The following is a 57,671-nucleotide window of genomic DNA, read 5'->3' on the forward strand; positions in this document are numbered from 1 at the left end:
TTGCGGTTGTTCTGCCACTCACGCGACCTGATCTGCGCGTCCTTCTCGATCGTGCCCATCGAGACACTCGAGATATAAGTACCGAACGCGTCGAAATCGCCGCCGATCGCCGTGATGATGATCCCCTCGGCCGGCAGCTCCGCAGCGGCATCGAGCTGCCCCGCCCCGACCGGCTTGCGCACGAAATCATCCGTGTGCCTGTTCAGCTTCGCCAGACGATGCAAAATCATCGCGTTGAACGCCGCCTTGGCTCCGACAGCACCCTCGATGAGCATGTCGTCCGCGTCGTAGCCATGCTTGCGGTTACCGTTAGCCGTCGTGATCCCCTGCGGCAAGAAAGCCTGGAACGTCTCCTGGACGAACTCCTCAAGGGGCTCCCACGCCATCCGCAGCTGCCCGGACAACGTCGCGGCCTGCTGCTTCGCCGCCGCGATGATCTTGCCGATGGCCTGACGACCAGCCGCGATCCACTCAGGAACCAGCGCGTACAAGCCACTCAGGTAAAGGCCGAGGATCGTGGACGCGAAGAACGTCAGCTGGAGGAGGATGTCGTACTCGGCCTCCTCCCCGTTCAACCCGAACCTGTCCACCATGTCCGCCGCGTACCGCAACGCCGCCACCTGCGCCTGAACCGGAGCGGTCAACCCCCGAACATGATCATCGAACGCGTCCGCGGTCTCACCCTCAAGATTCGCCCGCACACCAGACGCCAACGAATTGACATTCCCCGTCGCGTCCACATAAGCGTCCGCGTTGTCCCGCATCTCGCTGGACAACGCGTACATGTCGTTCGATCTCACCAGCGGCGGCTTGTTACCGACGAACCCGTACATCGAATAGTAAATAGGCGCCCAGAGACCATCCTCGGGAATCTGAATCTCACCCATCGCTCACCACACCATCCGATTCGGACTCGCACCACCACACGCCCGGCTATCTGCTACCTGCGGAAGCGGAAGAAGCCCGGTTCCCCGTCGCGCGGGAATTCCATGAAGACCTGCTCGTCGAACGACTTCCCGGGCTGCTGCGATCCGGGCTTCTCCGTGACCAGGAAGTGCCGCTCCCCATCCTCGGTCGGGTAGGGCTTCGACCCGGACTGGTTGTTCGGGTCGCCGAGCGTCAGATCTCCACCGGTCAGCGGAGTGATGTCGGAGTAGCCGTCGACGCCGATCCGCACCACCCCGTTCGACAGTTCGGTGGCGCTGACGATGCGCTGCCCCTCGCCCAGCGGGTGGCCGTACACCATGGGCTGCTCGTTCTCCCGCAAGGCGCGCAGCCTCATCGCGGAGGTCATTCCCGGCTTGCGAACCTCCACGTCCTCCGGTTTGAGCCCGTTCAGCACGTATCCGCGGTCGGAAACGGGCAGCTGCGGCTTGAGGCCCTCGTTCGCGTGCCCACCGGCGGGAACGGCACGCTGCGACTTCACGAACTTCCCTTTTTCCAAAGGCTTGCTCGGCTCGACACCGCGGTTCGGCGCCAGCGCCTTCGAGGCCCTGGCCGCTACGTAGCCGGTCGTCTTCTCCAGCGGGACCTTCTCGGCGGAACGGTTGTGGCCCGTCGACTTCACGGGTACGTTCGCGGTCGATCCCTGCAGCGGGACTTCCTTCTGCGCAGGAATGTTATGGCCCGTCGGCTTCTGGGAATCGCCGGAACCGTTCTCGCCCGCGGTCTTGAACTTGTGCGACAGCTGGTCGGCCTCGTCCCGGGAACCGCCGTACATCTTCCCGTTCTCGTAGAGGCCGTCGCTGATGTAGAGCAACGATTTGGCCTGCCGACCGATCCCGTCGAGGAACACCCGCTGGCCGTCTTCGAAGTTCTGGAAGAATTCCCGGCCCTCGTCATCGTCGCCGAAGCTATCCTTGTACCGGGCGCCGAGCGGAGTGGCCCGTTGCAGGAGCGACTGCAACCGCGCCTGCACCTCTCCGTAACCCTCGCCGCTCTTGCTCAGGTTCTCCGGATCCACCCAGAACTGGTTCATGGTCCTCATTCCTCCGCTCACGCCCGTAGTCGAATCCGGCCCCGTTGCTCTCCGGGGCGCACCAACCGCAAAACCCCTGCACGACCGCGAAAGCGCGGCGGCCAGGTCTCAGCGCCGGTTCAGCCGCTCCCTGAGCAGCGGCGGCAGCTTGGACTCGTCCGGGGCCAGCTTCTCGGCGCTGATCTCCCCGTTCAGCATGGCTTTCACGTCCAGCCCGGGCGGCATCATCGGCGTCATGATCTCCGCCAGCTGGTCGTTCAGCTTGTCCCGGGCGTCGGAGATCGTGCGGGTCACCAACTCCGACAACTCGTTCTTCGCCAGCCGGCGGTACGCGCTGGACAGGAACTTCAGCTCGGTGATCACGCCCTGCGGGCCGACCGTGACCGACAGCTCGCGGCGCGGGGACACCGCGGTCGCCGAGGCCTCGCTGATCCGCCGCTGCGACTCGGCGAGGCCGGTGACCTGGCGTTCGTACTCCTCCCGCAACATCTCCACGTTGCGACGATCCACTTCGGACATTCGAGCCTCCTGAAAGCTTTCCGAATCAAGTCAACGGCATGAGAAGCCGCTCCTGGCCGACGCGGGCCGACCAGGAGTCCTCCGGGCACGAGGTATGCCCGGACCGCCACCTCAGCCGACCGAGGCCAGCCCACTGACCGCGGGCACGACCCGCGCCAGGCCCGCCAGGTCGGCGGCGGCCAGCGTGCGCGAAGCCGCCATCCTGGCCAGGTGCCGGGTGAGCCGGTGAACGCCGTGCACCGTGGTCTCCCCGGACGCCTCGATGTGCGCGCGCATCGCGGCGCGCACGTCGTCGGGCACCTCGTGGCCGCGTTCGCGCAGCTGCCGGACGGCGATGGCGGCCAGGTCCGCCGCCGAATACGCGTCGATCTCCCACCATTCCCCGAAGGAGTCGCGCAGCTGCGGCACGCGCCCGAGCAGGCGCTCCACACCGGGGCGGGTGCCGGTCAGCACCACCACCGGATCGGCGGCGTGATAGCGCAATGCGACCAGCAGCGCCTCCGCCGCCTCCGGCTGGGGCTCGCCGTCCGCGTCGACGTCCACCACGAGGAGTCCGCCCTGCGCGTCCTGGAACGCCCTGTGCACCAAGGTTTCCGCCTGTCCCGGCCACGCCGGGCGCAGGTCCTCGGTGAGCGAGGCGCGCACCACCTGGCCGATGCCGATCAGTCCCAGCTCGGCAAGCCCCTGGGCGTAGAGCCGGGCGAGCTCCCGCCTGCCGCTGCCCCGCGGTCCGGTCAGCACCGCGTTGCCGTGCTGCCCGATGGCCCGGCGGTGATTCCTGCGCTCGCACAGCGAAACGAGCAACGCGGCGACCGACTGGCGCGGACCTTCGAGCCCGATCAGGTCGGACATCCGCCGCCACGCCCGGCTGGCCCGCACCGCCTCGGTGGGATCGGTGGCGGCGTCGGGGGACGCCGTCTCCTCGGCGGGCAGTTGTTCCAGCATCGCGCTCTGCGGGGCGATGTCCGCCGCCGTCAGCCGGCTGAAGTCGGTGTCCCTGGCGGGCGGGCTCTGGGCGAGCCGGGACGCCTGGGTGCTGATCATCGACTCGAAGAGCTTGCGGGCGACGCGGCCGTTGCCGAAGGTCTCGCCCTTGGGCACCCGGGTGAAGTACTCGGTCAGCTCCTCCACCGCGTCGTCGGTGAGCTCGTAGTAGTGCTTGCGGCAGAGGTTGGTCGTGATCGTGACCAGTTCTTCGACGCTGTAGTTCGGGAACTCGATGGTCCGGGTGAACCGGGAGGCCAGACCGGGGTTGGACTGGAGGAACTTCTCCATCAGCTCGGAGTAGCCGGCGACGATCACCACCAGCTCGTCGCGGTGGTCCTCCATCATCTTCATCAGCGCGTCCACGGCCTCCTGGCCGAAGTCCGGGCCGACGCCGCCGGTGCTGGCGGTCAGGGTGTACGCCTCGTCGATGAACAGCACCCCGCCGATCGCCTTGGTCACAAGCTCGGTCGTCTTGATGGCGGTGGATCCGATGTACTGCCCGACGAGGTCCGCGCGGGCGGCCTCGATCATGTGGCCGCTGGAGAGGATGCCGAGCTCGCCGAGCACCGCGCCGTAGAGCCGCGCGACCGTCGTCTTGCCGGTGCCGGGCGGCCCGGCGAACACCAGGTGCCGGCTCATCGGCGGCATCGGCAGGCCCATCTCCTGCCGCACCTGCGACATCCGGATCAGGTTGATCAGCCCGCGCACTTCCTGCTTGACGCCTTCCAGGCCGATGAGCGAGTCGAGCTCGGCGAGCGGGCCGTCGAGCACCGCGCCGCCCGCCTCGCGAAGGCTTGCATCGCCCTGCCCGGCGGCGTTGGGTTCCGGCGGCGGCCCCTCGTTCCCCGTCGGCCGCGGTGTGCTGCTCGCGGACTGGGTCACCAGGTTCTCCACCACGACCTGGCGGTCGTCCGACGGCCGCCGGATCGCCATGCCGCCGCTGTTCTTCACCACGCATTGGCTCAACCGCACCGGTTCGGTGGTCTCCAGGTGCGCGCCGTCGCCGCCGCTGTCGATCAGTTCGCACTCCGCCAGCTCCGCGCGGGCGCCGTCGGCGACGCGGATGCCGTGCCCGCTCGCCCCTCGAATCCTGCAGCGGGTGCCGATGATCGAGCCGCCCCGGTCGACCCGGACGCCGTCGGAGGACACGTCGACGATCTCGGTGTCCCGCATCACGACCTCGGCGGAACCGACCGCCAGCCCGCCGCCGCGCAGCATCGACGAGGTCAGCTCCGCGCGCCCGTTGCCGGTGAGGGCGACGGCCGATTCGGCGCCGGTGCTGATGGTGACGTCGGTGAGCTTCGCCTTCGCCGTCCCCGAAAGCTCCACCGCCGTGGCGGCGCCGGTCTCGATCGAGGCGTAGTCGAACTCGACCACGCCGCCGTCGACCAGCAGGCCGGCGCCTTCGGTCGCGTTGGCCCGGAAACCGGAGAAGTGCACCGACGCGGCCGTGGACAGCTGCGCGATCGCCTCGGTCGTCCCGCGCACGGAGGTCTTCTCGAACCTGGGCGACGCTTCGCCGTCCACGATGAGCCCCACCGGGGAGTCCGCCAGGACGCACTCGATGAGCCTGGCCGCCGCCTGCCCCGTCACCTGCACCGCGTTGCGGCCGGCGCCGGTGAAGGTGCAGCCGCGCAGCACCGGCCGCGCGGTGCCCGAGATGTGCGCGGCCTGCACCGCGGCACCGGAGAACGTGGACTCGGCGATGGTGATCGAGGAGCCGCCGGTGAAGTAGAGATCGACGTTCTCGCCGTCCTGCACCGTCAGGTCGCTGACGTCGAGGCTGCCCTCCTGCTCCACGACGATCGCGGGCTTCGCGGCGGCGGTGATCACGCCCTGGCCGATGACGCACCGGCCGCGCCCGTTCACGCAGATGCCGTTGCCGACCGGTCGCTGGATCACGATCCGGCGCAGCGTCAGGGAACCGTCCTCGCCGACGACGGCGGCCGATGAGGCCACGTCGGCCACGACCGTGTCCTCCACGGTGCTCGGCGACGAGGAGGTGATCACGATCCCGGCGCCGCCGGTGTTGGTCACCTCGCACCCGCGCATGGCCAGCGATCCCGTTCCCCTGGTCAGCAGGGCCGCCCACGACGAGCCCGCCACCCAGCAGCCGTCGAGGGCGACCTCGCCTTGCCGCACGTCCACCGCCGCGACGGTGGCGTCATCGCAGGCCAGCCGCAGGCCCCGGAGCTGGACGCCGCCGGCGTCGACCACCAGCGCGCTGCCCTCGGCGGCGTGCACCTCCACCGTGCCGTCGCCGTCCTCGGCGGCGATGCTGACCATCCGGTTCACGACGAGGTTCTCCTCGTACCGGCCGGCGCGGACGCTGATCATCGCCCCGTCGGGGGCCGCCGCGAGGGCCGAGGAGATCGTGGGGTGCGCCCCCGCCCGCTCTCCGCCCACCACCAGCAGTTCACGGTTCATCGCCCGTCATCCTCTCTCCGCCTGCCCTCTCCGCCGACGAGTCCCCGGGGCCTGGAACGAGCGGTGATTTCGCGCGAAATCGTCGTTCTCCAGGCGTGCGGGGTGGCGATTTCGCGCGAAATCGCCACCTGGCCCCGCTTCACCGGCATGCCTGTCATCACCGCTGCACCAGCCCCGGCATCCAGCCGAACCGGCGGGTGGCGGACTCCCCCACCACGCCTCGGGGCTGGGCCGCCGACCAGCGTTCGACGCAGCGCCGCAGGGACGTGATCGCCAGCTCGTCCAGCGACCCCCGCGCGGCCACCCGCCCGGATTCGTCCACTTCGGACTCCGCCAGTTCGCGGAGGAGGATCCGGCCCCGCGCGCCGTCAGCTCCCGGCTCCGCCATTTCCAGGATCTTGAAACTGGTGCCGGGCACGAAGACGACGCGGTTGTCGACCTCGTCGGCGCCGCCCGGTTCGAGCAGCTTCGTGCGGCGGGCCGTCATGGACCACATCAGCACGTCGACCTCGCCCTGCTGGTCCGGGCTGGGCTCGGTCAGCGCGTGGATGAAGCTCCAGTCGGTCACCAGCCGCCGCTGCTCGTAGAGCTGCCACTGCTGCGGGGTCGGCGACGCCGTGAACGTGGTCGCGCCCCGGTGCGACGGCAGCCGGGTCAGCCCGGAGACCACGCAGCGGGCGAAGGGCACGTGCGGGCCGTTCTCCCCGGTCCGCAGGGCGTGGTCGATCGCCTCGCCGCGCTCCGAGAGGTGCAGCCGCACGGCGACGGCATCGGTCAGCACGTCGGCGGACGACCGGCCGTCGGAGCCCTGGAAACCGGGGTGTTCCGAGAGGATCCGGGAGGTCGAGTGGGACATGGTGTCGAAATCGCGGCTCAGCGTCCGGCGCAGCCAGGCACGCTCCTCGGTGAGGCCGTGGTCGGCCACCAGCGCCGAAGCCGCGGGTTTCGGGGTGGGCTGGAGTCGCGGTTCGGCGGGCTCCTCCGGTGCTTCCGCGCGGCCGCCTTCTGCCTCGGCCGGTTCCGGTTCCGGGGTGGGGTCCGGCGCGGGGGTGACGCTCGGCGCGGGCGGCTCCGGCGCCGACGGCGCGGTGACGGCCGGCCGTGGCGCAGGCGGTTCGCCAACGGTGGGAACCGGCGAGCTCTCCAGGCGGATAGCCATCGCCGAGGCCGGGCCGGTTTCGGTCCTCGGCTCGGTCGCGGGCGCTGCGGTGGCGGGTGCGGGCGGCGCCTCGACACCGGCCGCTGGCGCGGCGGGTGCGGGCGGGACCTCGGCACCGGCCACGACGACGTCGTCGACCGGCGACCCGGTGTCGAGGGAAATCCTGGCATCGACCGGGATTTCGGCCACCGGGGTTCCGACGACCGGGATTTCAACGACCGGGCTCGCGACGACCGCGGGCCCGCCGGTGTCGGTGCGCACCGGGTCCAGCACCACGGGCAGCTGCACGGTGTCGGTCACCGACGAGTTGCCGGCCGCCCGCCCGGACGGCTGCGCCTCGGCGACCAGCTCGCCCTGCGCGGGACCGGCGATGCGGATCTCCGCCCGGCCCACTTCCGAGGCGGGCACGATCCGGCACCGCACCCGGGTGGCGGGGTCCAGCCGGGCCAGCACGTCCTGGGCGAGCAGCCGCATGCGCTCGGCGCGCTTCTCGTCGGTGGCGTCGAAGGCCAGGATGTTGACGTCGGCGCGCGGCGGCTCGGCGCGCACCGCCGCCGCGTTCTGCGCGCCCTCCGGCGGGCGCATCCACAAGCCGGACTGCACGACCTCCAGCACCGCGTCGGGCGTGTACCAGTAGACCGCCGGTGCGACCTGTTCCACCCCGCCGACCGGGACGCGGTGCGACAGCAGCGCGGGGGTCTCCCGGAACGCCGGGTCCGTCCTCGGCAGGTACCCGACCTCGCGGGCGAAGGCGTGCCAGCCGAGCCCGCCGTCCGCGCACACCGTGTAGATGTCCGGGGTCGTCGTCGAGCCGACCGGCATTCCCGTGTAGCAGACGACCCGGCTTTCGAGCAGGTCCGCGAGCGCCTGCCCGAGCGTGCCGCCCTGCGGCAGCCGGACGGGGCCGTACTGCACGAAGCGGACCTTCTCCCGGATCTGGCCGTCGAGCTGCCGCCAGAACCGGCTCACGTCGTCGAGCGAGAGCGGCGGCGTGCCCGGGCAACCGAGCACGACGGTGAGCACGTCCGGTTGGCAGGGCATGCTGCTCACCAGCCGCGACCAGTGCTCGCCCGACTCGGTGTCGCGGGCGGCGGCGTGGATCCACACCCCGCCGGGGATCGGGTCGGCCATGCCGACGGCGCTGGTGGGCAGGGGGTCGGTGGCGCCGGAATCCCAGGAGGGCCGGGGAAAGCGCTTCGCCTCCCACTCCGGCGGCCGGCCCGGCCGGAACCGGACCCAGCCGCTGCCCTTGCCGGAATGGACGAACAACGTCCCGCCCACGCCCGGGAAGATCGCCCCGTCCGGGGCCACCACGGTGCGCCCGATGCGCTCCGACAGCCACTGGCCGGTCAGGGCGGTGGCCTCCCGGGGGCGGCCACCGAGGATGAGCCGGACCCCGCGGCGCCGCCGCGGCAGCAGCTCGGCGACGGAATCCCAGGCCGAGACCGGGACGCCGACGGGCAGGTCGACGACCACCATCTCGTGCTCGTCGTCGGGGGCCACGGACATGGCCAGCGCCTGCGCCTCCGGGGTCATCCTCTTCTCCGGGCACACCACGAGCACGTTGCCGACGGTGTGCCTGGCGAGCGCGAGCTCCGGCGTGCCCCGGCGACGCCGGTTCAGCGGGGACAACGAGGACCGTGCGGCCATCACTTTCATCCCTTCCTGGTCGCGCCGACCGCGGCCTGGCTCAGCGCCGGGCCGCTCGGCACGGTGGCGAGCAGATCGTTCGCGATGGGCCGCACCGGCACCCCGGCGTAACCCAGCGCCCGCATCGAGTCGTCGTCCGGCAGCAGGTACTTGCTGTCGCCGGTGATGAGGTAGCGGTCGGGAACGCGCCGGCCGGGCGGGATCGGCAGCGCCGCCACCACCACGCCGGTCCCCGGTCGCATGTGGACACCGCCCGCGGCGGCGCCCGGCTCCGCGAAGACCACCTCGCTGGCGATCCGCGGCCCGACGGGAACCTGCCGGAGGCAGATCGCGGTCGCGCCGTGGTCCTGCCACCGGGCTCCGCTGAGATCGGGGAGCCTCCCGAGGAGCGACCGGTCGGCCGAGCGCGGCGCCGAGGCGACGGCCGCCGGGTCGATCCGGGCCGGTTCCGGTGTGCCGGGAGCGACTTCCAGCAGCATGAACTCGGTCCGGCTGATCGGCGCCAGGCCCTCGCGGCGAAGCACGAACGTCTGCACGTCGCCGTTCGCGGAGCGCTGCTCGAAGAGCTGGCCCACCCGGTACGCCTTGCCGCCGATGGAGGGCCCCGAGGTGCCGCTGCCGTCGATCTGGGCCGACGCGAGCACGGGACCGTCCGGCAGCGCATCGAGCCATGCCTGCGGCGCCGGCACGGGCCGCGCGGCCGCCATGCCCAGTGCGATGGGCACGGTCGGCTCGGCCACCTGGTGCTTCGCGCCGCCCCAGAGCACGTACTGCGTGCCCTCCGGCGACTGCACGAGCACGTACCGGTCCGGGGGCAGCGGCGCGGCGGGAGCGCCGGGGTCGAAGTTCAGGGTCAGTTCCGGCGCGCCGGGCGCGACGGCGCCGGCCGAGCCCGGCAGGCAGGTCAGCCAGTTCGAACCGACCAGGTCCTGCGCCGACGGCAAGATCTGCGGCGCGTTCGGGATGCCCAACGGCGCGCCGCGCGGCGCGTCCGCCAAGGACGCCTGGGAAAGCAACGTCACCTTGGCGCCTGCGTTCGGTCCCTGCAGCAGCTTCGCCGAGGCGTAGTTCAGCGTCGGGTGCAGCACGCCGCCCACGTTGACGTAGCGGGTGCCGGTCTCCTTCTCGACGACGATCGCGCCCTGCGCCCGCCAGGAGTTGTTGCCACCGGGGACGAGCCAGCCGAAGATGCCGAAGCCGACGGCGATCAGCAACGCCAGCACCAGTCCGATGTAGATGCCTACCGCGGCCCGCCGGGCGGGCACCTCGGCGCTGGCGGGATCGCCGAGCACCAGGGCGGAACTCATCCGGCCCATCAGGAACTGGTGGGCGTGCACGTGGTCTCGCTGGGTCTGCATGGTCCGCCCCTCACCCGGCCAGTCCGCGCGCCCAGGCGTACACGCCGAGCAGCTGGAGCAGCAGCGGAACCACCGCGAGCGCGGTGCAGGTGTCGAAGATGTTCGCCAGGTGTCCCCAGATCGGCAGCATCCGCCGCGTCTCGGGCCGCAACGTCGCCTTGACCAAGGCGAACAGCACCAGCAGCAGCCCGACCAGCAGGACCGTCCGCCACCCCGGCGAGAACTCCTGCGCGAAGTGGAGGGCCACCAGGCTCAGGCCGAACGTGCCCGCCGCGGCCAGCGAAACCCGTTGCCAGACACCGAGGAAGTTGCGGGAGCGCAGCAGCACCGCGCAGGCCAGCAGGCTCACCATGGCCCACGAGATCCAGCCCGGCTCGGCCAGGATGAACGGAAAAGCCCCGACGAAGACGGTGGCGGCGACGACCATCGCCACGCTGATGTACCGGTCCGCGGCCGCGGTCCGGGCGAACACGTCGGCGGCGGGCGCGGGATCGATGTCCTGCTGGAGGTCGTCGGCGTTGCGCGGCAGCTGCGGCCCGCGCAGGTAAGCGGCCCGGATGGTCAGCTTCGGCACGAAGACGACCACGCCGAACAGCACGGTGGCCAGGACCCCGGCGACCTGGCCGACCGTCAGGCCGAATCCCGCGCCCAGCCAGACGCCGCCGATCACCGCCGCCGCCACCAGCAGCATCGTGATGAACGGCGCGTACGGGATACCGTCGGCGGCGAACCGCCGCAACACCAGCAGGATGGCGGCGGCCACGGCCGCTCCCGCCGCGCCGACCACGATTCCGGTGGGCGTCGGTGCCGCTGCGCCGGGCACACCGTCGGCCGCGATCAGCCCGGCGAGTCCCGCGAACGCGCACCCCACCAGCCCGGTCAGCCTGGTCAGCCCGAGGTCGTCCAGCTTCTTGGCGACGGGCACGGCGGCGGCCACGAAGACCACGCCCAGCCCGAGCGCGAAGCCGGCGTGCAGCTCCGTCGGTCCCGGACCGAGCAGGACCAGCCCGATCACCGCGGCCACCGCGGCCGACAGGGTGGTGAACAGGACGCGGCCGTGCGCGTGCTTCCAGCGGTCCTTGCGCTGCCCGACGGAGGTCGCGATGCCGTCGGCCAAGTCGTCGAAGTCCAGCTCGGGCAGCGGATCGTCGGCCGGCCGCAGGTGCAGCTGTTCGCCCTCCAGCCAGTCCAGCGTCTCCGGCGTGCCCGACGGGTCCAGCGGCGCCCCGCCGAGCCGCTGCAACACCCACGATCCCTGCTCGCCGCCCTGCGGCTGCTTCCGGGTGTGGCTGAGCAGCACCGGCAGGAGATCGGCCACGGTGGTCGAGACGGGCACGGCGAGATCGGCCTTGCCGTCGGGCCCGAACACCGTGATCCTGCACAGCTCAGCAGCTCTGGTCATGAGCCATTCCTCCTGGGATGAAGCTTTCGTCGACTCGGCTCGCGCGGCGGTCCTCGCGCGCGGAGGGGAATCCCACTGCGGCCCCTACAAGCCGGCCGGTGAGGCGGTGGTGGTCGAATCAGCGGTCACGAGACCGGTCTGGATGAGGCCGACGCCCCGGCGGGTGACCAGCTGGGCGCGCCCCGGCGGCAGCTTGCGCGGCGCGGCCTCGCCGAGGAACTTCCCCTCTTCCTTGGGGTAGGACAGCAGCACGCCGGGCGTGCCGAGCTCCCAGAGCCTGCGCAGCACCGGGTCCATCATCGAGCGCATCGCGCCCGAGGTGCTCCGGGCGATGATCAGGTGGAGTCCGATGTGGACGCCCTGCGGGATCATCGGCAGCAGCGGTTCCAGCGCCGAGCTGACGCCGCCCCGGCCGAGCAGTTCGTAGTCGTCCACGACGAGGAACAGCTCCGGGCCCTCCCACCAGTCGCGCTTGCGCAGCCGCTCCGAGGAGATGTCCTGGCCCGGCACCCGCTTGGTCATCGACCCGAGCGCCTGCTCGGCGAGCTGGAAGAGCGTGTCGGAGCTGAAGCCGAAGCCGACGCCGTACTCGGCGGGCACCTCCTGGTCGAGGTCCCGGCGCACGTCGCCCAGCACGATCTTGGCCTCGTCCGGGCCGTACCGCTGCCGGATCGAGCGCAGCGCCAGGCGCAGCAGGTTGGTCTTGCCGGTCGCGCTGTCGCCGAAGACCATCAGGTGCGGGTGGACGAAGAAGTCGTGCCACACCGGTTCCAGCCGCTGCTCGTCGTAGCCGAGGCACACCCGGAATTCCCGTTCCGGCGCCGGGAGTTCCGCCGCGGGCAGGTGGGTCGGCAGCATCCGCACCGGCGGCGCGCCGCGGCCGGGCCAGAACGCCCGCACCTCCTCCGCGACGCCCTTGGTCGCGTCGGCCAGGTCCTCGGCCCCGGAGGTGCCGTCCAGGCGCGGCAGCGCCGAGATGAAGTGGAATCCCTTCGCCGTCATCCCGCGCCCCGCCTGGTTCGGCACGGTGGCCGCCTTGCGGGAACCGACCTCGGATTCCATCGAGTCGCCCAGCCGCAGCTCGAACTTCGTGCCCAGCAGGTCGCGCAGCCACGGGCGGATCTCCGACCAGCGGGTGGCGCTGAGCACCACGTGGATGCCGAAGGAAAGCCCCCGGGAAGCCAGTTCGCCGATCTTCGTCTCCACGTCGGTGAAGTCCTGCTTGACCGTGAACCAGCCGTCCACGACGAGGAAGACGTGACCGAACGGGTCGTCGATCTCGCCCCGCGCGCGGGCCCGCAGGTACGCCGAGATCGACTCGAACCCGTGCTCGGCGAACAGGGCCTCGCGGCGTTCCAGCAGCTGGGTCAGCTCCGCGATGGTTCGCACGACCCGGTCGTGCTCCATCCTGGTCGCCACCGAGCCAACGTGCGGCAGGCCGGACACCGACATGATCCCGCCGCCGCCGAAGTCCAGGCAGTAGAACTGGACCTCTTCCGGCGTGTTGGTCAGCGCGAGCCCCAGCACGAGGGTCCGCAGCAGCGTCGACTTCCCGCTCTGCGGCGCGCCCGCGACGCCGACGTGCCCGTCGGCCCCGCCGAGGTCGGCGACCAGCAGGTCCCGCAGCTGCTCGAAGGGCCGGTCGACGACGCCGACCGGGACCCGCAGCACGCCCCGGCTACCGGGGTCGTCGACGGTCATCCCGCGGGCGGGGTCCGGCACCACGGTGGGCAGCAGCGTGTCCAGGCTCGGCGCCTCGGACAGCGGCGGCAGCCAGACCTGCCGGGCCGGCGGGCCGCTGCCCGCCAGGCGCCCGATGATGACGTCGACCAGCGATGGAACGTCCTCAGTGGACTCCGCCTCGGGCTGTTCCGCCGGCTCCTCGGTGGAATCCGGTTCCTCCTCGGCGGGCCGGAGCGCGAGCAGGCTCGGGTACGGCTGGGTGCGGAACGAGACGACCTCGGAGAACGCCCGGTTCTCCGGGGCGGCGGCCGGGCCGTCGCTCGGCGGGCACGGCCCGGAGACGTACGCGCCCTTGAAGCGCACCAGCGTCGTGGTGTCGATCTTCAGGTAGCCGTTGCCCGGATCGGACGGCAGCTCGTACGCCTTCGCCGCGCCGATGACCGCCCGCGACTCCATCGAGGAGAAGGTGCGCAGCGCGATCCGGTACGACAGGTGCCCTTCGACGCGGTGGATCCGGCCTTCTTCGAGGCGCTGCGACGCGAGCAGCAGGTGCACCCCGAGGCTTCGGCCGAGCCGCCCGATGGACACGAACAGGTCCATGAACTCGGACTTGTTGGCCAGCAGCTCGGAGAACTCGTCGACGACGATCAGCAGGTCCGGGAACGGCACCAGCTGCGCGCCGCTCCCACGGGCCTTCTCGTACTCGAACGAAGAGGAGAAACCGCTCGCCCGCAGCAGTTCCTGCCGCCGCACGAGCTCTCCGTTGAGCGCGTCCTGCATCCGGTCGACCAGCGGCAGCTCGTCGGCGAGGTTGGTGATCATCGCCGAGGTGTGCGGCAGCCGGTCCATCCCGAGGAACGTCGCGCCGCCCTTGAAGTCGACCAGCACCAGGTTCAGGATCTCGGACGAGTGGGTCGCGGCGAGGCCGGTCACGAGCGTGCGCAGCAGCTCGCTCTTGCCGGAGCCGGTGGCACCGATCAGCATGCCGTGCGGCCCCATCCCGCCCTGGGCGGGTTCCTTCAGGTCGAGGTCGACGACCTCGCCGTCCTCGGTGACGCCGATGGGCACCTGGAGGCGGGCCCGCTGCGCGGCGCGGGGCCGCCACAGCGCGGGCACGTCGAACGTGCGCGGGTCGCGGATGCCCAGCAGGCTGGTGAGCTCGAAGTCGCTCTCCAGCGGCTGGTCGGCGACGTCGACCGAGCCGCTCGTCCGCTTCGGCGCGAGCAGCCTGGCCAACGATTCGATCTGCGCCAGGCTCAGCTCGTCGCGCTGCGCGGATCCAGTGGCATCACCCGCCGGGAACTCCACCGCATCGTCTTCCGCCGTCAGGCGGAGCACTTTCGGCCCGCCCGGCATCTTGCCGGTGAGGTCCAGCAGCACCACGTTGCGCAGTCCGCCGTCGAGCAACCGGGACGACTCGGGGATTTCCGCCTGGTGCGCCACCACCACGATGAAGGGCTCGACGACGCCCGGCCGGCTGCCCGGATCGTGGTCCGGCCGGTCGGTGATGTCGGGGCCGAGCACGTCCAGCAGCTCGTCGTGGTCGCAGGCGAACAGCCGCAGCGGGCCCGCCGGGTCCTGCATCGCCGGGTGCGCGTTGTGCGGCAGCCACTTGACCCAGTCCCACTCCGGCTGCCCCGTCTCGTCGGTCAGCACGGCCACCCGGAGCTCGTCCGGCGAGTGGAAGGTGACCAGCTGGCCGAGGATGGCGCGGGCCAGCCCCACCGCCGATTCCTGGGAACCGGCGAACTCCACGCTGGTGAAGCTGCGCAGGCCGACCGAGATGGGGATGCCCGACACCGTCCGGTACGCCTCCCGGAAGCGGCGCAGCGAGACCGCGGCGAGCGGTTCGAGGTCCTCGATCGGCTTCGTCGACGGCGCCGTGTACTCCACCGCCGCGGCCAGGGTGCCCAACCCGATCCGGGCCCGGCCGAAGTCGGTGTCGTTCGCCCGGCGTTCCCACAGCCTCGGCCCGCTCGCCACCGACCAGAGCCAGGACGGCTCCGGATGGTTCCACACGACCGCCCGCCGCTGCTGATCCGCGGCTTCCCGCGCCTTCTCGCGCAGTTGCGCGATGTAGCGCAGGAAGTCGCGGCGCTCGGAGCTCATCTTGCGCTTGCGCTCCGCGCCGGCACGCCCGATCTGGCTCAGGCCCATGATCAGCATGCCCACGCCCATGATGCCGCCCATCATGTACATCGCGGGCGACCTGCTGGACGACGCGAACATCATGACCATCGCCGCCGAGCCGATGCCCATCGGCAGGAACATGGCCGCCGAGCGGAAGTCGAGCGCCGCGGGCTCCGCCATCACCGGCGGCTCCTGCAGCTCGACCTCGCCTTCGGGCATCTCCGGCCCGGCGACCCGTGGCGGGCGCTTCACCGTGACGGTGCTCATGGGTGTGCCTCATTTGCGGTCGGCGAGTGCGGAATCTCCCCTATCCGATCACTCCGGAGGGCGGCGCGGCCGGTCCTGCGCCCCAGGCAGAGTTATCCCTCACGAGCAGGTCCGCGCTGGATCGCTCCTTCTTCTCGTCCTCCTCCTCGGCCTCCGCCGCCGCGGCCTCCGCTTCGGCCTGGGCCTGCTTCTCGGCCCGCATGGCGGCCGCTTCCTCCGGGCTCAGCGTCGGGCCGCCGCACATCAGCGGTTGCTCGTCCTCGACCGGTTTCCCGTTGCCTTCGGCCCACTTCGCGCTTCGCCAGGTGGCGTAGCCGTTGCCCGCCGACGGCGCGCCGGTCCACGGCTTGCTGTCCCGAAGCGCGTGGTCCGGCGCGGGCCGGTCGCGGTCCGATTCCTCGGGGCGCGCGGTCACCGGGAACGGGACCAGCCACGGCAGGCCGTCGCTGGGCACGTCCCACGCGCTGGTGTCCTGCTCCGCCGCGTCGCGCCTGACGACCGGCACGTGGTCCTCCGGAGTCTCCGAGGGGTTCCCGGGACCGGCCGTGTCCTCGCCGGCCTGTCCGACCGACTCGGCCGGATCGGCAGGCGTCCCGTTCGGCGCCTCGGGTTCGCCGCCGTCGGATCCGGCGCTCTCCCAAGGCTTGTCACCGGCGTCCAGGAGGCCCGAGGCATCCGGGCGCTCGGCGTTGGAACCCTGACCACCGGCACCCGGAGGCACCATCGGCGGAACCAACGGCATGCCGCCCGGAACCTGCTGCCCGGTCTGCGGCGTGCTCTCGCCCGGCGACCAGTCCTGCGGACCCGACGCACGCGGAACGCCTTCGAGCGGCATTGCCGCGTCGAGCGGAAGTGCCGGAGTCTCCACATTGGCCGGTGGCATGCCGAGGCCCGGACCGCCCGGAACGGCACCACCCGGCGCTTCCGGTTCACCGGAGTTCGGACCGGTGCTCTCCCAAGGCTTCTCACCTGCATCCAGGAGGCCCGACGCGTCCGGACGCTCCGCGCTGGACCCCTGACCACCGGCACCCGGAGGCACCATCGGCGGAACCATCGGCATGCCGCCCGGAACCTGCTGCCCGTTCTGCGGCAAGCCCTGACCCGGCGACCAGTCCTGCGGACCCGCCACCGGCGGAACGCCTTCGGGCGGCGCCTCCGGCTCACCCACGTTCGGACCGGCGCTCTCCCAAGGCTTCTCACCTGCGTCCAGGAGTCCCGAGGCGTCCGGCCGCTCGGCATTCGAGCCCTGACCACCACCGGCGCCCGGAGGCATCATCGGCGGCATCATGGGCATCCCACCAGGACTCTGCTGGCCACTCGGCGGAACTTCCAGTCCGACGCCGCCGGGATCGGCGCCCTGCGGCGCTTCCGGCAGCCCAAGTCCCGGCGGGTTCTCGCCCCAGGGCTTTTCGCCGCCGTCCAGCAAACCCGAGGCGTCCGGGCGCTCCGCACCCGAACCCTGACCACCACCGGCGCCCGGAGGCATCATCGGCGGCATCATCGGCATCCCGCCGCGATCCTGCTGCCCGCCCGGCGGAACCTGGCCACCGGGAGGAGGCGACCAGTCCTGCGGGTTCGACACCGGCGGCGGAGTGCCGATGCCGCCCGGTGGCGGCGTCGAGCCCGGCGGTGCCCCCACGGGTGGCGGCGTCGAGCCCACCGGAGGCGGCGGACCCACCGGCGGTGACCCCACTGGTGGCGGCTTGGAGCCCGGCGGCGGACCCACGGGTGGCGGCTTCGAGCCGGGCGGCGGAACCTCGCCGGGGCCCCCGTTCTGGTTGTTCTTCGGCGGGCTCTGGCCGGGCGGCAGGCTCACCGGAGGCGGCGGACCCACCGGCGGCGGCTTCGAGCCGGGAGGTGGTTGTGAACCAGGAGGCGGCGCCGAGCCCGGCGGCGGACCCACCGGCGGTGGCGGCCCTGGCGGCGGTTTCGACCCCGGTGGCGGAATCTCGTTGAACTGTCCGCCCTTCTGGTTGTTCTTCGGCTGGTTCTGGCCGGGCGGCGGGCCCACCGGCGGCGGCGGGCCCACGGGCGGCGGAGAACCCGGCGGCGGCTTCGACCCCGGCGGCGGCCCCACCGGCGGTGGCTTCGAGCCCGGAGGCGGTGGGCTCTTGGGCGGCGGTGGGCTTTGCGGTGGCGGCGGACTCTTCGGCGGTGGCGGAGAGCCCGGCGGCGGCTTCTGCGGCGGCGGCGGTGGACTCTTCGGCGGGGTCTTCGGCGGAGGCGGCGCGGGTGGGCCCTTCTTGTCCTTGTCGATGGGCGGGGGTGGGCCGCCCTTCTTGTCCTTGTCGAAGGGCGGCGGCCCTCCGCCCGGCCCTCCGCCCGGCGGCACCGGCGTCGTGGTCCGGACTTCGTCCACGGTGACGCCGTAGTTCTCCGCGAGCTTCTTGATGGGCTTGCGCATCTCGATGTTCATGGCCTTGACGACTTCTTCGTCGTCACTGACCTTGACCAACCCGTTGTCCATCACGTCCGCCACGCCGCGCCATCTCGCCACCTGGGCGTAGTGCTGGTCGATCTGGTTCACCGCGTCGCGGGCCCAGGCCAGCCAGCGACCGTTGTCGTACAGCTTCGACGGGACCGGGTGCACCGTGTCCGGGCCGCCCAGCCGGTCGGCGTTGTCCTTGATGTTGTTGGCCAGGGTCTGCATCTTGGCCAGGAACACGCCGGCTGCCTGGCCCTTCCAGGAGCCGTGCTCCCCGGCGACCGCGTTCGCCTGGGCCTCCAGGTTCTTGGCGACGGCGTGCATGGTCTCCTGGATGTGCAGGAAGGCGTTGCCCGCCGAGTACAGCGTGCGGGGATCGACCTCTTTCCAAGCCTGTTCCCACAGTGCGTCGGTCGCCAGGGCGGCACCACCCCACAGCGCGGCCTTGATCTGCTTCCAGTCCCAGTTGTTGTAGTCCTCGTCCTTTCCCTCTTGCCAAGGCGCCTTGCGGTTGATGAACACCGCGTGCTCGTCGATATCGTCCTTCCGGAAGACGTCCGGGTCGTAATCGCCGTACTGCCTTTCGTTCTCTTCCGACTCAGCCATCGACCCTCACGCTCCCTAGAAGACCAAACCAAGATCAGAATTCAGCCGCCGGCCACCACCGGCGCCGGGCCCGCTACTTCGAGCGCGAGCTCGAGTCGATGAAGCGGAACGAGTCCCCCATCACCTTGCTGAGCTTGTCGGTGGTGAGCTTGTTCAGCTCTTCAGTGCTGTCGTAGTCGACGATCAGCTTCCGGATCTCGTCCCGGACGTTCGCCAGCGCGATGTCCAGCCCGTCCATGTAGTTGCGCACGTTGTTCTTCAGGCCGGGATCTTTGTCGCCGGTGCCCATGATCTTGTCCCGCAGCTTGAAGGCGACGTTGAACCCGCCGGGCAGGACGTTCACCTCGTCGGTCTTCTTCTTGGACTTGCCGATCATGACGCGCAGTGCTTCCACATTGTCGGCGAACACCGCGAGGGCCTTGGTGTTGACGCTGATGACACCGTCGCCGCCCTTCTTCTTGTCGCCGCCATCGCCCGGCACCTTGGGCACGTCGCCCACCGGGGTCTTCTCCTCACCCGGAACGTCGTTGGGACCGTCCTTGTGGTAGTCCTTCCCGTCCTTCGGGCCGTCGTCCCAGTCCGGCGGGGGGATGTCCTCCGCCTTGGTTTCGTCGTTGAAGATCGGGTCGTTCTCGTGCTTCTCGTTGACGTCGAGGTACTTCTTCCACGCCGCGTCGGTCTCCGAGAACCCGCCCGACGAGTCCGGGTTGAGATAGACCATGCTCCCGTACGCGTGCAGGTACTTCCGGTCCTGCTCCGTGAGCCAGCCGTGCTCGACGTAGGCGTCGATCTTCGACCAGTCGGCGACCTTGGTGTCCTTCCAAGCGTCGCTCGCCAGGAAGTAGTCGAGACCTTTCAGTTCTTCGGCCATTGCGAACCTCCCCTTCTTCAGGACCTGCCGCGGATCTCAGCCGCGAACGGCCGCCGGAGAAGTGCGAAACCTCCCCGGCGGCCGAACCGCGGATCGCGGCAGGTCAGCGGCTGCCGTCCCAGATCTGCTTGGCCCGCTGCTCCGTGGTGCCGTAGTTGTCCGAGATGGAGAGCAGGGTCTGGCGCCCCGACTCCAGGTAGACCGGCATCTGATCGGCCTGCTGGTTCCATTCCAATTTGGCCGCCCGGTAGGCCTCCTGGGCGACACCCGTCCAGTCCGAGAGGGTCCGCTCGACCTGGGCTTCCATGTCTGCGAGCGCGCTTTTGACGCGGCCGTTGACCGCGTTCATCTCGTCGAGGGTCATGTCCGCGACGTTGAAGTCGAACCTGTAGTCGGACAACTTCTTCTCCTTATGATTCGGGAGGAATGTGCGTCAGACGCCGGGCAAGGCGGTGGCGAAGGACTGGGCGGTGTTGGCCGCGTCGTCTTCGGACGCCACGTAGTCCTTCGTGTTGACGCCCATCACGTCCATCATGTTGATCAGCTTGTTGATGATCGCCTGGAAGGAGCGCTCCCAGTTGTCCATGGCGGCGTTGAAGTTGTTGGACGCGGTACCGGTCCAGCTGCCCTGCAGGCTCGCCATCATCGAATTGACGCGCCCCAATTCCTGGGTGAACTCGCTGGCCCGGTCGCTGAAGATCTGCGCAGCCTGCTGCATTCCCGGCTGCGACGTCTGCACCTGCGGAAAGTTTGCCATTCAGGAACTCCTCCGGTCTCTGTTGGACCCGCGGTCACGCGCCGGACCGGCCGACTCGCGGGCGCGGGCACCTGACAAGTCTTCCGCCGGGTTCGCCGCGCGCCCAGCCGATCCGGTACGCCCCTGCCCGAAAGGCGGGCAGCCTTGCCCGTTCTGGCACGCCGGGGTTTTCCAGATCACCTGAAGCCCGCGAACGGGCAAAACCCGAGGCCACCGAAGGCAATCCGACGAGCAGCTCGCGCTTCAGCGGGAGCGTTCCAGATCCGGGCGCGAGCCCGTGCGGGACGTGGCCGCACGAGGCGCAGGGCGACGATTTCGCGCGAAGTCGTCGCTCCACGTGAGGGCGGGATGATGATTTCGCGCGAAATCGGCGCCAGGTACCGGGTGTCTTCGGATGAGCCGGGCGGAGCCGTTCTGGAACGATCTCTAGGCAGCACCACAGGCGATCAAGGGCCTGACATCGTCCGGCCACAATGCTCGCCGGCGGGTTCGCAGACGCCGGCGCGAAGAATTACGAATGGGATATTCCGGTGTCGCACAACATTTTCGCGGAGCCGGATTCACCAGGGGCGCGCGGGTGCAGTTCCGTTCGGAACTGCACGCCGGACAACATTGCACCCGCGGCGGGGCGCGTCATTTCGTGGGGAAGACCCCGCCGAGGTCGCTCTCCCAGCCCACCCACGGGCCGCTGGCGGGGATCGTCTGGTAGGTCTGCTCCATGCCGCCCCGCTTGCTGATCCCGTAGACGGCCAACCTGCCCTGCGAATCCTGGGCCGAGGACACCAGCTTGGCGATGCTGCCCCCGTGGTCGTGCCACTCGCTCCACAACTTCCGATCCGGCAGCTGGAAGATCTCCTGCACGGTGCCGTTGACGGTCAACACGTGCACGACCACGCAGCCCTTGGGATCTGCGACGGCCAACGGTCGCCCCATCAGCTGGCCACCCCGGCTCTGCCAGCCCCGCCAGGTGTCCGACGCAGCGCTCAACTCGACGTTGTCGAGCAGCGAGCCGTCCACGGTGAGCGAGAAGACCCGCAGGCTGCCCTGGTCGTCCATGGCCACCGCGGGAGGCCCGGTCGTGGCGCCGCCCAGGCCCTTCGGGGCGTTCCACTCGTTGACGGCGAGCCCGGCCTGCGCCATCGTCCGCAGCTGACCGTCCGGTCCGGCCGCGAAGATGCGCAACTTCCCCTTGGAATCCCGGAAGAGCGCGGGATCGTGGGCCGCCGGCATCGGGAGGCTCCGCCACTCGGTCCAGGTCTTGCCCCCGGGCTGGGTCTGCTGGGCCGTCCACAACGACCCGTCGGCGGCCCGGGCCACCACGACCAGCTTGCCCACGGCGTCCTGCGCCACGGCGGGCATTCCCACGAGGTTCGTGCCGCCGAGCACGCGCCAGTTCGCCACCGCGCCGGTACTCGGCTTCACCTGGTAGTTCTCCAGCAGGGCGCCGTTGGTACCGATGGCGAAGGCCACCAGCTCGCCATTCGCATCCGTCGCGATGACCGGGTCCCCCGCGGCGCTTCCGCCCAAGTTGACCCACCCGGTGGTGGCCGATCCCGAGGACGGGGCGGACTGGGTGCTGCTCAGCACCTCGTGGTTCTGCCCCTTCGCCACCACCACCAGCCGTCCCGACTTGTCCAGGCGGGCCGATGTCGCGGGCAGCTGGGAGACCTGCGTCGGCTGCGCCGCGTACGTCCCCGTCTCGAGGGGGAGCTGGATGCCTGCGGGGTCGCCCGAGTTGATCCAGGATGCGGGCTGCTCCCCCATCGCCTGGCTGAACACCACGACCGGGGCAGCGATCAGCACCAGCCCACCGAGACCGGCCAGCACCAGCAGCTTCTGGTCCTTGCGCCCATCCACCCTCTTGATGGGCATGGTCGGCTGGTCGTAGAAACCCCGATTCGCACCGGCTCCGGCAGGCTTCGACGAGCCGCGGTTGTCGGACGGGTGATCCGATCGGCCGCCAGCCGAGAACAAACGCACCTGCCACCCCCATCCCTGTCAAGAGGTCATCGCTGATTCCCACACTATCGGGAATGACCTTGGGGCAGAATGCACCCCCGCGCACCGACTTGGTGTACAGACGTACATGATTTCAGCACCTCGGAGCGCATCTGCCGCCCGGCGCGACAGGGCCGGAACCGGCCCCGGAAAACGACTGCGCCGTTGCCGCGGTTCGCGGCAACGGCGCAGTTCGGCCTTCGACCGGCCCCGTCAGAACGGGTAGAAGCTCGGCCCGTCGACGGTGGCGATGTTCAGGCCCGCACGACCGTCGTAGGTGACCGACCCGATGACACCGTCGCTGTTGGCGTTGACGATGTCCACCCGCTCGGGGCCGTTGCCGCCGTAGTTGAAGTCCTGGCACGAGCCACTGCGGACGATGAAGGTGGAGAAACCGCCGCGCTCCGGGAACGTCGCGTAGGAGTCGTAGGACCCCTTGGAGCACAGCTTGAAGACGCCCGGGGTGGCGGCCTGCGCGGTGCCGAACGTCCCCATGGTGAGCGCGGCGCCCGCCGCGACGGCGAGGGCGACTCCCCGACCCGTCCAACGCTTGGTGGCCTGCTGCATCAAGTGTTCCTTTCAGCGGTTTTCGCTTGCAGAACAAGTCAACCAAGCGCGGGGCCGATTGGCCGCGATCCGCTGCGGGCCGATGACGTCCGGGTAAAGGCGCTGCCCGATCACGCCGGGGAAGTGAACCTCTCGCGGACGTGGATCGTGTACCAGGTTGGGACCACCAGGTTTCCGCCGACGACACCGGTGCGGAGTCCAATGTGGCCGTCCTGCCGTCCCGGCGCCTCACGACTTTCCACATCGGACGACCGCTGACAGGGCCGCCTTCACGGGGAAGTGCGGTCTCCTTCAAGAATCGCGTTGACGCGTTGCAGGACGTCGATCTGGGCCGGGTCGTACAACTCGACCAGCCCCTGGACGACGACCGACATGGTGAACGCCTCGCCCCGGGGGCATGGTCAAGCACCGATCCGCGCGCCGCTTCTCGGCTCTTCATGACCCGGGCGTGGAGTAAACGCGCCGCCTCCCGTGTTGTCGCACTTGTAGCGACGATTGGACCGCGGTCCACCGCAAGGAGGGGACGGGAGCCGATGAGCCTTCGTCAGTACGAGTACGCCCTGGCCGTTGCCGAGGAGGGCTCGGTGACGGCGGCGGCGGAACTGCTGCACGTCGCTCAACCGTCGGTGTCCCAGCAGATCCGCAGCCTGGAGCGCGAACTCGGCGTGCAACTGTTCGCCCGCACGCCGACCGGACTGGTGCCCACCGTGGTCGGCCGCGCGTTCCTGCGGAGGCGGAGGTCGCGGTGAGCGCGTCGCGGCGGGCGAGGGCGACGGCGCGGGCCGGTGCCGATGAGCTGGTGGGCGAGCTGCTGGTCGCGGCGCAGATGGGCCTGGGCACGCGGCAACTGCCGAGCGCGCTGGGCGCGCTGCGCCGCCGCTTCCCGCGACTGGAGGTCACCGTCTTCGAGGAGCCGAACCCCGCCGAGCTGGAGCGGCTGGGGCGCCGGGGCGTGCTGGACCTCGTCCTGGCGGCTGCACCGTGCGACGAGGGCGCCGCCGACGCCCACCACCTCGGCGACGAGGAGTTCGTCGTGGTGCTGGGCGCCGGGCACCGGCTGCTCGCCGCGGACCGCGTCGAGCTGCGCGAGCTGGAGGGCGAGCCGTGGGTGAGGTTCGACCGCGACAGCGCGCTCGACGGCGTGCTGAGGGACGTGCTGCGGGACAACGAGCTGACCCCGACCACGGTCGCCCGCGTGTCCCAGACGGCGACCGCCGTGCGCTGGGCCGCCCACGGGCTGGGAGTGACGCTCGTCCCGGCCTCCGCGGTGCCCCCGGGTCACGAGCACTTCGCGCGCCCGGTGTTCCCGGTCGTGTCCCAGCCCGTCCTCGCCGCGGTCCGGCGCGGCGCGGGCCCGGCGGAGACCGCCCTGCTCGAACTCCTGCGTCAAGAGACCTGGCACAAATCCGCTTTCTTCTCACCGGTGTCCTGACGGCCGAGGAGGAAACGGGCGCCGTTGAACTCCATTTGCCGAAACCGGCGTTCCGGAATGCCGTCGGCGTCAGCCCCTGTGGAATTCGCCGCCGTCCACGACGAGACTGCTCCCGGTCAGCCAGCTCGCTCGGTCGGACGCGAGGAACAGCACCGCGTTGGCGATGTCGTCGGGCTGACCATCGCGCCCCAGCGGCACGGTGCTGTTGGTCTCGCTCGGCGCCGCGGTGTTGTTCGGGTCCGGCGCCGCGTCCAGCTGCGCCCACTGCTCCCGCGTTGCTTCGCCGCCGGGGGTGGCGGTCCTGCCGGGAGACACGGTGTTGACCCGGATTCCGAACGGCGCCAGCTCCGAGGCCAGTCCCCGGCTGTAGTTCTCCAGCGCCGCCTTCGCCGCCGTGTAGTGCAGGAACGGCGCGACCGGGGTGGGGACCGCCGCCGAGGAGACGTGCACGATCATCCCCGAACTCCGTTCCCGCATCCCCGGTGTCAGCAGCGCGTCCAGCCGCACCGACGCCAGGAGGTTCAGGTCCAGCGCGTCCTGCCACTCCTCGTCGGGGATGGCCGAGCTGCCCTTGTGCGGTCGCGCCCCACCCGCGTTGTGGACCACGATGTCCACCCCGCCGAGCGCCTCCTGCGCGGCTGCGGCGAGCGCCTCCGCTCCGGCCCGCGTCCGCACGTCGGCCGGCACGAAGGTGGCCCCCTCCGGCACCGTGCTCGTCGCCGACCTGGCGGTCGCGAGCACCTCGGCCCCGGCGTCCAGGAGCTGGCGCACGACGGCCGCTCCGATTCCGCGAGAACCACCCGTGACCAGGGCCCGCTTTCCCGCGAGTTCCCGCGTTCCCGATCTCTCAATCGTGGTCATGCCACCGGTCCTCTCGATTGCGTGATCATCGGCTCGACGAAAGAAGGATCGACGTGCGCAGCGCGCGAATCTTCGGAGGAATTGCGGCGCGCACCTCGTCGAGCTGTTTCACGCTACGTCCGGAGAAGAACGAGGGGCAAAGACGAAAAGTCAGCAGCCGCCATAGAGAATCCCTATAGCACCCGTGACCGACGCGGGAAGCGGATCAAGGCGACTGCCCACAGGTCCCGCAATGCGCTCTGCGCGAACGCACCCCGACGCCCCACCAGAACACCCGGAAACCACGGACAATGACTTGGCGCGTTTCAGCATGCCTCCGCCCGCCTCATCCCGAAGGCTCCGGTGCCTGACCCCGGTGGGCGATTTCGCACGAAATCGCCCACCCCAGACAGCCACGCCCCGCACGGCCCCGCGCACCAGTCCGACAGCGGCAACTACCTGATCGACGCGCACCTGGGGTCGATCAAGGACCCCATCGCGCTGGTTCGTCGACGCGGTCAAGGCCACCGGCCGCAAGAAGCTGGTGATGGCCGCGCTGTGGACGGAAGCCTGCCTGACCTTCCCCACACTCGACGCACTGCGCGAAGGCTACGAGGTCTACCCGGTCGTAGACGCCGTCGGCGGCACCTCGACGGCCTCCCACGAAGCCGCACTGCAGCGAGTGGAACAAGCCGGCGCACACCCCATCACCTGGGTCCAACTGCTCTGCGAACTCCAACGCGACTGGGCCCGCAAAGAAACCGCCGACGAATTCATGAACCTGTTCATCGAGACCGGCGGCACCGCAGGCCTGCAATTCGCCTACGACCGCGAACACCACTGACCGGCACACCGCGCGCCCGAACACGTCCACAAGGGACATCGACCGGCAACGCCCCGGCAGCAGCAGGAAAGTCCGCTGCCGTTCAGCGCAGTAGAACGCGCTCCAGGCCAACGCGGCAAGGGAGCCGCACGCGACCGGAGGTGCTGGTTGCTCCCTTGAATTCTTCCCGGGATTGATCGGTGGCGCGTCAGGCCCGGTGGGATCGAACTGCTTCATCCCCCGGGCCTGACACGAAGCGGTGCGGCTATCCCCACTGGCCGGGCTGGTAGTCGCCGGCGGGCTGCTGGGTGATGACGTTCAAGCGGTTCCAGGCGTTCATGACGGCGATGAGGGACAGCAGGGCCGCGAGCTGGTCCTCGTCGTAGTGCTTCGCGGCATCGGCCCAGGCCTCATCGGTGACACCACCGGCGGCATCGGCGATGCGGGTGCCCTGCTCGGCCAGTTCCAGGGCGGCCCGCTCGGCGTCGGTGAAGACCGTGGCCTCCCGCCAGGCCGCGACCAGGTTGAGGCGCACCGAGCTTTCCCCGACGTGCGCGGCGTCCTTGGCGTGCATGTCGATGCAGAGGGCGCAGCCGTTGATCTGGCTGACGCGGATCTCCACCAGGTGCCGCGTCGCGGCCGGCAGCGTCGAGTCCCACACGACCTTGCTCGCCGAGAGGATGTACTTCACGACCTTGGCCCCGACCGGGTTGCTGCGGTGGTCGAAACGAGCGTCCATGCTGATCTCCTTGCCGTGCTGGCTGTTGCACCCCTTTGACAAGGCAGCCCTGCAGGATGTGAGCCGCGCGGAAGTGATCTACGTCCCGCGTCGACCCATCGCCCAAGGCCGGAGTTTGTCGGGGTTGCGCACCGCCCAGATGCGCTTGATCCGGTCGCCTGCGACCTCGAACGCGTACACCGTCACGGTGACGCCGTCCTGCTGGGCGACCAGACCCGGCAAGCCGTTGACCGTGCGCTCCAGAATCGTCAGGCCGGGTGCCGCGCGGGAGATTTCGACGTAGGCGCGCGCGATCTGCTCGCCGCCTTCGATCGGGTGGAGGTGGGCGGTGGCGCGGCCGCCGCCGTCGCCGATCGCCGTGGCATCGGGGTCGAGCAGGCCGACGAGCGCCTCGATGTCCTTGGCCTCCCACGCCTGCTTGAAGTCCCGGACGATGCCGGCCTGCTGCGTCGTCGTGGTCGCGGAGGGCTGCGACGCGCGGAGGCGCCGGCGGGCCGAGGTGGCCAGCTGGCGGCAGGCCGCCGGCGTGCGGCCGACGATCTCGGCGATGTCGGCGAAGGGGTAGCGGAAGACGTCGTGCAGGATGAACGCGACGCGCTCGGCCGGGGTCATCGATTCGAGCACGACGAGGAAGGCCATGCTGATCGACTCGTCGAGGGTGACCCGGTCCGCCGGGTCGATGGTGGTGCCGCCCGGCCGCTCGTCGATCCGCTCCGCGTAGCCGGGCAGCGGCTCCGGAATCCATTGGCCCACATAGCGTTCGCGCCTCGCCCGGGCCGAACCGAGCAGGTTGAGGCAGATGCGGCTGGCGACCGTGGTCAGCCAGGCGCCGGGTGATTCGATGGCGTCCTGCTGCTGCGCGGTCAGGGCGTACCAGCGGGCGTAGGTCTCCTGCACCGCGTCCTCGGCCTCGGCCAGGGAACCGAGCAGCCGGTAGGCGAGATTGATCAGCCGACGCCGCTCGCCCATGATCGCGCTCAGGCTCGGGTCGGGCCGGCCGTGTCCTGGCCCGGCTGGGGTGCTCATGGTGCGCTGTCTCCCTCGGTCACGTCTACCCTTACCGATTCGACAGGACAGCGCACCGGAATGTGAGGCCGGCGCGCCACTTCAGGTCCCGATCGCACGCCACTCGCCCCGCCGCTGAACGGGTGGAGCCCCAGGTCTGAACGATTCCGTTGTGGACTCTCCAGCACGGACGCCGGGAGCCGAACCGGCAGCGCGGCTGCACCCTTCCCGACCGCACCAGGGGCCACGACTACACCAACAGCACCCGATCACACGTTTGGGATCCCGAGTGTTGACGGGCGGCGAACGCCGGACGTACAGTGCTCGGGATCCCAAAAGGAGATGACTTTCCTCCTCATGTGAAGTGCGCGCATGGACGAATGCAGGCTCTTTCTTCGCACCGCGGGACATTGGAGCAACGATGGTCCATCAAGATTCGGCGCCGTTGACGACGACGTCGACGGTCGAGGAACGCGATCGAACGTTCAGACGCGTGGTCCTCCGGATCGTTCCGTTCGCAACCCTCGTGTACGTCATCGCCTGGATCGACCGGGCCAACGTCGGGTTCGCAAAGCTGACGATGCTCAACGACCTGTCGTGGAGCGACGCCGTCTACGGCGCCGGCGCGGGAATCTTCTTCCTGGGCTACTTCTTCTTCGAGGTGCCCAGCAACCTGCTCCTGCAGAAGATCGGCGCACCCAAGACGATCATGCGGATCGCCCTGGGTTGGGGCGTGGCAACCGTGCTCATGGCGTTCATCACCGAGCCGTGGCACTTCTACGTCCTGCGATTCCTGCAGGGCGCGTTCGAGGCCGGTCTGCACCCCGGGCTCATCCTCTACGTGACCTACTGGCTCCCGGCGCACCGGCGGGCGAAGGTCGTAGCCATCTTCATGTCCGCTTCGCCGATCGCGCTGCTGGTCGGCAGCCCGCTGGCCGGCTACATCATGACCTACACCGATGGGCTGCTCGGGGCCGCGGACTGGCAGTGGCTGTTCATCATCGAGGGCATCCCCTCGATCGTCCTCGGCCTGCTCGCCGTGTTCCTCATGACCGACAAGCCGAGCAATGCCAAGTGGCTGAGCCAGGAGCAGCGCGACCACGTGGCCTACGAGCTGGCCGAGGAATCAGCCGGGCTGAGCGGCCGCGAGCACAAGTTCCTCGCCGCTCTGCGCACGCGAACCGTGTGGATCCTCATCTTGACGTTGTTCTGCATCATCACCGGCAACGCCACGTTGTCCTTCTACGGCCCCAGCCTCGTGGAAGCCACCTTCGACGTCGACTTCGCGACCCTCGGGTGGATCATGTCGGGCATCTTCACCTTCGGGTGGCTCGGGATGATCGTCAACGGCTGGTTGTCCGACCGCAAGGCCGAAGCGCGCTGGCACACGGCTTGCGCCGCGGCTTTGGGCGCCCTGGGCCTCATCCTCGCCGCGATCGCGCTGGCAGCCGGGAGCGGGGCGGGCGTGATCGCCTCCCTGGCGCTCTCGGCCGCCGGGACCATGGGCTCGATCCCGGTCTTCTGGGGCCTGCCGGCGCAGTTCATGTCGGGGACCGCGCTGGCCGCGGGCGTGGCGCTCATCAACTCCGTCGCGAACCTGGCGGGATACCTCTCCCCCCAGTTCCTCGGCACCATCAAGACGGCCACCGGCACTTATTCGTCCGGCCTGTACGTCATCGCCGGAGTGGAGTTCATCGCGGTGGTGCTGATCCTCGTCTTCATCAGCAAGGACGCGGCGGCCGGAACCGGCAGGCCGGAGCAGGCCAAGCCCCGAGCCGAGCAGGCCGCCGAATAACCCTCCACAGTGGAATTTAGCTTGTCCCTCGCACCAACCGATCGAAAGGAAATCATGACCATCGCCGGAGAGACCTTCCAGAACAGGTCGATGGAACTCCCGGACGAACTGATCCACGGCACCAGCGACGTGCACGTGCACAGCGGGCCGTGGCTGAAGTCCTGCCCGGGCCGCCTGGACCCGTTCCAGATCGCCGAGCAGGCGAAGGCCGCCGGGATGAAGTCGCTCGTGTTCTACGACCACACGCTCGGCGTCAGCAACGGCACGTCGATGCTCGTCAGCCGGCAGGTCCCCGGCATCGAGATCTTCGGCGGGATCATCCTGACCACCGCCCTCGGCGGTCTCAACCCGCGCGCGGTGAAGACCGCGCTGCACTACGGCGCCGGCGCCAAGTTCGTCCACTTCGGAGCCCACTGCACCCACTTCATGGCCAGCCATGAGGGCAGCTTCGTCGACGGCAAGCCCGTGCCGTTCAAGGACCAGTACCCGAAGTTCGCCGAGCAGGAGCTGGCGAAGTCCATCCGGATCCCGCTGGAGGGCCCGGTCCCGGACGACCTCGCGGAGATCCTGCAGCTCATCGCCGAACGCCCGGACGTCCACCTGAACACCGGTCACGTGTCGGTGCCGGAAGCGTTCCGCCTGGTGGATCTCGCGATCGAGGCCGGGATCGAGAAGATCGTCGTGGCGCACCCCTGCCGCGGGCGCATGACGACCGAACAGCAGAAGGAACTGGCGAGCAAGGGCGTGCTGCTCGAAGGCGCGGTCTCCGACTGGATGTTCCACCGGGGCCTGCCGCGGACGAACTACTACGTGGAGCGCGAATGGGCCGACGAGATCGCCGGCATCGCCAACTCCCCGGAGTTCAGCGGAATCGTGCCCTGGGCGAAGCAGATCCGGGAAATCGGCATCGAGCACTTCATCATCGGAACCGACTACGGCATCCGCTCCGGGCCGACGCCGGCCGAGGGCATGCGCACGTTGATCAGCTCACTGCTCGACCTCGAGTTCACCCCCGAGGAGATCCACACATTGGTCAAGGGGAACCCGGAAAAGCTGCTCGATCTCGAGCCGTGATCCCGGCGGGAGCGGCGACCCGGCGAGACCCCGCCGGCGCGGTCGAGCGGATCGCCGCTCCCACCGCCGTCGCAGACGGCCACATCGCGACCTGGACGGTGCGAGACCGCGTGGTGGGGTCGCGCGACCTCCGCCGGAGATGCAGCAACACCTTGAGAGGACGGCCCTGTTGTCGCACACCGACGCTCCGACGGTCATCGTGGTGAATCCCAACACGAACCGGGAAACGACCACGATGATGGCTGATCTGGCGCGGCGCCACCTGGCACCGGCCGGCCTCGCGGTCGAGGGCATCACGGTCGCACGAGGCCCTTCGATGATCATCGACCCCGACGCCCTCGCCGAGGCCGCCGAGCACGTCGTGGACGCGGTGCGGCGCCACCTCACCGGGCCGGTCGGCGACCAGGTCGTCGCGGTGATCGTCGGTGCGATCGGCGATCCCGGCCGCGCGGAGCTCGCCGCCTCGTTGGACGTGCCGGTCGTGGGGATCGGGCAGGCCTCGATCCTCGCCGCCGCCGGTCCGGGCCGGCGGTTCGGCATGGCCACCAGCACTCCGCTGCTCGTCGACTCGCTCGCCGGATTGGTCGAAGGGCACGGCAGGGCCGAGACGTTCACCGGCGTGCGCCTCACCGGTTCGGCCCCGCTGGTCCTCGCCCGCGACCCCGAACGGCAGTACTCGGAGTTGGCCGCGGCGGCGAGGGTCTGCGCCGAGGAGGACGGCGCGGAGGCGGTCATCATCGCCGGCGGGCCGCTGAGCCAGACCGCTCGCCGGCTTGCCGAACTCGGCTTCGTCGAGATCGTCGAGCCGCTGCCCAGCGCCAGCGGGCTGGTCGCCGACGTGCTGGCGAAACGGCCCGGAGCGGCCGGGCGTTCAGCGCAGGCCCAACCGGGCTGATGCGGCCGCCGATGAACCTCCCCGGCCGTGGTCCGGGGAGGTTCAGGCGCCGAAGAGGAACTCCAGCGTGCGTTCCCGGGACGCGCGCACGTGGTCGCTGGCCGCCGCGGCGGCCGCGCCGGGGTCGCCCGAGGAGATGGCCTCGCACAGCGTCTCGTGCTCGGCGTGGATGAGGTCGAAGTCCTCGATCTTGCGGCGCAGCCAGCCGACCTGACCCATGAGGGGTTCGAGCGTCTTCCGCAGCAGCGCGTTGCCGGAGAGCTCGGTGATCTCGTCGTGCAGCCTGGAATTCGCCGCGTGCGCGGACTGGACATCGCCGGTGGCGATGGCCTCGCGCGCCTCCTGCATCGTCGCGGCGAGGTGGTTCTCGGTCCCCTCCGCGATGTGTTCGGCCGCCTGCTGGGCGGCGAGGATCTCCAGCATCTCGCGAACGTCGAACAGTTCCCTCACCTGGCGCCGGTCGAGCACGCGCACGACGAGCCCGCGAGTGGGCAGGTATTCGACGATCCCCTCGTTCTGCAGGATGCGCAGCGCCTCGCGGACGGGCAGCCGCGAGACCGAGTACTGCTCGGCGAGCTCGCGCTCGACGAGGCGGGTGCCGGGCGGCAGCGTCCCGTCGTAGATCCCGTTCCGGATGCGTTCGCCGACGATGTCGCGCAGCGGCTTCTCATGCCGGTACAACTTGCTGGACGGCGTCGCCACTGATCACCACGTACCTTCGTCGGACCTGCATCGGATGCCGCCATCCTATCGACCTGCGCGACATCCACAGCGACGTTCGGGACCCTCCCGTCACCTCTGGTCGTCGTGCAGGATCACGCAGCGGATCTCGGCGCGCACGCCGCCCACCCCCTGGCCTGGTCCGGCCACCCAGGGCACCCGTGACCCGCACGGCCGGCGATCCCCGCCTGATGGCCTGGACCATGACCGGACCGCACCGGTTCGACCCCCTGTCCGGCCCGCACCGGCGACCGGTTCGCCGCGCGAGAGCATCCGCGCCGCCTGCACGATCGACATGGGCGGCAGCTTCGCCGTCGACCCCGAAGTGCGCACGGCGATGGTCTCGATCACCACCGCCGCCCAACCGGCCCTCGGCACCCTCGACCATGCCGCCCCGGATGTCCGCGGCGGGATCGAAGCGTTCATGCCCCACCGCGCGGCGGAGGCAACCGCAGGATGAAGCTGTGCGCTCGCTTCCGTTGAGCGCAGTAGTTCCGCTCCTAGAACTCTCCGGGAAGCGCGCCGAGCTGTCGCAGCTGCGCGAAGACGTCGACGACTCCCCGGATCTCGACGATCCGGCCGCCGGCGAAGCGGACGATGAAGATCTCGTTGTAGGTGACGGTTTTTCCGGTGGGCGGGAGGCCCCGGTACTCGCCCAGGTGGGTCCCGGTCACCGTGTTCCTGAACACGACCTTGTCCCCTTCTGCGACCATTTCCTCGACCACGACCTGAATGTCGGGGAACGCGCGCAGGAGCACCGCCCACACCTGCTTGAGCGCCTGCGCTCCGCCCGCATCCATCGGCACCGGCGTGTGAAATCGCACGTCCGGCACGACGAGCTCGTCGATCGTCTTCGCGATGATCTCCGCATCACGGGTGTTCATGGCGTCGTGGAAGCGGCGGAACGTCGCCTTGTTGCTGGTTTCCTGGTCCGTTGACATCTGGTTTCTCCTCAGGTCGAACATTCGGCCGTGTTCGGGGTGCGGGCGCCCAGTTCGCAGTTTCAATTGAGCCTTTTTCATCCTGGTTGGCCCGCAGCCGCGGGTCGCAAAGCTGCACGTCGATGGGCTGCCGCATGCGCCGCAGGCGCATAGCCCACCTACGACACCCGCACCGCCGCGGGTTCTCAGAGGCTTCCTGGCGAGGACGGCCCCTCCGCCGTGTATTGGGCATACATCAGGAGGGGCACCCACAGTCCAGGGAGCCTCTGAGGTTCCGCCACCCGCACCGCCACGCAGAACGAGCTTGGAAAAACCTCGTTGAAACTGCGCCCCGCACCCCGAACCGGCCGGCGCTACTTGCTGTAGTTCTTCCCCGGGGGCCTACCGGGGATCGGCTTGCCGATGAGAGCGACCGGGACGAACAAGCAGAAATGCCCGATCGCCATGGTGAGCGTCCAGAGCGCTCGGTCGTCGTAGTGGGCGGCGGCCTTGGCGAACAGTTCGTCGGAGACGCGCTCCCCGAACGGGTTCGGGGTGAGGACGGCCTCCACGAGTTCCAGCACGACTCGTTCGGCGTCGGTGAAGTAGGGCGCGTCCTGCCAGGTGGCGACGGCGGTGATGCGCTCCTCGGACTCCCCTGCCTTGCGGAGGTTTTCGGTCGCTCGAACGGAGTGGTAGGTGCTGCCGACGATCTGCCCGGCTCGGAGCCGCATCAGGCCGATGGTGCCCTGCGGGACCGGACCGTTCCTGGTGGCGTTGAGGACGGCCGCGGAGAGCTTCGCCAGCTCGGGGAACTGGTCGGTGAGGTCGGGCAGCCGCGACTTGATGTCGTCGTGCCGGGTCGTCGTGGGTGTGGACATGGTCAGGTGTTCCTCTCTCGATCTCGGTGGCGCGCTGGACCGCGTCACACCATTCCGACAACGCCGGACTCCGGAATGTGAGGCGAGGTGGCGATGTCACAGTTCGGCGCGCTGTCTTGTCCTACTGGTGAGGACAGCTGCGACCGAGGGAGCCGACGACACATGACCACGCGATCCGTACCCGCGCACGACCGATCCGACCCGAACCTGGGCGCGATCATGAGCGAGCGGCGGCAGCTGATCAATCTCGCCTACCGGCTCCTCGGCTCCCTAGCCGATGCCGAGGATGCCGTCCAGGAGACCTACGCGCGCTGGTACACCCTGTCCCGGGCGGAGCAGGACGCCATCGCATCGCCCGGCGCCTGGCTGACGAAGGTGGCCAGCCGCATCTGCCTGAACCTGCTCGGCTCGGCGCGCGCCCGGCGGGAGCGCTACGTGGGCGAATGGCTCCCCGAGCCGCTACCCGAACCCGCGGAGTGGACCGGCGGCATCGTCGACCCGGCCGACCGGGTCACCCTCGACGAGTCGATCAGCATGGCCTTCCTCGTCGTGCTCGAATCGATGACCCCGGCCGAACGCGTCGTGTTCATCCTCCACGACGTCTTCCGCTACGCCTTTCCCGAAGTGGCCGACATCGTCGGCCGAACACCGGCGGCCTGCCGCCAACTGGCCACCTCGGCCCGCCGCCGCATCCGCACCGCGCAGGCACCCGCGACCCCGGCGGCCCGGCGAGCCGGCATCGTCCGGGACTTCAAGCATGCCTGGGAAGCCAAGGACATCGACGCCCTCGTCGGTCTCCTCGACCTCCGCGTCACGGTGATCGGCGACGGCGGCGGACGCGCCAGCACCAGCCGCCACCCGGTCGAAGGCGCGGAGCAGATCGCGCGTGGCCTGGTGGGTCTTGCGACCCGCGTACCCGATGTGGAGTTCCTGGAACGCACGGTCAACGGCCAGCCCGGTCTGGTCGCCCGACAACACGGCGTCATCGTGACCGTGTACGCATTCGGCATCGCAGAAGGGAAGATCAAGAACATCTGGGCCGTGCGGAACCCCGAGAAGCTGCGGCCGTGGAAGCCATCTCGTTGACGCTGACCAGGCTCGTTCTCCTTGCCCGGACACCTGAAGCATGCACGCGAGGGCAGTTCCTGCCGATTTCGCAGGCAACCTTTCCGGCCTTCGTTGCGTGCTGTCAACTGCGCCGATCATGCTGCAAGATCGACGCACGGGGAATCGCGGCCAAGGGGCGGTCAGTGAACTTCTCCCGTCACCTTTGATCACGAAGGGCGAGGCAGAACTTGGGAGACGTTCCGCCGAGACGACACGACCGCGCACCGCGCGGCAATCGCCGGCTCGCCGCGTTGGCCGGTTTGACGCTCTTGCTCGGAGTGCTCGCGGTGCTCGCGCCGGTGAAGACGGATGCGCCGCTGATCACCTGGCCGCGAGCCGGTGACGCGACGCCGTCGACGGTGTTGCCGCTGTCGCCGTACCGGCCGCTGGACTTCACCGCCACGATCCCGTGCGAAGCACTGCGCACCAGCACTGCGGCAGCGTTGCGCACGCACGCCCCGGGCAACCCCGGCCTGGAAGTGGCCGCGCGAGCGGGGCAAGCACGGTTCCTGGTCGACGGCAGCGAGATCCTCGCCGACCCGCTGCACACGACGTGCGAGTACCAGGTGATCGCCGACGCCACCGGAATCCGCGTCTCCCGAGACGGCGCGCTCCTGGTGAACCGGCCGGACCTGCTGCCGCCGCAGGTCTCCGAGCTGTCCACCACGGGCTCGGTCGACGGCCTCGAAGTCGCGCTGCACGCCGACGCGCGCTACGAATCCTCGCCCAGCGCCTTGAAAATCGCGCTCCTGCTGGCGCACGCGGCGTGCCTGGTCGCGCTGCTGGTGCTCGCATGGCGGCGGTGGCGGGGCCGGCAGTCGATGAGCGGCCTGACGATCCCCCGCTTCGCCGCCGCCGACGCGGTGATGGTGCTGGTCGCCGCGGCGTGGGTGCTGCTCGGGCCGGTCAACATGGACGACGGCTGGTACCTGATGATGGCCCGCAATGCGGGCGAATCGGGCTATGTAGGCAACTTCGTCTACATGTTCAACGCGACGGAGAACCCGTTCGTGCTGAGCCAGTACCTGCTGCAGTGGTGGGGCGAGCTCGGCGGCTGGTCGCTCTGGTGGATGCGTCTGGTCCCGATGTTCTGCGGGCTCGCGACCTGGGTGCTGCTGCGCATCGTCTTCGCCACGCTGCTCGGACGTGCGGCCAACCTCCGCGCGGTGCCCTGGGCGCTGCTGGTCGCGCACCTGGTCTGGTTCTTGTCCTACGGCATGTCGCTGCGCCCGGAACCGGTGATCGTGGTCTGCGCGGCGGCGGCGCTGCTCTTCGCGGAGGCCGCCTCCCTGCGGCATTCGATCGGCGCGTTGGCGGTGGCGACGATGTTCGCGGCGCTGGCGATGACCGCCTCGCCGTCCGGTCTGGTCGCCGCCGCTCCCCTGGTGCTGAGCGTGCCGTGGCTGCTGCGCTGGCTGCGCCGGCAGCCCTGGTCGGGGCGCGTCGCCGCGGTGTTGCTGGCGGCGGCTTCGGCGACCGTTGTCGTGCCAGTGGGTTTCGCCGACGCGAGCGTGGGCGATGTCCTCGAAGCGACCGACATCCACCGCTGGTACTACCTGTCCTTCCCCTGGTACGAGGAGTTCGAGCACTACAACACGCTGCTGAACACGGCCGGTTGGGCGCGACGGCTACCGGTGCTGCTGACGTTGGCGATCGTCGGCGTGGTCGCGTTGGCCAGCGGACGCGGCGGCATGGGCCGGGATCCGATCCGCCGCCTGCTGATCACCAGCGCGGTCACCACCGCGATCGCGCTGGTGCTGATCGCGTTCAGCCCGACCAAGTGGGTGAGCCACTTCCACGCGGTGGCCGCCGCGCCGACGGTGCTGCTGGCAGCGGCGCTGCTGCGCTCGCCGTTGCCGCGCCGAGCCGGGCCGGTGGTCGTGGGAGCGAGCCTGGTGCTGATCATCGGTGCGGTTTCGTTGAGCTTCGCCGGGGACAACTGGTGGATCCCGTTCTCCGACGCCGGGCAGCGCTTCGGCGAACACCTCAACCGGGATTCGCAGACCAACGACCTCGAACCGCACTTCGGCCCGCTCTACCTGCGCAATCCGCTGTTGTGGATCGGCATTGCGGTGGTGGCGTATTCGTGGGCGAAGTGGCGTCGCCGGCGTGGCGAGCCGGTGCGCGTGGGCCCGGACCGCGCGGTGCTGGGCGTTGCGTCGATCGGCTCGGTGCTGCTGCTGGTCGCGTTGTTCTGCTACGCGCCGATCGGGCAGGCACCGGGGTGGACGATCGCGCGCTCCGGCGCGCAAACCTTGTTCGGCGACGGCTGCGGCCTGGCCGCCGATGTCCGGGTGCAGCTGCCGTCCGGACGGCTCGGCGCACCGAGCGCGCCGGAACTCGCCGGGGATTTCCAGGTCGGCAACGTGCTGCCGGCCGGCCCGTGGCCGGAGCCGGTGACGATCTGGAACACCGACCGTCCGGACGGGACGACGCCGGGCGTCGGTCGACTGGTCACCGGCTGGTACCCGCTGTCCGGCCCGGGTACGCACGTGACGGTGCCGGTGGCGGGGCTGCTCGCGGGCCAGGTCCTGGAAGTCGAGTTCGCGCGCCCTGGCGGTGTCGTCGCGCAGCAGCTGCACCCGGAGTTGCGCCGATCCGCGTTGCGGGAATGGCAGCAGCTCGCGGTCCCGATCCCGGCGGGCGCGCAGTCGGTGCGGGTCGTCGCGACCGACCAGGTGACCGGGGAACGGTCGTGGTTGGCCGTCGCGGAACCGAAGACGACCGAATCCCGCCCGATCACCGAACTCACCCGCGGCCGGCCGGTGCTGGCGAACCACATCAATGCGCCGTTGTGGCCCTGCGTCGACCAGGTCGGCATCCGCGACGGTGTCACGGACACGCCGGCGGTCCGGCTGACCGCCGACGAAGGGCTTCCGCCGGAGTGGCTGGACAACATCAGTTACCTGGAGTGGGGCGGCGCCTGGACGCAGACGACCCGGGAGTGGACGCAGACCCGGTTGGCCGCGGAACTGCCCGGCGGACCGCCCCGACTGCCGTGGGGGAACGTGTTCGTGGTCCGCTACCAGCTCCCGGTGGGCCGCTACGACCTGCGCGTTTCGCAGGAGACGCGGTGGGGTTGGACGCGTCTGCCGACGCTGGCCGACAACGACTACCCGGACATCTCGCGCAACGCAGGCGTTCAGGCACCCGACGACGCCAATGCCCGGTAACAGAGCGTTTCGGCATGGTCCCGCCCGGCCTGATCCGAAAGCGCCCGGTGCCTGACGCCGGTGTCGGTTTCGCGCGAAACCGACACCCCGCCCTCACGCCAGCGGCGCTTTCGCGCGAAACCGGCGCCCTGCCCCGGGCGGAGATCGCGCTACCGGAGGTCCGGTGGTTCAGCGGCCGACGCCAGCCGGTCGCGCAGCTCCGGATTCGCGCCCAGCAGGAGTCGGATCGCCGGACGTTGCGCCATTTCCGTGCGGTACACCAGCCGGATCGGCATCACCAGGTCGAGGTCCGGTAGCGGGAGCCGGCGCACGTGGCCGTCCGCCAACGCCCTGGCGGCGGCGTACCACGGGACCACCGCCACGTACCCGGCGTTCGCGGCCAGGTCTACCGCGATGTCCGGGGTGCCGACCAAGCGGATCGGGTGGTCCGGCCCGCGCCGCGGGCCGGCGAACATCGCGACGATCTCCTTGGCTTGTTCGCTCCAGTTGTGCACGATCACCGGCGTGGTCGCGAAGTCGTCCGGTTGTGGCGCGGTCAGCTCGACGACCGGGTTGTCGGGTGCGGCCACGGCGATCACCGGCGACTCGGCGACCGGCACCGAATCGAGTCCCGGCGGCAGTACCCGACGCAACACGTATGCCGCGTGCGTGCTGCCGTCGAGCAGAGCGGCGACAGCTTCGTCGCTGTGCTCGATCTGGCACACAACGTCCACGACATTTCCGGGCATCGCGGCGAGCACGGTGGGGAACACCGCCATGCCGATGCTCGCCGGTGCGGCCACGACCAGCCGTTCGGTTCCCTCGGCGCGCACCGCAGCCTCGGTCTCGGCGAGCAGCGCGAGGCATCGGCGCGCGTAATCGCCCAGCCGCTCGCCGGCTCGCGTCGGCACGGTGCCGCGCGGGCCGCGGTCGAACAGCCGGGTGCCGAGCTTGCGCTCCAGGGCCGCCATCCGCGCGCTCACCGACGGTTGCGCGAGCTGCATCTCCACGGCCGCGCGGCCAAAGCTTCCCGCTGTGGCAACCGCCAGGAACACCCTGAGGTCCAGGATGTCGATGCTGGTTCCGGACATAGGCGGATGCTATGCCCTGTCCCAGGCAAACGACTACTACTGCAAATGGATGGCGAGAGTCAGGGTGTCTCTCATGCCCGCCCAGGCCGGTCACAACGGGGTGACCGCAGCGGGCGGGCGAGGAAAGGAGAACACCGTGACCGGAACGCTTCCGCGCGCGGACCGGGCCGGCGTGTCCCCGGACGACGACCGCCGCCTGCACCGCAGCCTGGGCACGGCGTCGCTGTCCGCGATCACGTTATCCAGCGTGATCGGATCGGGATGGTTGTTCGCCGCGTACAACGCCGCCAAGGTGGCCGGCCCTGCCGCGCTGTTGTCTTGGCTGATCACCGGCGTCGCCACGCTGCTGGTCTCATTGGTGTTCATCGACCTGGCCTTCCGCCGGCCGCTGTCCGGCGGCAACGTGCGCTGGCCGCAGCTCGCTTCGGGCCCGCTGGTCGGTGCGGTCATCGGCTGGGCGGTCTTCCTGCAGGCGGTCTACGCCGGACCGAGCGAGTCGACCGCGCTGGCCCAGTACGCCGCCAAGTGGATACCGGGCCTGGTCGAGGACGACACGCTGACCTTCCCGGGGCGGCTGTTCGCGGTCGCCGTGCTCGGCCTGTTCTTCTACGTCAACATGTTCGGCGTCCGGTTCATCGCGAAGGTCAACAACGTGGTGACCGTGGTCAAGGTCGCGGTGCCGCTGCTCACCGTGGTCCTGTTGCTGGCCAGCGGCTTCGACACGACGAACTACGACGTGGGCGGCGGATTCGCGCCCTATGGCGTCTCCGCGGCGCTGACCGCCGTCGTCGGCAGCGGCCTGGTGTACTCGTTCACCGGGATCAACGCGGCCGCGGTGCTGTCCGGTGAGGCTTCCGACGCCCGCAAGACCGTGCCACGGGCCACCTTCATCGCGTTGGCCCTCGCTTTCGCCATCTACTTCGGACTCCAGCTGGCCATGCTGTTCACCATGCCGACCGGTCAGCTGTCCGGCGGCTGGCACGGGATCAACCTCAAGTCGCCGCTGGCCGAGCTGGCCAGCCTGATCGGCCTGGTGTGGCTGTCCTGGCTGCTGCTCGCCGATGCGGTGTTCTCGCCGGCCGGCTCGATGCTGGTCTCGGCGGGCGTCAAGGGCCGATACACCTACGGCGCGGCGCAGAACGGGATCCTGCCGAGGTTCTTCGCCGGTGTGCACGAACGCAGCGGCATCCCCCGACGGGCGCTGTTGCTCAACCTGAGCCTCGGCGCGGTGATCATCCTGCTGTTCGGCGATTGGAAGTCCATCGCCAGCTCGCTGAGCTTCTACTACGGCCTGAGCTACGCGGCGGTGTCGATCGCGGTGTGCGTGTGGCATGCGGCCGAACCGTCGTCCGGCTGGCTGGGGCGGTGGAGCCCGGCGGTGGGCGCGACGTCGTTCGTCCTTTCCGGACTGATCCTGTACTGGTCCGGATGGGAGAAGGTCCGGGTGGCGATGCCGTTGCTGCTGCTCGGGTTCCTCATCTACCTGTGGCGCGTCCGGCGAGGTGGGGCGCCCGGGTTCAACGGGGTGTGGCTGGTGGTCCTGCTGTTGGCCCTGACCGGCGTTTCCGCCGTGGGCAGCTTCGGTGGCACCGGCACGCTGGTCGCGCCGCTGGACAGCGTGCTCGTGGCGATCATCTGCGGCGTCGGGGTCTGGTTCGGCCGGCGATCCGGGCTGGCCTGGCGGAAAGTCCAACAACACGAGGAGGCTTGATGATCTCGCTGGACACGCAGCCGGTGTGGCGCGTGAGCGGCATGGGCAAGCGGTGGTCCACGCATGGACCGGGCGTGCTGGACCTCGGCGTCGCGGAGATGGACATCTCGGCCTGCCCGCCGGTGTTCGACGCGGTCCGAGGAGCGGTTTCAGCGGAGGCGTTCGGATATCCGATGCCGGATGCGCGTAGCGGGGTGCCCGAAGCGACAGCCCGCTGGCTGTCCGGCTTCGGACTTGCGGTCCCGGTCGACGCGGTGCGGATCGTGCCCGATGCGCTGCGCGGCATCGCCGTGGCGATCCGGAACCTGACCAGGCCGGGCTCGGCGGTGATCGTGCCGACCCCGACGTACCAGCGGTTCATCGAGGTGGTTCCGCTGACGGAGCGCGAAACCATAGAGATCCCGCTGGTCGGTGGCCGAGCCCTGGACCTCGATGCCATCGAGCGCGCGTTGGCAGCAGGTGCGGGCAGCGTGCTGTTGTGCCACCCGGTCAACCCGACCGGCGTCGTGTTCGGCGCGGACCAGCTGACCGCCCTGGCAGAACTGGTGGATCGGTGGGGCGGCCGAGTGATCAGCGACGAGGTGCACGCACCGATCCGCTACGGCCTACCGTTCACGCCCTACGCGGCGGTGAACGACACGGCCCGGGCGCACGCGGTGACCGTGACGAGTGCGACCAAGGCGTGGAACTTCCCGGGGCTGCGCACCGCGGTAGTGGCGCTGACCAACCCCGCGGACGTCGAGGTGTGGAATGGGCTGCGGCACCTGGAAACCAGCGGAGCGAGTCCACTGGGGATGATCGCGACCACCGCGGCTTTCGACCATGGGCGACCATGGCTGGACGCGGTGCTCGCCGACCTGGACGACCACCGGCACCAGGTGGTCGAAACCCTGGCCGACAACGGTCTCGGCGAGATCGCGCAACTGCCCGACGCGACCTACCTGGCCTGGCTGGACCTGCGTGCTTGGGACGAGAACACGCCCGCGGAGTTCCTGCGCAAGACAGCTGGTGTGGCGCTCGGCGAAGGCGCGCTGTACGGCGCGGCCGGAGCGGGCTTCGCACGGCTGAACTTCGCGACCGCGCCGGACGTGCTCGCGGAAGCCCTCGACCGGATCGTTCGCGTCCTGACCAAGTCCAGATCCGCCGGTGGTCCTGGGTAGCGGCTGGGCACGAGAGGCCGAGATGCCCTCCCGATCGGGAGGGCATCTCGGCGAGTGCGGTCTTCTCGCAGAGTGCCGCGCTGGTGGATGCAGCGGTCGATGAGCCGAACCTCAGAGACCGCTCAGCGCCCTGGTGCTCCGCTGCTCGTGGCCTCCACCAGGCCGCCGGTCGAGGCAGCGGCGAGGGCTTGGTCGAGATCGGCGCGCAGGTCTTCGACGTCCTCCAATCCGATGGACAGCCGCAGGATGTCCGCGCCCGGCCGGGCCTCTTCGGGAACCGGGCGGTGCGTCAGCGCCGCCGGATGCTCGATGAGCGAATCCACCCCGCCCAGCGAGACGGCGTGAGTGAACAGCCGAACCCGGTCGGTGACCCGCATCGCGTGCTCGTGACCGCCCGCGAGCCGGATGGAGATCATGGCGCCCGGCCCGCTCATCTGGCGTCCGAGGAGGCCTGCGCCGTCGCCGTCCAGACCCGGGTAGAACACCTGCCGGACTCCGGGCCGGAAACGCAGCCAATCGGCCAGTTCCGCAGCCGTTTCCTGCTGCCTCCGGACTCGGACCGGCAGCGTGGCGAGACCTCGGTGCAACAGGTACCCGGCCATCGGGTGCAGCAGTGCGCCGGTCACCGCGCGGACCCGCCGCAACGCCGCCGACCATCCCGCATCGGCCGCGATCACACCCCCGACCACATCGCCATGACCGCCGAGGTACTTCGTGGCGCTGTGCAGCACCAGGTCCGCGCCGTGCAGGGCGGGTTGCTGGAGCACGGGCGTGGCGAAGGTGTTGTCCACCAACACCGGGCACCCGGCCGCCGCGGTCGCCACGGCACCGATGTCGGTGAGCTCCAGGGTGGGATTGGCGGGTGTCTCGACCACCACCAGGCAGGTGTTCCCGGTCACCGCGTCCGCGACCTGGTGCGGTTCGCAGTAGGTGACCTCGACGTCGAGCAGCCCCGATGCGAGGAGGTGATCGGTTCCCCCGTACAGCGGCCGCACGGCCACGACGTGGCGGCCGCCGAGTTCGGCCTTGGCGGCCAGTACCACTGCCGTCATGGCGGCCATTCCGGAGGAGAACGCCACGGCATCTTCCGTTCGCTCCAGCTGCGCCAACGCCGACTCGAACCGGGCGACCGTCGGGTTCCACAACCGCGCGTACACGGCGCCGCCCTCGGCAAGCGGCCGGCCACCGCCGGCCATGGACTCGTAGGAGGCGCCACCGGTCTCGGAGTCGGGCAGCGGGTTGGTCGATGAGAGGTCGATCGGCGGGGCGTGCACGCCGAGTCGGATCAGGTCTTCCCGGCCTGCGTGGACGGCGATCGAATCGAAGGAGCGAGCGCTCTGGGTCATGCGCCGTAGGATGCAAGAAAACATCGACGTGAAGCGGAATCGACGAAGGAACCTCGGCAAAGGGCGAGATCACCGAAGATCGTGACGGAAGGTGGCGTGGTGAGGGTGGCCAGATCGAGGAATTCGCCGGAGCAGGCCGGGCTGGACGCCACCGATCTGGAGATCCTGGCCGAGCTCGCGGCCGACGGCCGCATCACCAACGCCGCGCTGGCCGCGCGGGTCGGCATCGCGGAATCGACCTGCATCCACCGAGTGCGCGCGCTGCGGGAGACCGGCGTCATCGCGGGGTTCCACGCACAGCTCGACCTCGCCGCGCTCGGCCTGCCGATCCAGGCGCTCATCAAGGTGCGGCTGGGCAGCCACAATCGCGACGAGGTGCTCAGATTCCACGCCAAGCTCGCGAAGATCCCCGGCATGCTGACCGCGTTCCACGTCGCGGGAGAGGACGACTACCTGCTGCACGTCGCCGTCGCGTCCCCGGAAGTGCTGCGCGACCTGGTCTTGGAACACATCAACGTCCACCGGGCCGTCCGGCAGACCGAGACCCAACTGGTTTTCAACGTTCTTCCCGGCACCGGCCCACTGGCCGCCGCCCGGCCTTGAGCGCAGCATTCCGGGCCGGATGACACCGCGTGGCACCTGCGAGCCCGCGGAATGCGCGCCGCAGCAACCTCACCGGACCAGGAACCCATGACAAACGCGCCCTGGCCAAACGTGAGAACCATTCATATACTCCTGGTCCGGTGGTGAATCGACAGGAGGCAGCATGTTGCGGTTGCCCAGGTTGTTGCTCGTCCTCGCGCTCGCATCGACCATGGTGGGCGCCGCGGCCCCGGCACAGGCCGCGCCCGCCGATCCCCCGCTGCGCATCGACGGTCGCTGGTTCGTCGACGAGCAGAACCGCGTGGTGCTGCTGCACGGCGTGAACAATGTCGACAAGGACGCCCCGTACATCGAGCCCGGCGACGGCTTCACGTTGACCGCGGACGACGCGCGATTGCTGGCTCGGCACGGGTTCAACACCGTTCGGCTCGGGGTGTCCTTCGACGGGCTCATGCCTTCCCGGGGCGACGTCGACGAGGCCTACCTCGACCGCCTCGCCGGGGTCGTCGACGTGCTGGGGGCGTCCGGGATCCACGTGTTGCTGGACAACCACCAGGACGGTCTGAGCAAGAGCTGGGGCGGCAACGGTTTTCCGGAATGGGCCATCGAGGCGCGACCGCAGTCGTGGGAGTCGAACCCGGGATTCCCCCTCTACTACCTGATGCCGAGCATGAACGCGGGCTGGGACGAGGTCTGGCACAACTCGAACGGCGCGGTCGACCACCTCGGTGACGCGCTGGCGGCCCTGGCCGCCCGGGTCGCCGACAAGCCGAACGTGCTCGGCATCGAGCTGCTGAACGAACCGTGGCCCGGAACGGCCTTCCCGACCTGCTTCCCGTTCGGCTGCCCGTTGTTCGACCGCCAGTACCAGGCCGTGCACGAGGATCTGACCGAGCGGATCCGCGAGGTTTCCCCCACCCTGCCGGTGTTCTGGGAACCCAATGTCACCTGGAACCAGACCATGCCGACCCACCTCGCCGAACCGCCGCTGACCCCACCGATCGACGACCCGAACGTCGCGTTCTCCTTCCACGACTACTGCGTGATCAGCCAGTCGGCGATCTACCTGGGAATGCCCGAGGAACTGATCGGCATGTGCCCGCTGCAGCACGACATCACCTGGGGCAACGCCGACAAGTTCACCGAACGCACCGGAACACCGGCGCTGCTCACGGAGTTCGGCGACAACGACCCCCGGGTGCTCGGCAACTCGCTGTCGCGCGCCGACGAGCGCTTCACCGGATGGCAGTACTGGCACTACGCGAGCATCAGCGGCCCGGAACCCGAAGAGGACCCGTTCCTCGGTGAGGCCGGACGCCAACTCGTGCGCACCTACCCGCAGGCCACCGCGGGCACCCCGGCCTCGATGAACTTCGACCCGGACAACGGCGCTTTCCGCTACACCTACCGCCCCAACAGCACGGCCCAGACCGAGATCTACGTGTCCGACCTGCATTACCCGGACGGCTACACCGTCTCGGCGGCCGGCGGCGAGGTCACCTCCCCACCCGGAGCACCGATCGTGACCGTGCGGGCGACCGGCAGCGAACCGGTCACGGTAAACATCCAGTAGTGGCCTGCTCCGCAGCGAGAACGCATGCCCCCCGGGCGCCGCAGGGTTCCACCTGCAGCTCGACCTCGCCGCACGCGGCCTGCCGACCGAAAGTGCCTGGTGATGATGACGGAGAGTCCATTTGTGATCCAGAATGATCGGATGGTCACCCTTGAGACTCCCCGTTTGATCCTGCGTCGCTGGCGCGAGGAAGACGTTGCGCCCATGGCTGCCGTCAATGCCGACCCCGAGGTCATGCGGTGGATCCGTGACGGCAGCGTCCGTGACGAACAGCAGACTCGTAGCGGGATCCAGGCATGGGAGAGCGAGTGGGAGTCACAGGGCTTCGGCCTGTTCGCCGTGGAGATCCGGTCCACTGGCGAGCTGGCCGGGTTCACCGGCCTTTCGGTGCCCGACTTCTTGCCGGAGGTACTGCCGGCGGTTGAGGTCGGCTGGCGGCTGGGACGTTCCCACTGGGGGCAGGGCTTGGCCACCGAGGCCGCAGCGGCCGCCGTGCGGTTCGGGTTCGAAGAGCGAGGGCTGGAGCGGATCGTCAGCATCGCTCAAGTGGGCAACGACGCCTCCGAACGGATCATGACCAAGCTGGGGATGCATCCGGTCCGCGAGACCGTCAATCCCACCTGCGGTCGGCGAGTACGGGTGTTCGAGTTGTCGTCGGACCAGTACGTCGCAACCACTCGTTGATGGCGGCTACGAGGACGGTCCTCGTAGCGGACCGCGAGTTCGGCGTACCTGGTGGCCACGGCTCGATGTCTCTTGAGGCGATTGATGCCGCACTCGACCGCGTGCCGGGCCTTGTAGTCCTTCACCAACGCCGATGGCCAGTGGTTCTGGGCGAGTGCCACCACCGCTTGGTCACGTGTCTTTCAGGATCAACAGCTCACCGTTGCCGATCGGGGCCAGAGAACCGAGGTAGCCGTCCGAGGCCGCGACCAGCCGGGTGAAGTCTTCCATCTGGTGCGCGTGGGAGATCGCGTTGTCGACGACGATCAGGCAGCCGTCCGCGAGGATCCGCTGCAGCGAAGGCCACCAGTCGGCGTACTGGCCACGATCGCTGTCCAGGAAGATGAAGTCGTACTCGCCGGCAGTGCGGGACGCGATGAATCGGCCGGCGTCGTCCGCGATCTGCCGAATGCGGGGGCGGAGCCCGGCGCGCTGGAAGTTCTGCTCGGCCATCGCGATCTTGTGCGGCGCTCGTTCAATCGTCGTGACCGTGCCGTCCTCGCCCACCGCGTCGGCGAGCCACAGCGTCGAGTAGCCGTTGGACGTCCCGATCTCCAGCACGTTCTCGCACTTGCCGACCTTGACGAGCAACGCGAGGAACTTGCCGGTGTCGTGGGTGATGTTCAGCATCTTCCGGCTTCGGTCGCCGGTCACCGCATCGTTGGTCTCGCCGAATTCTTCCAACTCCCGCAGGAGCTCGGTCAGCCCTTTTTCCACGTTGCTCCCCCTCCTCGCTCCACGGCGTCTCCGGTGCCGGGTCGAGTATTCCTCGGTCGAGGGGTGGAGATCGCAGAGCTCGGCCATCCGGCGCCGGCACTTGCCCCCCTCGGGATGCGGCGCAGCCCACCATGGGAGACCGATGGATCATCGACGAACGGGGCGTACTCGGCAGTAAATTTCGCCACGGCATTCCCAAATCCTGAAATGCGCTGTGATTCACACTACAAAGCCTGCGCGTGCCCGCGGTGCTTTTCACGGCAATTCACCGAAATCGCCGATGATCGCCGGCGAAATGCCGTTGGGCGCAAGGGAACTGCTGTGACCGGTGCGGCGAACGTGGTGACATCTCCCGGAGATGGAAGAATGCCGGTCATGGCAGTTGCAGGTGACGAGCCCGAATCGGCCCGGATCGTCCGACACATCCGCGACGAGATCCTCGACGGCATCCGGAAGCCGGGGAGCAAGCTCGTCGAGCGCGACCTGGCCAACGAGCTGGGCGTGAGCCGGGTTCCGGTGCGCGACGCGTTGAAAACGCTCGTGGCCGAGGGCCTCGTGACGCCCCGGCCTCGGACCTGGGCGGTCGTGCGGGAGTTCACGCCCACCGACATCGCCGACATCAACGAGGTCCGCTCCGCGTTGGAGGTGCTCACGTTCAAGCTCGCCGCGCAGCGCCACACCCGCGAGGGCCTGGCCCGGCTCCGCGCCGCGCTGGACGCCGAGTTCGAGGCGGCGCGCGTCGACAACGCCATCGCCGCGCGCCGGTCGGCGGCGGACTTCCACGAGATCGTCACCGAGCTGGCGGGAAACCACCTGCTGAACGAGCTCGGGCAGACGATGCGCAGCCGGATCCGGTGGTTGCTGGTCCAGCACGACGATCTGATGCGCGTGGCCGAGGAACACCGGACGCTGTACGACGCGATCGCTCAGCGGAACGTGGCGCTGGTCGGCGAACTCGTGCTCGACCACATGGAGACCGGACGGTACCTGCACGGCACCCATGACGCGGCGGCGCGGCCGGAATCGAACTGACCCGACCGGGGGCCCGGACTCCTCCATCGCGGCCGGGCCCCCGCTTCGTCGTTCCTAGGCGTAGACGATGCCTTCGGCGACCTCGCCGCGGATCTCGGTGCCGACCTCGCGGGCCAGCAGATCGTCGAGCCGGTCGAGCGGGCCGATCAGCGCGCGCCCACCGGCCCGCGCCACGCGGATCGCGGCGTCGACCTTCGGCTTCATCGAGCCTTCGGCGAACGCGAGGGCCGAGATCGCGTCGGCCGAGGCGGTGAGGATGTTGCGCTGCTCGGGCGTTCCCCAGTTCTCGCTGACGAAGTCGCCGTCGGTGAGCATGATGAGCGTGTCGGCTTCGAGCTCGGCGGCCAGCGCGGCGCTCGCGAGGTCCTTGTCGACCACCGCCTGCATGCCCGTCTGGCGCCCCTTCTGGTCGGCCCTGACGGGCACCCCGCCGCCACCGACGCACACCACGAGCCGATCGTTCTCCAGGAGCAGCCGGACCATCGGCGCCTGCACGACGCGAACCGGGTCGGGCGACGGGACGACTCGCCGGAAGGCTGCGCCGTCGCGGGCGATCGTCCAGCGGTACTCGGCCGCGGCTTCCGCCGCGTCCTGCGCGGAGTAGGTCGGGCCGATGAGCTTCGTCGGCCGGTCGAAGGCCGGGTCGTCCTCGTCCACGACCGTCGTCGTGAGCACCGCCGCGACCTCGCGTTCGCCGGCGAGGGCGTTGGTGAGCTCCTGCTGGATGACGTACCCGATCATGCCCTGGGTTTCGGCGCCGAGGATGTCCAGCGGATAGGCGGCGACGTCCTGGTAGGCGAGGTTCTGCAGCGCCAGGAGCCCGACCTGCGGGCCGTTCCCGTGGGTGATGACGACCTCGTTCTCGCGCGCCAACCCGGCCAGCGCCTGGCAGGTCGACTTCACATTCGCCCGCAGCCGGTCGGCCGTCATCGGCTCCCCGCGCCGGGCCAGGGCGTTGCCGCCCAACGCCACAACAACTCGCATGCCTACGTCTCCTTCAGTGCTTTGAGCTGCGACTCACGCGAACCTGCTGCCGCGAATATTGATAATGGTATACCATTTGTGGAAGGCTGTGCGGCCCGGCGACTCCGAAAAGCAAGCAGGGGTGATCCCGATACTCATGCTCCGTACCACTGCCGGCGCACTCTCGATCGACGCGGAGGCCGCCGACCACCTCGCCGCGAACCCCGGGCCCGGCCGCGTGCATTCGGTCTTCAACCGCGTGGTGAACGTGCTATCCGGCAACAACGAGCTCATCGCCCTGTGCGCCGGAGAACTGGACGACGCGCCCTGGAGCATGCGCGTCGACGTTCCACATTGGACGGAATGGCGGCTCTCCGCGGGCGATGGCGTCCGGCTCTCCTCCGCGGCGATCGTGTTCGAGGGCCGTGCTCCCGGGGTCGTCCGGATCGCCGAAGCAGCCAAATGGTATACAAATTACGTTCCGGTCGATATCGGGCATGGCGAACTGGGACGACGCGCGAAGGCACTCGCCGCGCTGCTCGACGTCCACGGCGTCCGGGGCGAGGCGCTCACGGCTTTCGAGGCCGAGGTCCGGAACTGCCTGGCGCAGGCGTGCACCGCGCTGGTCGCCGCCATTCGTCGCGGGGATGCCGCGGGCGTGGCCGGCGCCGCGACGAGCCTGCTCGGCCTCGGCCCCGGGTTGACCCCGGCCGGCGACGACTTCCTCACCGGCATGGCCCTGCTGGCGGCGCAGCCGCGCAGCCGCCTATCCTGGATCGCTCCGTTCATCGGACGGGTCCTCGACGACGGCCTGGAGCGGACCACCCTGCTGAGCCGCACCACGCTTCGCGAGGCACTTCGCGGGCGCGCCCGGCAATGCCTGCTCGACCTCCTGCCCGTCCTGCTCGCCCCCGACCCCGACGGGCGCCTGGAGGAGCGACTTCGGATCCATGCCGGACCGGTGCTCGGCATCGGCCACACATCCGGAACCGACATCCTGTCCGGCCTGCTGGCCGGACTCCGCTTGGAAGACGAACTGAGAGGTTTCATGTGACTGTCACGACATTGATCAAGGAGAACACCTACTTCGACTCGGTGTCGCTGATGTCGATCTCGACGAAGGCGAACAAGATCGACGGGGTGGAGCAGGCCTTCGTCGCGATGGCGACCGAGATGAACAAGGGGGTGCTGAAGAACCTCGACCTGCTCACCCCGGAGCCGGCGGCCGCGGGCAACGGCGACCTCATGATCGTCGCCGTGACCGCCGGCGGGGTGGCCACCGACGACGTGATCGCCCAGATCGAGGACCTGCTCATCCGCAAGGCGCCGGTCGGTGGCGAGGCGGCGATCACCTACCGCACGATCGCCTCGGCGGCGGCCGGGGAGCCGGGCTCGAACCTCGCGATCCTCGCGGTGAACGGCGCGTACGCGGCGCGTGAGGCGCGCAAGGCGCTGGAGAACGACCTGCACGTGATGATGTTCAGCGACAACGTCAGCGTCGAGGACGAGATCGAGCTGAAGACCCTGGCCCACCAGAAGGGCCTGCTGATGATGGGCCCCGACTGCGGCACGGCCATCATCAACAACGTCGGGCTCTGCTTCGCCAACGCGGTCCGCCCCGGCACGATCGGCATCGTCGCCGCCTCCGGCACGGGTTCGCAGGAGGTGAGCGTGCGCATCCACGCGCTCGGCGGCGGGATCTCGCAGCTCATCGGCACCGGCGGCCGCGACCTGTCCGCCGAGGTCGGCGGCATCATGATGATCGACGGCATCCGCGCCCTCGCCCAGGACCCGCGGACCGAAGCCATCGTGCTGGTGTCCAAACCCCCGGCGCCCGAGGTGGAGAAGAAGGTCCTCGCGGAGATCGCGACGGCCGGCAAGCCCGTCGTCGTGTACTTCATCGGCGGTTCCGAGCAGGCCGTGACCGCCGCCGGGGGCCACTTCGCGTCGAGCAGCCAGGACGCGGCGCTGCAGGCGGTCCGCCTCTCGGCCATCCCGGACGCGGTGGTGCCGGAGCTCGACACCGCCCGCGTGGCCGAGGTGCGCGGCGAGCTCGGCGCGGATCAGCGCTTCGTGCGCGGCCTGTTCTGCGGCGGCACGCTGTGCGACGAGTCGATGTACGCGCTGCTCGACGACGGCGAAAAGGTCTTCAGCAACATCCAGAAGAACGCGGACTTCGTCCTGCGCGCCGCGGACGCCAGCACCGGCCACACGTTCCTGGACTTCGGCGACGACGAGTTCACCAACGGCCGCCCGCACCCGATGATCGACCCATCGCTGCGGCTGGAGCGCCTGGTCCGGGAGGCCGCGGACCCGACCGTCGCCGTGATCGTCATGGACTTCGTGCTCGGCTTCGGCGCGCACGAGGACCCGGTCGGCGTCACCCTGCCGGCCATCGCCGAGGCCAAGCGGATCGCCGCCGACGCCGGCCGCCACCTGGAGATCGTCGGATACGTGCTCGGCACCGACATCGACACGCCGTCGCTGGCCGCGCAGGTGGCCGCCCTCGAAGCCGCCGGGGTCACCGTCACCCGCAGCAGCACCGAAACCGGGCAGTTCGCCCGCGCCATCATCCGGAAGGACGCCAACGCATGAGCACGCCCACCACGCAGCTGTTCGGCAGCGAGCTGAACGTCATCAACGTCGGCCTGGCGATGTTCGCCGACGACATCGCGGCGCAGGGCGGCGCCGTCACGACGCTCGACTGGACTCCGCCCGGCAACGGGAAGCCCGACGTGATCGCCGCCCTCGACCTGCTGGAGCGCCCCGAGATCGCCGCGAAGATCGAGCAGGCGAACGCCGAGGCGGCCGACCGGGTCATGAACGCCAAGCCGATGCTCGTCGGCTTCGGCCGGGCCATCGACGTCGTTCCCGGGATGACGCCGACCACCATCATCCACGCCGGCCCGCCGATCGAGTTCGAGCGGATGTCCGGCCCAATGAAGGGCGCCGTGCTGGGCGCGCTCGTGTTCGAGGGGCTCGCCGCGGACCTGGCGGAGGCGGAGCAGGTCGCCGCATCCGGGCGGATCGACTTCTCGCCGTGCCACGAGCGCGACTGCGTCGGCTCGATGGCGGGCGTCACCTCCGCGTCGATGTACATGCACATCGTGCACAACGAGACGCACGGCAACTACTCCTACACCAACCTGTCGGAGCAGATGGCCAAGATCCTCCGGATGGGCGCCAACGACGAGAGCGTCGTCGAGCGCCTGATCTGGATGCGCGACGTGCTCGGCCCGATGCTCAAGGAAGCGATGGAGATCGGCGGGCCGGTCGACCTGCGCCTGCTGCTGGCGCAGGCACTGCACATGGGCGACGAGGCGCACAACCGCAACAACGCCGGAACGCTGCTGCTGTTCCAGGCGCTGGCGCCGTCGCTGCTGCGCACGAGCTTCACCACGGAGCAGAAGAAGGAGGTCTTCGACTTCATCGCGAGCTCCGACTACTTCTCCGGCCCGACCTGGCTGGCGATGGCGAAGGCCGCGATGGACGCCGCGCACGGCATCGAAGGCTCCACAGTGGTCACCACGATGGCGCGCAACGGCGTCGAGTTCGGGCTGCGGGTGAGCGGCCTGCCCGGCAACCACTGGCTCACCGGCCCGGCCCAGAAGGTCGTCGGCCCGATGTTCGCCGGGTACAAGCCCGAGGACGCCGGTCTCGACATCGGCGACTCCGCCATCAGCGAGACCTGCGGCTTCGGCGGCTTCGCCATGGCGGCCGCCCCGGCGATCGTCGCACTTGTCGGCGGCACCGTCGAGGAGGCCGTCGCCTACACCCGGGACATGGGTCAGATCACCACGGCCGAGAACCCGAACCTGACGATCCCGTCGCTCGGCTTCCAGGGGCTGCCCACCGCGATCGACGTCCGCAAGGTGCTCGACACCGGGATCCTGCCGGTCATCAACACCGCCATCGCGCACAAGGAAGCCGGCATCGGCATGATCGGCGCCGGCATCACCAACCCGCCGGCCGAGGTCTTCGAGAAGGCGATCATCGCGCTCGCCGAGAAGTTCGCCCAGCAGTTCCCCCGCACAGAAAACTGATACCGCGGACATGACAAAACCATCGGGAACAGCGCAAGATGCCCACACCGGGATCGAACTGGAGTCGGAGTTCGAGCACAGCCCGGTTCCACCGTCCCACCGGAAGTCGCTCCTGACGGTTTCGGCCGTCTGGTTCGGATTCCCCATGATCCTGACCAACGCCGTGCCCGGTGGCCTCGTGGTCGCCCTGCTCGGCTTCTGGCGAGGACTGGCCGCGATCCTGGTGGCCAACGTCATCATGTTCGCCTACGTCAGCCTGCTCAGCTACCGGGCCGGGCAGACCGGCAAGAGCTTCTCGCTCCAGGCGACCGAGACGTTCGGAACCGCCGGGTACGCGATCGCCTCCGGCTTCCTGTCCACAGTGGTCGTCGGCTGGTTCGCCTTCAACACGGGCGCGACCGGGGCGAGCCTCAACGAGGCGTTCGGCTGGAACGAGACCCTCGTGGCAGGCGCGGCCGGCATCGCCTTCATCGCCGTGACCTACCTCGGCATCAAGGCGCTCTCCTGGCTCGGGGCGATCGCGGCGCCGCTGTTCATCATCGCGGCCGGGACCGCCATGGTCGTCGCGGCGAGCAACGGCGACTTCGGGCGGATCACCGAATTCCACGGGGCCGGCGGCGGCGCCATGACGTTCGGGGTGGCGGTCACCACGATCATGGCGACCTTCGCCGACTCCGGCACCATGACGGCCGACTTCACCCGGTGGTCGAAGAACGGCCGCCAAGCCGTGTGGGCCACGGCCACGGCGTTCCCCGTGGCGAGCCTCGTCGCGCAGCTCAGCGGCGGCGTCCTCGTCGCCGCCGGCGCGATCGCCTCGGCCGAAACCGCCGGCGGTGACTTCACGCCCATCCTCATCGGCGTGGGAAGCCCGGTCCTCAACGTGCTGGTCGTCGTGTTCGTGGTGATCAACCTGGGTTCGGTCTGCACCCACTGCCTCTACAACGGGGCGCTGGGCTGGTCGCACCTGGTCCGCTCGAAGATGCGGCTGCTCACCCTCGTCCTCGGCGTGATCGGCGTGCTCGTGGCGCTGCTCGGAGCCTGGGACTACTTCGTGAACTGGCTGTCGATCCTCGGCGTCCTGGTGCCGCCGCTGGGAGCGGTGCTCATCGCGGACCAGATCATCCTGCGCGGCCGCCTGGCCGGCCGCGCCGAGACCAGGTTCCGCCCGACGGCGTTCATCGCATGGGCGGCCGGTGCGGCGGTCGCCCTGCTCGTGCACGTGGTCGCGCCGTCGTTCTCGGACGCGGTGGTCGGCCTGCTGGTGGGCCTCGTGGTCTACCTGGCGGTAGAACTACCGCGGAAGCAAGCTCGGCAGGCGTGAGGAGAGGGCCCCGACGGGGCCCTCTCCTCATTCCGGACGCGGAAAGCGAGCTCCTCGCGCACCGAAAGCACCGAACCGCGCACGACGCGGAACAGCCGCGGCGCGTAGACGATCCCGATGCCGACCATCGCGTTGACCAGCTCATCGCCGCGCCGGCTCCGTCGACACCACGCGGCTGGAGAACGAGCTCGTGGCGATGATCACCGGCTACCTCCGCACGAGCCGGTGAAGCCGGCCTGGCTCAACGGCGCCCCATGGCGCGCTTCATCCGCCGTGCGGGAGGCTCCACAAGTGGAGTGCGGTCCGGTCCTCGGCCCCGGTGTACCAGGTGCCGCGCCCCGCGGAGCGGGGAGAACCCGAAATGGGGAAGGGGTAGTCGACCCGGCCGCGCAGGGTCATCGTGCGCGCGTCGACGAGCCAATGGCGCGGATCCGCAGCGCTCTCGATCCCGGCCACGATGGTGTCGTCGTCCGGGAAAGCTGCCTCGTAGTCCCAGCAGGGACGGTCGTCGCCGCTCTGCGGCACCGCGTCTGCGGCGTTCAGCCGCCCCAGCTCCACGCCATCCTCCGCCCGGCGCAAGTAGAGGGCCCACTGCCCTGGATCCGTCGCGACGAGGTGTTCCCCGGATGGGCTCACCGCGAGGAAGACCTCCTCGACGAACCGCTGGATGCTGAACTTCGTCCCGTCCCAGCGTCCCCACAGCACGGGCGAATCCTCGTCGCCCTCACCGACGGTCAGCGCCATGTACGCGGGATTCGGGTGCGGGGAGTGGAAGGAGCCCGATCCCACGGTCATCGTCTCGGCACGAGCCAGCACCCTGCCGTCGGCGGGATCGAGGATCAGCCACTCCTCCTCGACGTCCTCTCCCGCGTAGTTGCGGACGTGGGCCCACAGGAGCTTGCCGTCCGAGGAAAAGGCGGCCGATCCGCTGTCGGCATGGCCGTGGTAGTAGTCGGCGGCGTACTCGGCGAACGACGTGTGGGCGTCGGTGCACACCGCAGCCGACCAGCAGCCGTGCCGAACCTCCCACCGCACGGCGCCGGTCGGATCCACCGCTCGCAGCGCGTGCACCCCGGCGAACACGGCGAGATCGGCCTCGGGAGAGACCGCCACCGAGCCGAAACGGCGCGGCCACGGCGCCGGGAAGCGAACCTCTGCTCCCGGACCGTCCAGGTCGCGGACGACCAGCTCGGCGTCCCCGCGCTGCACCAGCAGCTTGCGCCCGGGCCAGTGCCGCACTTCTGGCGCGTCCGCGGACACCGGGTCCAGCGGAGCATCGACAGTGGCGACGAGACGAGCCGCGTACTGCGCAGCACTCGCGCGAGCGGAATTCGTTGGCATGCCGGTATCTATACCTGAACCGCTGGGCGACCGGTACGTCGCGCGAGCCCCGGCTGCCCACTCATGGCCTTGCCACAGCGGGATGTTGCCGAGCGAGCTGCGTCCGGTCGGCGATGCGGCGGGTCGATGGCGTCCGGAATGTCGCACTCGACGGTTGCGCGGAGCTGGCGGGCGTCGGGCTCAAGCCGCACGTGGTCGAGACGTGGAAGCCGGCACCACGACGATCGTCCGGGCAGAAACCCGGGAATCGCGCAGATCAACTCCGCCAGCGCCCCCTGCTTCGCCGGGACCATCGCGACCGGTAGCTTCACCTGTGCACTGTTGACCATCACGATCACACGGCCGCCGGGCCGGCCGTCCTGCACCGCGGGGCGCCGGATGGAGCGGCTGGACAGGAGCCTGTCGTGAGCACCGCACTGATCATCGGGGACGTCCAGCGGGGCATCACGAGCGGCTACCCGTTCGCCAGGCAGGTCATCCCGCCGCTCACCGAACTGCTCCCGCGCGCCCGCGCGGCCGGTGCTCTCGTCGTGTTCGTGCGCTTCGCCGTCCGGAGCAACGGGGCCGACTTGCCGCCGGGCAACGCGATGTTCAGGACGTTCCACGAAGCCGGGGACACCTTCCACGAGGGATCGGCCGGAACCGAGATCGATCTGCCGGTCGCCGACGAGGACGTCGTCGTGCTGAAGCGCCGCGCCAGCGCCTTCGCCGGCACAGATCTGGACCTCGTGCTCCGCGCTGCCGGCGTCGGCACTCTCGCGATCGCCGGAGTCGCGACCAGCGCAATGGTGGCTGCGACGTGCTACGACGCGGCGGATCGCGGCTACGAATTGACCGTGCTGCGGGACGGTTGCGCCGACGACGACCCGGCAATGCACGACTTCTTCATGGACGCCGTCTTCCCCAGTCGGGGATTCGAGGTCGTGCCCTGCGCCGGTTGGTCGTAGGACTCCGCCCCGGGCTCGGCCGCCGCTCGTGGTTCACGGGAGTCCGAGCGTTGCCGAGCCCACCTCGACCCAGCCGGTTCGGTTGAAGCGAAAGCCATCCGGCAGACGGACGGGCGAAACCTGTTGCGGCTGCTGGCTGCGCCAGCACGTGAACACGTGCGGCTGGTGCCCGCGTCCGTCTCGGCGCCACGCCTCGTCCAGATTCATGACGCGGCCGTGGAAAACGACATCGTCGACGGTCAACAGGGATCGAATGGCCCGGGTGCTGCGCGGTCGGTGAGCGATTACTCCTGCCCGGCTCCTTGCGATCGCCCGCGTCGCGGGCGATCGCAAGGAGCAGTCACGCGACCAGGCGCAGCCAGGCCGCCGCGAGTGCGGCGTGACCGGCCGGCGTCGGGTGCACGCCGTCCGCTGCCCAGTACTCCGGCTCGGTAGTAGCGGCGAGCGCGGCGAACATGCCGTCTGCGGCAAGCAGGTTCGCGCCGTACTTGCGGGCGAGCTCGCGGACCACCTGGATCTTCGGGTTCAGGTCGGCGCGCCATTCCTTTCGCTCGTCCTCCCCGATGAGCGCGGCACCGGCCTCGACGACGCCGTGGATCGGCAGGAGGAACGGCTCGATGAGGATCAGCTCCGTGCCCGCCGCGGCGAGGGGCGCGAGCAGGCGGTCGTAACCCGCTTCGAACTCCTCCACGGGGATCACGTACCCCTCCGGATCCAGCGCGTGCCAGCCCATGTCGTTGACCCCGACGAGGATCGACACCACGTCCGGGCGCGCGTCGAGCACGTCCGCCTGCCAGCGGGCTTCGAGGTCCATCACCTTGTTGCCGCCGATCCCGGTGTTCAGCCAGGTCACTCGGCGGTCCGGATGCCGGAGACCCCACTCGCCCGCGATGCGCAGCGGGTAGCCGAACCCGAGGCCGTCTTCGCTGTCCA

The 57,671-nt window shown here is 69.8% G+C and carries 46 protein-coding genes and 1 pseudogene (2 of these 47 cut by a window edge); 20 read left to right on the forward strand and 27 right to left on the reverse strand.

Going from position 1 to position 57,671, the window contains the following annotated elements; all coding sequences use genetic code 11:
- From ACWEV3_RS23395 to ACWEV3_RS23460, 14 genes are all read right to left on the reverse strand, one after another.
- Positions 1-887, reverse strand: the 5' portion of a protein-coding gene (locus ACWEV3_RS23395; RefSeq protein WP_452615956.1) for a DnaJ domain-containing protein. The gene continues 33,037 nt to the left of window position 1, outside the view; the window shows 887 of its 33,924 coding nt (coding positions 1-887); it begins with the start codon at positions 885-887; its stop codon lies beyond the left edge, outside the window.
- A gap of 53 nt (positions 888-940) precedes the next feature.
- Entirely contained in the window at positions 941-1,978 is a 1,038-nt protein-coding gene (locus ACWEV3_RS23400) for a hypothetical protein (protein WP_452615957.1), read from the reverse strand.
- A gap of 108 nt (positions 1,979-2,086) precedes the next feature.
- Positions 2,087-2,497 carry a YbaB/EbfC family nucleoid-associated protein gene (locus ACWEV3_RS23405; RefSeq protein ID WP_452615958.1) on the reverse strand — a complete coding sequence of 137 codons (411 nt, stop codon included), beginning with the start codon at positions 2,495-2,497 and terminating at the stop codon, positions 2,087-2,089.
- A 111-nt stretch (positions 2,498-2,608) separates the two neighbouring features.
- Positions 2,609-5,911: a right-handed parallel beta-helix repeat-containing protein gene (locus tag ACWEV3_RS23410; RefSeq protein ID WP_452615959.1), complete on the reverse strand. Its 3,303-nt coding sequence runs from the start codon at positions 5,909-5,911 to the stop codon at positions 2,609-2,611.
- Between the two features lie 157 nt (positions 5,912-6,068).
- Positions 6,069-8,720: a hypothetical protein gene (locus tag ACWEV3_RS23415; protein WP_452615960.1), complete on the reverse strand. Its 2,652-nt coding sequence runs from the start codon at positions 8,718-8,720 to the stop codon at positions 6,069-6,071.
- A 5-nt stretch (positions 8,721-8,725) separates the two neighbouring features.
- Positions 8,726-10,078, reverse strand: a complete 1,353-nt coding sequence (gene eccB, locus ACWEV3_RS23420; RefSeq protein WP_452615961.1) for a type VII secretion protein EccB — start codon at positions 10,076-10,078, stop codon at positions 8,726-8,728.
- Positions 10,079-10,088: 10 nt separating this feature from the next.
- Positions 10,089-11,480: a type VII secretion integral membrane protein EccD gene (eccD, locus tag ACWEV3_RS23425; RefSeq protein WP_452615962.1), complete on the reverse strand. Its 1,392-nt coding sequence runs from the start codon at positions 11,478-11,480 to the stop codon at positions 10,089-10,091.
- 84 nt (positions 11,481-11,564) lie between these two features.
- Entirely contained in the window at positions 11,565-15,560 is a 3,996-nt protein-coding gene (gene eccCa, locus ACWEV3_RS23430) for a type VII secretion protein EccCa (protein WP_452615963.1), read from the reverse strand.
- A gap of 40 nt (positions 15,561-15,600) precedes the next feature.
- Positions 15,601-18,591 (reverse strand): hypothetical protein, encoded by a 2,991-nt coding sequence (locus tag ACWEV3_RS23435; RefSeq protein ID WP_452615964.1) that lies wholly within the window; start codon positions 18,589-18,591, stop codon positions 15,601-15,603.
- Positions 18,592-18,664: 73 nt separating this feature from the next.
- A complete protein-coding gene (locus ACWEV3_RS23440) occupies positions 18,665-19,462 on the reverse strand; it encodes a hypothetical protein (RefSeq protein WP_452615965.1) in 798 nt (265 codons plus the stop codon).
- A gap of 103 nt (positions 19,463-19,565) precedes the next feature.
- Positions 19,566-19,862, reverse strand: a complete 297-nt coding sequence (locus ACWEV3_RS23445; RefSeq protein ID WP_358572050.1) for a WXG100 family type VII secretion target — start codon at positions 19,860-19,862, stop codon at positions 19,566-19,568.
- A 33-nt stretch (positions 19,863-19,895) separates the two neighbouring features.
- Entirely contained in the window at positions 19,896-20,219 is a 324-nt protein-coding gene (locus ACWEV3_RS23450) for a WXG100 family type VII secretion target (RefSeq protein WP_093268957.1), read from the reverse strand.
- A 633-nt stretch (positions 20,220-20,852) separates the two neighbouring features.
- Entirely contained in the window at positions 20,853-22,091 is a 1,239-nt protein-coding gene (locus ACWEV3_RS23455; RefSeq protein ID WP_452615966.1) for a hypothetical protein, read from the reverse strand.
- A gap of 339 nt (positions 22,092-22,430) precedes the next feature.
- Positions 22,431-22,784: a hypothetical protein gene (locus tag ACWEV3_RS23460; RefSeq protein ID WP_452615967.1), complete on the reverse strand. Its 354-nt coding sequence runs from the start codon at positions 22,782-22,784 to the stop codon at positions 22,431-22,433.
- Between the two features lie 533 nt (positions 22,785-23,317).
- Between ACWEV3_RS23460 and ACWEV3_RS23465 the strand changes: the two genes are divergently transcribed.
- Both ACWEV3_RS23465 and ACWEV3_RS23470 read left to right on the forward strand, forming a co-directional pair.
- Positions 23,318-23,533 (forward strand): LysR family transcriptional regulator, encoded by a 216-nt coding sequence (locus tag ACWEV3_RS23465; RefSeq protein ID WP_452615968.1) that lies wholly within the window; start codon positions 23,318-23,320, stop codon positions 23,531-23,533.
- Positions 23,530-24,216, forward strand: a complete 687-nt coding sequence (locus ACWEV3_RS23470) for a LysR family transcriptional regulator substrate-binding protein (protein WP_452615969.1) — start codon at positions 23,530-23,532, stop codon at positions 24,214-24,216. The genes ACWEV3_RS23465 and ACWEV3_RS23470 overlap by 4 nt, the downstream gene beginning before the upstream one ends.
- A gap of 69 nt (positions 24,217-24,285) precedes the next feature.
- On the opposite strand, the gene ACWEV3_RS23475 is transcribed toward ACWEV3_RS23470, so the two are convergent.
- On the reverse strand, positions 24,286-25,077 hold the full coding sequence (locus ACWEV3_RS23475) for an oxidoreductase (protein ID WP_452615970.1): 792 nt from the start codon (positions 25,075-25,077) through the stop codon (positions 24,286-24,288).
- A gap of 496 nt (positions 25,078-25,573) precedes the next feature.
- Between ACWEV3_RS23475 and ACWEV3_RS23480 the strand changes: the two are divergent.
- Positions 25,574-25,900, forward strand: a pseudogene (locus tag ACWEV3_RS23480) (isochorismatase family protein); the annotation flags it as partial.
- Positions 25,901-26,144: 244 nt separating this feature from the next.
- Here ACWEV3_RS23480 and ACWEV3_RS23485 read toward each other — a convergent pair.
- A complete protein-coding gene (locus ACWEV3_RS23485; RefSeq protein WP_452615971.1) occupies positions 26,145-26,618 on the reverse strand; it encodes a carboxymuconolactone decarboxylase family protein in 474 nt (157 codons plus the stop codon).
- 78 nt (positions 26,619-26,696) lie between these two features.
- Positions 26,697-27,644 (reverse strand): RNA polymerase sigma factor SigJ, encoded by a 948-nt coding sequence (sigJ, locus tag ACWEV3_RS23490; protein ID WP_452615972.1) that lies wholly within the window; start codon positions 27,642-27,644, stop codon positions 26,697-26,699.
- Positions 27,645-28,044: 400 nt separating this feature from the next.
- Between sigJ (ACWEV3_RS23490) and ACWEV3_RS23495 the strand changes: the two genes are divergently transcribed.
- From ACWEV3_RS23495 to ACWEV3_RS23505, 3 genes are all read left to right on the forward strand, one after another.
- The gene (locus tag ACWEV3_RS23495; RefSeq protein WP_452615973.1) at positions 28,045-29,418 is read left to right on the forward strand and encodes an MFS transporter; all 1,374 of its coding nucleotides are present in this window, start codon (positions 28,045-28,047) and stop codon (positions 29,416-29,418) included.
- Positions 29,419-29,472: 54 nt separating this feature from the next.
- Positions 29,473-30,492: a DUF6282 family protein gene (locus tag ACWEV3_RS23500; protein ID WP_452615974.1), complete on the forward strand. Its 1,020-nt coding sequence runs from the start codon at positions 29,473-29,475 to the stop codon at positions 30,490-30,492.
- Positions 30,493-30,661: 169 nt separating this feature from the next.
- Positions 30,662-31,387 (forward strand): aspartate/glutamate racemase family protein, encoded by a 726-nt coding sequence (locus tag ACWEV3_RS23505; RefSeq protein WP_452615975.1) that lies wholly within the window; start codon positions 30,662-30,664, stop codon positions 31,385-31,387.
- Positions 31,388-31,429: 42 nt separating this feature from the next.
- Here the strand turns inward: ACWEV3_RS23505 and ACWEV3_RS23510 are convergent, their stop codons facing one another.
- Positions 31,430-32,089, reverse strand: a complete 660-nt coding sequence (locus ACWEV3_RS23510; RefSeq protein ID WP_452615976.1) for a GntR family transcriptional regulator — start codon at positions 32,087-32,089, stop codon at positions 31,430-31,432.
- A 313-nt stretch (positions 32,090-32,402) separates the two neighbouring features.
- Between ACWEV3_RS23510 and ACWEV3_RS23515 the strand changes: the two genes are divergently transcribed.
- Positions 32,403-32,567 carry a hypothetical protein gene (locus ACWEV3_RS23515; RefSeq protein ID WP_452615977.1) on the forward strand — a complete coding sequence of 55 codons (165 nt, stop codon included), beginning with the start codon at positions 32,403-32,405 and terminating at the stop codon, positions 32,565-32,567.
- A 40-nt stretch (positions 32,568-32,607) separates the two neighbouring features.
- On the opposite strand, the gene ACWEV3_RS23520 is transcribed toward ACWEV3_RS23515, so the two are convergent.
- Together ACWEV3_RS23520 and ACWEV3_RS23525 are read right to left on the reverse strand one after the other, a co-directional pair.
- Complete coding sequence (locus tag ACWEV3_RS23520) at positions 32,608-33,048, reverse strand: ester cyclase (RefSeq protein ID WP_452615978.1); 441 nt, start codon at positions 33,046-33,048, stop codon at positions 32,608-32,610.
- Positions 33,049-33,401: 353 nt separating this feature from the next.
- Entirely contained in the window at positions 33,402-33,908 is a 507-nt protein-coding gene (locus ACWEV3_RS23525; RefSeq protein WP_452615979.1) for a carboxymuconolactone decarboxylase family protein, read from the reverse strand.
- A 162-nt stretch (positions 33,909-34,070) separates the two neighbouring features.
- Between ACWEV3_RS23525 and sigJ (ACWEV3_RS23530) the strand changes: the two genes are divergently transcribed.
- The gene (gene sigJ, locus ACWEV3_RS23530; protein ID WP_452615980.1) at positions 34,071-34,994 is read left to right on the forward strand and encodes an RNA polymerase sigma factor SigJ; all 924 of its coding nucleotides are present in this window, start codon (positions 34,071-34,073) and stop codon (positions 34,992-34,994) included.
- Positions 34,995-35,275: 281 nt separating this feature from the next.
- On the forward strand, positions 35,276-38,188 hold the full coding sequence (locus tag ACWEV3_RS23535) for an arabinosyltransferase domain-containing protein (protein ID WP_452615981.1): 2,913 nt from the start codon (positions 35,276-35,278) through the stop codon (positions 38,186-38,188).
- 149 nt (positions 38,189-38,337) lie between these two features.
- Here ACWEV3_RS23535 and ACWEV3_RS23540 read toward each other — a convergent pair whose 3' ends face one another.
- On the reverse strand, positions 38,338-39,258 hold the full coding sequence (locus ACWEV3_RS23540; protein ID WP_452615982.1) for a LysR family transcriptional regulator: 921 nt from the start codon (positions 39,256-39,258) through the stop codon (positions 38,338-38,340).
- A gap of 136 nt (positions 39,259-39,394) precedes the next feature.
- Between ACWEV3_RS23540 and ACWEV3_RS23545 the strand changes: the two genes are divergently transcribed.
- Complete coding sequence (locus tag ACWEV3_RS23545; RefSeq protein WP_452615983.1) at positions 39,395-40,969, forward strand: APC family permease; 1,575 nt, start codon at positions 39,395-39,397, stop codon at positions 40,967-40,969.
- Positions 40,969-42,129, forward strand: coding sequence for a MalY/PatB family protein (locus tag ACWEV3_RS23550; RefSeq protein ID WP_452615984.1), 1,161 nt, complete (start codon positions 40,969-40,971; stop codon positions 42,127-42,129). The genes ACWEV3_RS23545 and ACWEV3_RS23550 overlap by 1 nt, the downstream gene beginning before the upstream one ends.
- 122 nt (positions 42,130-42,251) lie before the next feature.
- Here ACWEV3_RS23550 and ACWEV3_RS23555 read toward each other — a convergent pair whose 3' ends face one another.
- Positions 42,252-43,475 carry a trans-sulfuration enzyme family protein gene (locus tag ACWEV3_RS23555; protein ID WP_452615985.1) on the reverse strand — a complete coding sequence of 408 codons (1,224 nt, stop codon included), beginning with the start codon at positions 43,473-43,475 and terminating at the stop codon, positions 42,252-42,254.
- A 105-nt stretch (positions 43,476-43,580) separates the two neighbouring features.
- On the opposite strand from ACWEV3_RS23555, the gene ACWEV3_RS23560 reads away from it, so the two are divergent.
- The 3 genes from ACWEV3_RS23560 (at position 43,581) to ACWEV3_RS23570 (ending at position 46,335) form a co-directional block, all read left to right on the forward strand.
- Positions 43,581-44,078 (forward strand): Lrp/AsnC family transcriptional regulator, encoded by a 498-nt coding sequence (locus ACWEV3_RS23560; RefSeq protein ID WP_452615986.1) that lies wholly within the window; start codon positions 43,581-43,583, stop codon positions 44,076-44,078.
- 163 nt (positions 44,079-44,241) lie between these two features.
- On the forward strand, positions 44,242-45,651 hold the full coding sequence (locus ACWEV3_RS23565; RefSeq protein WP_452615987.1) for an endoglycoceramidase I: 1,410 nt from the start codon (positions 44,242-44,244) through the stop codon (positions 45,649-45,651).
- Between the two features lie 141 nt (positions 45,652-45,792).
- Positions 45,793-46,335: a GNAT family N-acetyltransferase gene (locus ACWEV3_RS23570; protein ID WP_452615988.1), complete on the forward strand. Its 543-nt coding sequence runs from the start codon at positions 45,793-45,795 to the stop codon at positions 46,333-46,335.
- Positions 46,336-46,506: 171 nt separating this feature from the next.
- On the opposite strand, the gene ACWEV3_RS23575 is transcribed toward ACWEV3_RS23570, so the two are convergent.
- Positions 46,507-47,091 carry an O-methyltransferase gene (locus tag ACWEV3_RS23575; RefSeq protein WP_452615989.1) on the reverse strand — a complete coding sequence of 195 codons (585 nt, stop codon included), beginning with the start codon at positions 47,089-47,091 and terminating at the stop codon, positions 46,507-46,509.
- Positions 47,092-47,466: 375 nt separating this feature from the next.
- Between ACWEV3_RS23575 and ACWEV3_RS23580 the strand changes: the two genes are divergently transcribed.
- A complete protein-coding gene (locus ACWEV3_RS23580) occupies positions 47,467-48,123 on the forward strand; it encodes a GntR family transcriptional regulator (RefSeq protein ID WP_452615990.1) in 657 nt (218 codons plus the stop codon).
- A gap of 54 nt (positions 48,124-48,177) precedes the next feature.
- On the opposite strand, the gene ACWEV3_RS23585 is transcribed toward ACWEV3_RS23580, so the two are convergent.
- Positions 48,178-49,107: a carbamate kinase gene (locus ACWEV3_RS23585; RefSeq protein WP_452615991.1), complete on the reverse strand. Its 930-nt coding sequence runs from the start codon at positions 49,105-49,107 to the stop codon at positions 48,178-48,180.
- A gap of 88 nt (positions 49,108-49,195) precedes the next feature.
- Between ACWEV3_RS23585 and ACWEV3_RS23590 the strand changes: the two genes are divergently transcribed.
- The 4 genes from ACWEV3_RS23590 to ACWEV3_RS23605 are packed head-to-tail and all read left to right on the forward strand — an operon-like array spanning position 49,196 to position 54,450.
- Positions 49,196-50,140 (forward strand): DUF2877 domain-containing protein, encoded by a 945-nt coding sequence (locus tag ACWEV3_RS23590; RefSeq protein WP_452615992.1) that lies wholly within the window; start codon positions 49,196-49,198, stop codon positions 50,138-50,140.
- Entirely contained in the window at positions 50,137-51,681 is a 1,545-nt protein-coding gene (gene fdrA / locus ACWEV3_RS23595) for an acyl-CoA synthetase FdrA (RefSeq protein WP_452615993.1), read from the forward strand. Before ACWEV3_RS23590 ends, fdrA begins: the two co-directional genes overlap by 4 nt.
- The gene (locus tag ACWEV3_RS23600; RefSeq protein WP_452615994.1) at positions 51,678-53,129 is read left to right on the forward strand and encodes a DUF1116 domain-containing protein; all 1,452 of its coding nucleotides are present in this window, start codon (positions 51,678-51,680) and stop codon (positions 53,127-53,129) included. Before fdrA ends, ACWEV3_RS23600 begins: the two co-directional genes overlap by 4 nt.
- 10 nt (positions 53,130-53,139) lie before the next feature.
- On the forward strand, positions 53,140-54,450 hold the full coding sequence (locus ACWEV3_RS23605; RefSeq protein WP_452615995.1) for a cytosine permease: 1,311 nt from the start codon (positions 53,140-53,142) through the stop codon (positions 54,448-54,450).
- A 264-nt stretch (positions 54,451-54,714) separates the two neighbouring features.
- Here the strand turns inward: ACWEV3_RS23605 and ACWEV3_RS23610 are convergent, their stop codons facing one another.
- A complete protein-coding gene (locus ACWEV3_RS23610) occupies positions 54,715-55,791 on the reverse strand; it encodes a hypothetical protein (protein WP_452615996.1) in 1,077 nt (358 codons plus the stop codon).
- Between the two features lie 404 nt (positions 55,792-56,195).
- On the opposite strand from ACWEV3_RS23610, the gene ACWEV3_RS23615 reads away from it, so the two are divergent.
- Positions 56,196-56,738, forward strand: a complete 543-nt coding sequence (locus ACWEV3_RS23615; RefSeq protein WP_452615997.1) for a cysteine hydrolase family protein — start codon at positions 56,196-56,198, stop codon at positions 56,736-56,738.
- 33 nt (positions 56,739-56,771) lie between these two features.
- Here ACWEV3_RS23615 and ACWEV3_RS23620 read toward each other — a convergent pair whose 3' ends face one another.
- On the reverse strand, positions 56,772-56,981 hold the full coding sequence (locus tag ACWEV3_RS23620; RefSeq protein ID WP_452615998.1) for a hypothetical protein: 210 nt from the start codon (positions 56,979-56,981) through the stop codon (positions 56,772-56,774).
- A 97-nt stretch (positions 56,982-57,078) separates the two neighbouring features.
- On the reverse strand, positions 57,079-57,671 hold the 3' portion of the coding sequence (locus ACWEV3_RS23625) for an SGNH/GDSL hydrolase family protein (RefSeq protein ID WP_452615999.1). Its footprint extends 70 nt past the window's final position; only the last 593 of its 663 coding nucleotides appear in the window; its start codon lies beyond the right edge, outside the window; it ends in the stop codon at positions 57,079-57,081.

Source organism: Saccharopolyspora sp. NPDC003752 (assembly GCF_053605825.1).

What these genes read in the sequence shown, in the direction of transcription:
- ACWEV3_RS23400 (WP_452615957.1), bottom strand. Translation starts at nt 1,978, where the DNA reads ATGAACCAGTTCTGGGTGGATCCGGAGAACCTGAGCAAGAGCGGCGAG.
- ACWEV3_RS23405 (WP_452615958.1), bottom strand. Translation starts at nt 2,497, where the DNA reads ATGTCCGAAGTGGATCGTCGCAACGTGGAGATGTTGCGGGAGGAGTAC.
- ACWEV3_RS23410 (WP_452615959.1), bottom strand. Translation starts at nt 5,911, where the DNA reads ATGAACCGTGAACTGCTGGTGGTGGGCGGAGAGCGGGCGGGGGCGCAC.
- ACWEV3_RS23415 (WP_452615960.1), bottom strand. Translation starts at nt 8,720, where the DNA reads ATGGCCGCACGGTCCTCGTTGTCCCCGCTGAACCGGCGTCGCCGGGGC.
- eccB (WP_452615961.1), bottom strand. Translation starts at nt 10,078, where the DNA reads ATGCAGACCCAGCGAGACCACGTGCACGCCCACCAGTTCCTGATGGGC.
- eccD (WP_452615962.1), bottom strand. Translation starts at nt 11,480, where the DNA reads ATGACCAGAGCTGCTGAGCTGTGCAGGATCACGGTGTTCGGGCCCGAC.
- eccCa (WP_452615963.1), bottom strand. Translation starts at nt 15,560, where the DNA reads ATGAGCACCGTCACGGTGAAGCGCCCGCCACGGGTCGCCGGGCCGGAG.
- ACWEV3_RS23435 (WP_452615964.1), bottom strand. Translation starts at nt 18,591, where the DNA reads ATGGCTGAGTCGGAAGAGAACGAAAGGCAGTACGGCGATTACGACCCG.
- ACWEV3_RS23440 (WP_452615965.1), bottom strand. Translation starts at nt 19,462, where the DNA reads ATGGCCGAAGAACTGAAAGGTCTCGACTACTTCCTGGCGAGCGACGCT.
- ACWEV3_RS23450 (WP_093268957.1), bottom strand. Translation starts at nt 20,219, where the DNA reads ATGGCAAACTTTCCGCAGGTGCAGACGTCGCAGCCGGGAATGCAGCAG.
- ACWEV3_RS23455 (WP_452615966.1), bottom strand. Translation starts at nt 22,091, where the DNA reads ATGCCCATCAAGAGGGTGGATGGGCGCAAGGACCAGAAGCTGCTGGTG.
- ACWEV3_RS23460 (WP_452615967.1), bottom strand. Translation starts at nt 22,784, where the DNA reads ATGCAGCAGGCCACCAAGCGTTGGACGGGTCGGGGAGTCGCCCTCGCC.
- ACWEV3_RS23465 (WP_452615968.1), top strand. Translation starts at nt 23,318, where the DNA reads ATGAGCCTTCGTCAGTACGAGTACGCCCTGGCCGTTGCCGAGGAGGGC.
- ACWEV3_RS23475 (WP_452615970.1), bottom strand. Translation starts at nt 25,077, where the DNA reads ATGACCACGATTGAGAGATCGGGAACGCGGGAACTCGCGGGAAAGCGG.
- ACWEV3_RS23485 (WP_452615971.1), bottom strand. Translation starts at nt 26,618, where the DNA reads ATGGACGCTCGTTTCGACCACCGCAGCAACCCGGTCGGGGCCAAGGTC.
- sigJ (WP_452615972.1), bottom strand. Translation starts at nt 27,644, where the DNA reads ATGAGCACCCCAGCCGGGCCAGGACACGGCCGGCCCGACCCGAGCCTG.
- ACWEV3_RS23495 (WP_452615973.1), top strand. Translation starts at nt 28,045, where the DNA reads ATGGTCCATCAAGATTCGGCGCCGTTGACGACGACGTCGACGGTCGAG.
- ACWEV3_RS23500 (WP_452615974.1), top strand. Translation starts at nt 29,473, where the DNA reads ATGACCATCGCCGGAGAGACCTTCCAGAACAGGTCGATGGAACTCCCG.
- ACWEV3_RS23515 (WP_452615977.1), top strand. Translation starts at nt 32,403, where the DNA reads ATGGGCGGCAGCTTCGCCGTCGACCCCGAAGTGCGCACGGCGATGGTC.
- ACWEV3_RS23520 (WP_452615978.1), bottom strand. Translation starts at nt 33,048, where the DNA reads ATGTCAACGGACCAGGAAACCAGCAACAAGGCGACGTTCCGCCGCTTC.
- ACWEV3_RS23525 (WP_452615979.1), bottom strand. Translation starts at nt 33,908, where the DNA reads ATGTCCACACCCACGACGACCCGGCACGACGACATCAAGTCGCGGCTG.
- sigJ (WP_452615980.1), top strand. Translation starts at nt 34,071, where the DNA reads ATGACCACGCGATCCGTACCCGCGCACGACCGATCCGACCCGAACCTG.
- ACWEV3_RS23540 (WP_452615982.1), bottom strand. Translation starts at nt 39,258, where the DNA reads ATGTCCGGAACCAGCATCGACATCCTGGACCTCAGGGTGTTCCTGGCG.
- ACWEV3_RS23550 (WP_452615984.1), top strand. Translation starts at nt 40,969, where the DNA reads ATGATCTCGCTGGACACGCAGCCGGTGTGGCGCGTGAGCGGCATGGGC.
- ACWEV3_RS23555 (WP_452615985.1), bottom strand. Translation starts at nt 43,475, where the DNA reads ATGACCCAGAGCGCTCGCTCCTTCGATTCGATCGCCGTCCACGCAGGC.
- ACWEV3_RS23565 (WP_452615987.1), top strand. Translation starts at nt 44,242, where the DNA reads ATGTTGCGGTTGCCCAGGTTGTTGCTCGTCCTCGCGCTCGCATCGACC.
- ACWEV3_RS23570 (WP_452615988.1), top strand. Translation starts at nt 45,793, where the DNA reads ATGGTCACCCTTGAGACTCCCCGTTTGATCCTGCGTCGCTGGCGCGAG.
- ACWEV3_RS23580 (WP_452615990.1), top strand. Translation starts at nt 47,467, where the DNA reads ATGGCAGTTGCAGGTGACGAGCCCGAATCGGCCCGGATCGTCCGACAC.
- ACWEV3_RS23585 (WP_452615991.1), bottom strand. Translation starts at nt 49,107, where the DNA reads ATGCGAGTTGTTGTGGCGTTGGGCGGCAACGCCCTGGCCCGGCGCGGG.
- ACWEV3_RS23600 (WP_452615994.1), top strand. Translation starts at nt 51,678, where the DNA reads ATGAGCACGCCCACCACGCAGCTGTTCGGCAGCGAGCTGAACGTCATC.
- ACWEV3_RS23605 (WP_452615995.1), top strand. Translation starts at nt 53,140, where the DNA reads ATGACAAAACCATCGGGAACAGCGCAAGATGCCCACACCGGGATCGAA.
- ACWEV3_RS23610 (WP_452615996.1), bottom strand. Translation starts at nt 55,791, where the DNA reads ATGCCAACGAATTCCGCTCGCGCGAGTGCTGCGCAGTACGCGGCTCGT.